Origin of the sequence: Bacillus sp. RC251, from assembly GCF_044908765.1 — a bacterium.
Lineage (GTDB): Bacteria > Bacillota > Bacilli > Bacillales > Bacillaceae_G > Bacillus_A > Bacillus_A wiedmannii.
This window is the reverse complement of sequence record NZ_JBIYDP010000006.1, coordinates 56,968-113,040: the sequence shown is the minus strand read 5'-3', so window position 1 is coordinate 113,040 and position 56,073 is coordinate 56,968. Positions and strand designations below refer to the sequence as shown.

Below are 56,073 nucleotides of genomic sequence, written 5' to 3'. Positions count from 1 at the left end.
TGGTTCTAAAATTTCACTTCCGTTTATAAACCTAAAGACAACAAAATACTGGATATTTCCTTCATCTTTCATAATAGGTGTGATCAAATCACCACTTTTATTGACAACTACTTCTGGTACTAACATTTGTTTTTGTATCGCTATTAACCAATGTATTTCAGCCTCTATTTGCTCGGCTGTATAACGTCCCTCTCTATACTGCCTAACTACAAATTTATTTTTGGCCGATTCGAATATATATGTTTGATTTTCTCCCCCATGCAACAATGAAACTTTCTTAAGACTATTTAAATTGTATTGCTTACATAACTGCTCTTTAGTGTGAAAATCCATTCTTTTCCCCCTAGTTCATATAGTGAAGCATCGTTTCCCTATCCAATTACATTATTGTTATCTCTTCATGATTAGTAGCGTAAGCTTTCTTATCCACTAACAACCAATTTTCTATCCGTACTCATACATATCCTTCTATTTTTTCACTTCTCTATCCGAACTCTTACGTAACTTAAACAATAGCTTCAAAATCCAATAAAACAAAATAAAGTTAAATAAAAAACCTACTGGATTAAACCAACATTCCCACCCACCATAATAAACAAACGTTTCAGCTGGTACACCAAAGTAAAGAAAATCCGGCTCATTTTCTCCTGATATAGGAATCAAGGCACCTATACTAGCAAGAGTCAAACTTACAAAATACAACCTCTTTTTAATAGCATTCATTCTTCTATGCGTTAAAACATGAATAATGATGAAACATACGACCACTAAAAAGAAAATGATTCCGCCCATTCACTTCCTCCATATCGCTATGCCATTTCCGCATCTTCGAATTTTTCAGTATTTTTATTATACATATGAAATGATACGCTATTTATTTTTTGTTTCTATCCTTTTAAATAAAAAAATGGAACAAACCAAAGCGGTCTGCTCCATCTTTTTATTTATCGATCAACTGCACCATAAGTAATGCTTTCCCGACAACATTACCTTCATGATGCACTTCTACATCAACCTTACCAAACTTACGTCCAATTTCTAATACTTTCGGATGAACCGATACAACATTGTCAATTTGAACTGGTTTTACGAAATAAATTGTTAAGTTCTCAACAATTAAATCACTCTTCTTTTGCGCACGAATAACGCGATTCGTTGCTTCCGTCACAATTGTTGTGAATACACCGTAAGATAACGTTCCGATTGAATTCGTCATTTGCGGCGTCACTGAAAATTGATATAAATGTTCATTTTTCGCTTCTTTCGGCGTCATAAATTGATTCGTTACAATATCATCGATTGTTTCGCCGACTTGTGGTTGACGCTGAATCATTTGCAGCGCCTGAAGTACATCTTGACGACTAATAATTCCTTGCAGTTTATTTCCTTCATCAACAACTGGAAGTAACTCAATACCTTCCCACACCATCATACGTGCTGCAGCTGCGACAGACATTTTACCGTTTACCGTAATCGGATGCTTTGTCATCACTTTATCAATTGGTGTTTCTTTCACGACACCAATCATATCTTTTGAAGTTACGATACCTAACACCTTTTTATTTTCATCAACAATTGGATAACGTCCATGCATCGTTTCTTCATTGTACGCATGCCATTGCTGCACTGTATCATTCGGCTTTAAATATAACGTCTCTTCAATTGGCGTTAAAATATCTTCAACGAGGACAATTTCTTTCTTAATAAGCTGATCGTAAATTGCACGGTTAATTAACGTCGCAACTGTAAATGTATCGTAACTACTTGAAATAATCGGCAGTTTTAATTCGTCTGCTAATTTCTTCACATGATCTTCCGTATCAAATCCGCCCGTAATTAGTACCGCAGCCCCGGCTTCTAACGCTAATTGATGTGCGTTCGTACGGTTACCGATAATAAGTAAGTTTCCAGCTTCTGTATAGCGCATCATCGCTTCTAATTTCATTGCCCCGATTACGAATTTATTTAACGTTTTATGTAGGCCCTCTCTGCCCCCAAGTACTTGACCATCGACAATGTTAACGACTTCTGCATATGTCAGCTTTTCAATATTCTCTTTCTTCTTTTGTTCAATTCGAATTGTTCCGACACGTTCAATCGTACTAACATATCCTTTATTTTCTGCATCTTTAATTGCACGGTAAGCTGTCCCTTCACTTACACTCAAATCTTTCGCAATTTGCCTTACAGAAATTTTATGCCCTACTGGCAGGCCATTAATATGTTCTAAAATTTGGTTATGCTTGGTAGCCAAATGGTTTCACCATACTTTCTTTTCCCTAAATTCTTCATGTGTTGTATTTTCAGTATACTATATTTTCAAAACTGTTACACTCTCTCTTTATATATCTGTACTATTTTTTTTATAACAAAATACGCCTTACATTACACTACTTCTTCTATTACAACAATGTAATGGTATTGTCATCTCGTTCGATAGTTTGTCCAGCCGCTTCAATATACAATGAAGACAAGAAATGAAACAAAGGAGCGAATATATGATAAAAAAATTATTAGAAGTTGTAAGTGCTGTATTTTTAGCTTTCGTAGATGGAAAAAAAGTTGCAATGGAATTGAATGAAGCACCTGAACAACCACTTCCAAAAAGAAAAAAATCATCAAAACAAGTACAACCTTTAAAAGCTGTCCTACACACGTAAAAAACCCTTCACTTGTCTTTTCAAATGAAGGGTTTCTTTTCTATAGTGTAATACTTTCTCCAGCTTCTAATACTTTTCCTGTACAATTTTGTAGCTTTTCTACAAATTGATATGGGTCTTGTTCAATTACTGGGAACGTATTGTAATGCATCGGCACAACAGTTTTCGCCTGAACCCATTTTGCTGCTAAAACAGCATCTTCTGGCCCCATTGTGAAATTATCGCCAATTGGTAAAAATGCTATATCAATGTTATTCAGTTCCCCAATTAATTTCATATCAGAGAATAGAGCGGTATCTCCTGCATGGTATACAGTTTTCTCTTCTGCTGTAAATAAAATACCTGCTGGCATACCTGTATATGTAATCGTCTTATTTTCTTCATCAATATAACTAGAACCGTGGAATGCTTGTGTAAACTTCACTTTTCCGAAGTCAAATTCATGCGAACCACCAATATGCATCGGATGTGTATTTACACCTTGCCAACTTAAAAATGTCGCTAGTTCAAATGGTGCCACAACAACTGCATTATTTTTCTTCGCAAGCCCTACTGTATCTCCAACATGATCACCATGTCCATGCGATAAAAGAATTGCATCTACTTTGACATCTTCAGCCTTTAAATCCGTTATCGGATTTCCAGTTAAAAATGGGTCAATTAAAATCACTTTTCCATTCGTTTCAATCTTTACAACTGAATGCCCGTGATAAGATACTTTCATTACTACATTCCTCCCCTATTCACATTCTCATTTTTTATTCTACATGATTTTTCAATTCCCTGTCTTTTCTAACATCTATTTACTTGTCATAACGCTTTCTTCCGATGTAAAGTTATATTTGTAATTAAATATCTCGGGGGTGCCAATCGATGAATGCTAGATTAGAAAATTTAATGCAATGGCTAAAAGAAAAAAACGTAGAAGCTGCGTTCTTAACTTCTACACCAAACGTTTTCTACATGACAAACTTCCACTGCGAACCACACGAAAGACTTCTTGGTATGTTTGTATTCCAAGAAAAAGAACCTATTTTAATTTGCCCTAAAATGGAAGAAGGTCAAGCGCGTAACGCTGGCTGGGCACATGAAATTATCGGATTTACTGATACTGACAGACCATGGGATATGATTGCAAAAGCAATTAAAGACCGCGGCATCAATGCAAATGCAGTTGCAATTGAAAAAGAACATTTAAACGTAGAGCGCTACGAAGAATTAACAAAGTTATTCCCAAATGCAGCTTTCAAATCAGCTGAGGAAAAAGTTCGTGAACTTCGCTTAATTAAAGATGAAAAAGAACTTTCTATTTTACGCGAAGCAGCTAAAATGGCGGACTACGCTGTTGAAGTTGGTGTAAATGCAATTAAAGAAGATCGTAGTGAGCTAGAAGTATTAGCAATTATTGAACACGAATTAAAAACAAAAGGCATACATAAAATGTCATTTGATACGATGGTATTAGCAGGTGCAAACTCTGCTCTTCCACACGGTATTCCAGGTGCAAATAAAATGAAACGCGGCGATTTCGTACTATTTGATTTAGGCGTAATCATTGAAGGTTATTGCTCTGACATTACACGTACAGTAGCATTCGGCGAAATTTCTGAAGAACAAACTCGCATTTATAACACTGTACTTGCTGGACAACTACAAGCAGTTGAAGCATGTAAACCAGGTGTTACACTTGGCGCAATCGACAACGCTGCTCGTTCTGTTATCGCAGATGCAGGTTACGGCGACTTCTTCCCACACCGCCTTGGTCACGGACTTGGAATTAGCGTACACGAATATCCAGATGTAAAAGCTGGTAACGAGTCTCCATTAAAAGAAGGTATGGTCTTCACAATCGAGCCAGGTATTTACGTACCAAACGTAGGTGGCGTTCGTATTGAAGATGATATTTACATCACAAAAGACGGGTCAGAAATTTTAACGAAATTCCCGAAAGAATTACAATTTGTGAAATAAGAAAAAAGGCAGCGTGATTGCTGCCTTTTTCTGTTTCTCTAATATTTCAAACTTCTCTACAATCATTTTTGCTGGATAGCTTTCAAGCGTTTGAGAAGTCCATACTTTTATTTTATCCCCTGTTTTTAACTGTTTATATGCACCTTTATCTTTAAAGCTCAAAACTATATGTGATGGATACTCTTTATTCATTTGTTGTTCTATATAATTTTGCAACTCTATTTTTGTTTCATACGTTTCATCACTGACGAAAAATACCGTGTCATTTCTTACTATGACATACCCTTCTTCAGGTACTTTTTTCACCTCTACTTGTTTTGTAGTGCACGCTGATAATATGATTAGAAATACACTTAAAAACATTAATTTTTTCATATGCCTATTCATTTTTAACTCCTTACTCTAGGCTATTTCAAATTTAACACCATCTTCTCCTCATACTTATCATCCCATTTAATGACAACCTCTATCGGTTCATCTTTGGATAGGGGCGCACAACTGACACAAGAAGACTTCATTTCAATCTTTGCTCCCTTATGAACTTCTGACGTTTGTGTCATTGTGCTAAAGGCTCCATTAATAGCAATCTCTAAATTCTTAAATTCTGTATTCCCATCTCCGCCCTTATACTGAAACGTAAACATTCCATCTTCACTGTCATCCTTAATATGCCCTTTATATTGTCCCGTCCAACTTTTGCTCTCGCTAGAAAAAATAACATACGAAATCGAACAACTTCCTAAAAAGAAAATACCAATAAAAAAGAATAATGCTCTCTTCACAATGTCCCTCCATTCAAAAGCACTTATGTATCCCGCATGAACGGGTAGTAAGACCCCCACCTCAAAATTCGGTGAAAGCAAAGAAGTTAGGTGGGGGATCAACTGTCCGTAAAAGTCCGATTGGTTCAACTAATAATCAGTGAGGGATGCCCCCCACTGATTAAAGTTTCACTGTATTGTCTATTTCTTCCTCTTATTATATTATAAAAATACAGAATTTTCTAAAATGGGAGGTTTATATGTTACAACAACAGTTAGAAGAAATTCGTAATAATAATTACATATTGGATAACACACTTAACATTAATTCTTTAAGTTCCAATATGCTTGAGCATATCGGTGTTACCGATAGCTATTTAAGAGACAAGCTCATCTACTCTACTTTTTATCATCTCATCAAAAAGGACTACATTTCACACACGCAATTAAAGAAACTATTATTAGAAAGCATCAGTGACAAATATTTATTGTATAAGATTCATTCGGATGACGAAGATGCTGTATTTACCCGCGCATTTACAACATTATTAATTGCGCTCATTATTGATGCCGATACAAAATATAATTTCTTATCACAGAATGATATTTTAACTGTAAAAGATCAATTGATTCTATATATGAACAATGAACATGATTTCCGTGGATATGTGCAAGACCACGGCTGGGCACATAGTATCGCTCATGCTTCTGATACATTTGAAGCGCTTGTTCGTAGTCCTAAACTGGAAACTTTACATTACGAAGAAATATTACAAACTTTATTAAACAAAGTTTGTGTCCATTCTATTTACTACAAATATGAAGAAGACGAGCGACTCGTTTATCCGATTGTCTCAATGCTACAAAATAGTCTAAAGGAAGACGTACTCATATTAGCCCTTCATGACTTAGTAGCTCAATTACCAGTCCAAAAACAAACACTACATATTGAATCATACGAGTTTCTATACGGAAATATAAAATCTTTCCTACGCAGCTTATTTTTCAGACTACGTACACTTTCTATATGTGAAGAAACCGAATGCAAAATTGAAAAATTGCTACGAGAGCTTCCAAAATATTATTAAAAAAAGAAGGCCACTCAAAAAGTGCCTTCTTCTATTTCACTAATATTTAATTGAAATTTCACGATCCAAACTGAGAAAAGGTGGACAAGAATCGCAAACGCCATACATGCTCCACTTAAAAAAGTTAGTATAGGATGCGAATACACGTGCCCTAATCCATAGGATATCGCCACGAAAAACATTGTTATGTAAATATAAATTGCTCCATGTATTTGCCTCATATTAACCTCCTTTTCCCATATTATAACATAAATTTTCTGATTATTCACATTAATCTCTTGTAATCAATATTTCTCAACTGTTACACCTCTAACAGCAGCCTTAATATACGGTGCTCCTTGTAAACTTTGTAAATCCTCTGTTTTACCTGTTACAACTACACCGTATATTGGTAGGTCTTTTGGTTTCGTATTTTTTATTTCTTTATAATATTGTTCAAAATAATCACTTGGTATACCTTCACTATTTTTTGCTAAATACTTCATTTGGTATAGAAACTCTTTTGAGTTTATTGTTACATCATTTTTCACATCTTCTTTTACTTTTGCATAACTCCCTTCAAACCCAAAAACATTTTTAGCCATTTCTGCATTTAATATTGCGCCATTTTTAGGATCTTTTAGCCCTACATAAGAATCACTTTTCTTTTCATTATATGTATCTACCCAAAACCAAACTGGCTGTACACTTTTGGGTAGCATCTCAGTAATTTGTTCAACTGTATACGATTTATCAAAAGATAAGGCTACTTCTGCAACTTTATTTTGCAAATCCCCAATATTTTTCAGGTCATCCACATAATTTTTATAAGTAACGAAAGGTAAATAAAACCTCATTTCTCTTTGCATTGTTTGTACATTATAGTCTGGTATCGCAACAGCCTCTTCACCCCTTTTTTCCTCATCTAAACTAACAAGCTCACCATTGTAGCGCTTCATACTATAATCCCATATGCCAGATTCATATATATCATTTACCCATTTTACTGGTTGGCCAGCTATATTTTTATACGAGTTATATATTACCGTACTCCCTGTAACACCGAGACTTAAATACATACTTCCACTGAAACGAATATTAGGGCCTTGAACCCTATGTAGTGCATTCATTTCTCTTTCCATTTTTCTAAACGTTTGCTGAGAAAAATACGCTGCTCCAAAAAATAAACTTACTATAACAATAATGGACGCACAAATAGAAATAAGCCAATTTCTCCAAAGTTGCTTCCGCTTCGCTCTCTTCATCAAAACTTTCATCTGCTTATCATCCATATTCAAATCAAAGTCCTTCCGACTCATCGTTTCTCCTCCTATACAATTTTTTAAATTGATTTCTTGCACGGTACAAACTTGTTTTCACTGTTTCTTCTTTCATACTTAATAAAATGGCAATTTCCTTATAAGATAGTTCATATTCATATTTCAACAGTAAAATATGACGATAATCCTCCGTCATCGTCTCCAATATTGCTTGTACCTCGCCTTGTAGTTCACTTGTTAAAAGCGCTTCATCTAACGACTTTTGACCAATAAGAACAACAGATTCAATCGCAATGGGATTTAATCTTTTTTCTTTTCGATGTAAATCTCGGTGCTGATTGATCGCAACTCTAAAGAGCCACGGCGTTAAATGCTCTAACGGTATTTCCTCCATAAGTAATAAAGCTTTGTACAACGTATCTTGCACAATATCCTCTGCTTCTTTTCTATCTGCTCCAATCTTAATTAAATATCCAAACACAGCTTTTGACTTCTCTATTAATAATGTTTCAAACGTATCATGGCTCATCCTGCTCTCCTTTCTATATACTCAACGTTTGAGAGCGTAAAATGTATACAGCTTTTCTATAATTTTTTTCAAAATAAAAAAGCACATCTATTTTGATGCGCTTCTCTCCAACATACTATTCTATTATTTCATCGCTTCCTTCACAACATCTTGAATCATAACAACTTCTGTTTTCATATCAACAGACTGTACTTCTTCATCAATACATTCATACCAAAACGCTAAGTGCTTTTTATCAATTTCATGATGAGAATTTTCGACAAGAGCCCCGCCTTCTCCTTGCACAGAATACCAATATAAGTACTCTTCTCCATCTCTTATTTCCCGGAAAATTGTCTCAACATACATTTTTTCGTCGTTTAATGTCAAAAGCACTTCTTTCATATTGTCATTAAGAAGCTGCATCCATTCATCTACACGATGACTTTTACCTTGTTTCACTTTGAATCTCGTTAACTCCACATTCATTTTTATTCCCCCGTTTTCTTCCGTACAAACAATCTATATTCTATTGGATTATAAAAACGTAATTTACTAGCTAAATTTTGCGAAGGAATATTGTCTACATAACAATCCCAGCACGGTGTAATATCATTTTGTGTGCAATGTTCAATGAACCGTTGTGCAACAGCTTGAGCTAATCCTTTCCCTTGATATGCTTCCTGCGTCACAATATCAATTTCAGCAAATCCATTCCCACTAAATATCGAAACACATTCAGCTACAATCATCCCATCTTGTTCTATACAAAATCCAAAACCACTGTTCAAAAACGTTTCTTTTGATCCCCAATATTCTTTATAATATCCCTCTGTAAACTCATTACTTTGTGCTATATCTTTTCTATCAATACGCTTCACTCCATATGTATTTTTGTTACAATCTTGTTTTTTCTCTTCAAAGGTTATGCTTTGAAATTTCATTCGTGGAATGTTCCGAAGTACATTACTAAAATGTTCTTCTATCATCATTTCCCACTCTTCACTCGAAGTGAACAATGTAAATCTCTTCTCTGTTTTTTCAATAGCCATTTTTAAATACGCAAATAAATCTTCGTTATAATTGTGATCATCCGTATCACCAAATAAATAATAGATACCGTTAGTTGTACGAATTAATCCTGCTGTTAACTTCTCGTTGGCAAAAATCTCACCATCTATCATTTGGTCACATACCGCATAAGCAAACGTCGTCGTTCTTGTATTACTTTCTAAAATCGGAATGATTTTTCTATACTCGGCTACTGATAATTTTTTCATAATTGCTCCACTTTAATCGTATCAGCCTCTATATTTTCAAAACAAAGATTTACCGTTCTCTTGAATGCTCTCGTTCTATGAATTGTGCATGCTGGAATTAAGATAGAATCATTCGGCTTTAAAACCGCCGTTTCTCCATCTTCAAAATCGATCAGTAGTTCTCCCTCTAGCACAATAAATAATTCATCCGAATTAGAATGATAGTGCCAATCATATTCACCAGTAAATACAGCGATTCGTAAGCAATGACTATTTACATTTGAAACGACAAAGTTTTTATGTTGATCTTGAATGTCCTTCGTTAATTCTATTAAATTCACAGTTTCCATCTTTCGTCCCACCCTTTCATTAGTCGTTCTTCTGAAAAACTAATTTAGTCTCCACCACCTCCGCAATCTCCTCCACTATCACTTGAGCTGCTACAATCATTGCTACTGTAGTCACCGAATCCACTTGATGAGCTTGAAGCGTATGAAGATTTTTTTCTTCTTTTTCTATCTTTTTTACTTTCATGACTAGGCCACACTTTATCAAATAATATAAAGAATAAGAATCCTTCTACCATAACAAGTATAACGCCAAAAATACCTTCAATAACATTAGGGGTTATCCCCAAATTGTTAACCATCCCACATAAAAACACGCAAAAAATCACATACAAGAACATACAAATATACCGAAATGTTTTTTCTATCATAATAACTACTTTTTTTGAAAGAGGTATGTTCTGTTCCTGTTTTTTCTTCATATATTTTTGTCTTTTAACTTGCCTTTTCTTCCTCTTTTTACTCCCCATTAAATCTCCTCTTTTGACTTATTTTTTCATTTAATTCCAAATTATCACAAAAAATAACATTATAACAAGCTATATTTCACGTAAAGTTTTGTTTACTTTTTGTAAAGTTTTATTTACTTATTACCTAAAAATGGATATAATAAATGTAACAAATTTACAAAAAGGAGACTTTGTATATTTGATTAAAAATAAGGTGAAACAATTCCGCGTCTTTAGAGACATCACCCAAGAACAATTAGCTTCCTCTGTTCAAATCACTAGACAATCCCTCATCGCTATCGAGAAGAATAAATACAACCCGAGTTTAGAATTAGCATTGAAATTATGTGAGTTTTTCAACTGTAAAGTAGAAGATTTATTTCAATTAGATAAAACTGGGGAGGAAAAAGAATGAAAAACTTTTTTAATCAAAAGTTCATTTCGCATCTTACCTTTTTATTGTTAGGTTCAACTTTTCTTTATTTCACTAGTAATGATGAAGAAAAAATTACTTCTGTCCTTCTATTCGCTGGCGTATTTATACTCTTAGACTCGATACTATTCGTAGTAAAACAAATATTCTTTAAGAAAAAAAAGAGCGATTCCGAGAAGTATCCATTACCTGAAATGGATGAAAGAATTGAGAAGATGAGTTTAAAACTTATGGCGCAAATTTTCGGTCTCTCTCATTTAATCGGTTCTGCAATACTATTTATTTTATATATCACTGACAAAAATTCGATGATACGAGTTGAGTATGCCTTGTATTACTTATTCGGCATTCTTTTCTTTACAATGATGTTCGGATTGAAAATTGTAAAGAAACTAGACAATTAGCCTAAATAAAAAGCCCCTCCTTACAAAAGGAGGGGCTTACATGTATTTCTATTATGATAAAGCAGGAGCTTTTTCAAGAAGCTCTTTCGCATCAGCGTATTGTAAACCGTGAGCTTCTGCAACTGCTTCGAATGTTACATATCCATCTAATGTGTTAATACCTTTTAGTAATGCAGTGTTACCTAAGCAAGCATCTTTGTAGCCTTTGTTCGCAATTTGTACTGCATATGGTACTGTTACGTTTGTTAATGCAAGAGTTGATGTACGTGGAACTGCTCCTGGCATATTAGCAACTGCATAATGAACAACACCATGTTTTTCGTAAGTTGGGTTGTCGTGAGTTGTAATACGGTCAGTTGTTTCGAAAATACCACCTTGGTCAATCGCGATATCTACAACGACAGAACCTGGTTCCATTGATTGAATCATTTCTTCTGTTACAAGTTTTGGCGCTTTTGCACCTGGAATTAATACTGCTCCAATAACAAGGTCAGATTCTTTTACAGCTTCTGCAATGTTGTATGGATTAGACATTAACGTTTTTACTTGGTTACCGAAAATGTCATCTAGTTGACGAAGACGCTCTGCACTTAAGTCGATGATTGTTACATCTGCACCTAAACCTACTGCAATCTTAGCTGCGTTTGTACCAGCTTGACCACCGCCGATAATTGTTACTTTGCCGCGTTTTACCCCTGGAACGCCTGCAAGTAAAATACCTTTACCGCCTTTGTTTTTCTCAAGGAATTGTGCACCGATTTGTGCAGACATACGACCAGCTACTTCACTCATAGGTGCAAGTAATGGTAAAGAACGATTGTCTAATTGCACTGTTTCGTATGCAATTGATACAACTTTGTTATCAATTAATGCTTTCGTTAATTCTGGTTCTGGAGCTAAGTGTAAGTATGTGAATAAAATTAAACCTTCGCGGAAATAGCCGTATTCACTTGCAACTGGCTCTTTTACCTTCATAACCATATCTTGATTCCATGCTTCTTCAGCAGTTTCAACAAGTTTCGCACCAGCTTGTACGTATTCTTCATCTGTAAAGCCTGATCCTATACCTGCTCCTTTTTGAACAAAAACTTCATGACCATTTTGTACTAAATGTACAGCTCCCGCTGGCGTCATCGCCACGCGGTTTTCATTGTTTTTAATTTCTGTTGGAATACCGATACGCATTATTAGTTCCCCCTTGAGTTATGAAATGACCCCTGAATCATTTTTTAAAGCGCTTTCTACGCTCTTATATTTTAACATAATATCTCAATATTTGACAAAAAATAATACAAGTTTTCCGATAGATTTAATCTTACATTAAAGGACAGTATTATCCGCACCTCTCAGCGTAAAGGATAAACTGTCCAATTATTCAAAACTTCACCTTATTTCGCTCTATCGATGTCTATGAATAACATCTACTGCACCAGTTACTTCAATAATTGTACCGGTAATCATATCGGAATCGTCTTCACATAAAAACGAAATCGTTCTTGCGATATCTTCACCTGTTCCAGATCTACCAATTGGTGTGTTATGTTCTTTCAACTGACGTGCTTCTTGAATTGTCGCTTCTTTCATTTCACCAATAATATCACCAGGACATACCATATTTGCAGTAATACCATTTTCTGCTTCTTCGTAAGCAATTGTTTTCGTTAATGAAACAAGTCCTACTTTCGCTGCTGCAAAAGCTGAACGATAAATCCATCCCGGTGCGCTATCTGCCCCTTGGAATCCGTAATTAATAATACGGCCAAAGTTCTGTTTTCTCATAACCGGAACGACAAGTTTCAACAAATGAAACACCGCTGTTAAATTGCCCTGAATCATTTCATTCCATTCGTCTTCTTCATAATCGACTAACTTTTTTCGTTCAAATACATATGGACCAGCATTATTAATTAAAAAGTCAATTTTACCAAAACGGCTTATCGCTTCTTCTACTATTTTATGTAAATCTTCCTTTTTCGTGACATCCGCTTGCACGAATTGTAGACGCTCTTCCATATTTTTATATGTTTCTTTCATCGTTTCCATAGCAGTTATATCGCTATGATATGTTACTGTTACTGAATACCCTTTAGCCAATAACTTTTCTGTTACTTGCTTTCCTAAACCTTTCGTACCGGCTGTAATGAGCGCGTGTCTCACAAACATGCCTCCTTTTAAATTGCTATACTTCATATGTAACAAGTTCTCGCCTCAATTACAACTAAAATGAATTAAAGCAAAGTTTTCAAAATTCTGTAACGTTTCCGGCAAGCACATTACCAAAATTTGTTTTATAATAAAGTTGTAAACGGTAATAAAAATGATTGGGAGGAATTTACTATGAATAATACATATACAAATATTTTAATCGCGGTGGATGGTTCTAAAGAAGCAGAAAGAGCTTTTAAAAAAGCAATTCAAGTCGCAAAACGTAACAATGCAACATTAACAATTGCTCATATCGTTGATGTAAAAGCATACTCAGCAGTAGAAGCTTATAGCCGCGCAATTGCTGAACGTGCAAATCTATTTGCAGAAGACTTATTAGAAGACTACAAAAAAACTGCGCTTGAAGCTGGCCTTGAAAAAATTGAAACTGTATTAGAATTTGGTAATCCTAAATCTAAAATTTCAAAAGAAATCGCTCCAAACCATAAAGTAGATTTAATTATGTGTGGTGCGACTGGTTTAAATGCTGTTGAGCGTTTCCTAATTGGTAGCGTCTCTGAACATATTATTCGCTATGCGAAATGCGATGTCCTTGTTGTTCGTGGTGATGAGGAGCAAGGTGATCTTTAATTTATAAATAAAACACCAAGTCCAGATGGGCTTGGTGTTTTTCATTTCACATATTTTATTAGAAATACAAGACAAGCCATAGCAACAACGGTAATTGCCAATATATAAGGAGGTAGAAACTTCAAAGACCATAACGCCATCATAATCGTCGCAACCGTTAAGTACGTTTGCTTTGCATCTTCTGTCATTTTTTTACGAAGGAAGAATACATACAAATAACCAATTGGCGGCGTCATAAAGCAAAGAACATATATGATTTTTGATTTCAAATACCATTTTTGTTCTCCGAGTTTCTTTATATCTTCTTCTATTCTCTTATGCTCTCGTTCTCTCGCTTCTTCTCCAAGCGGAACTTCCTCTTCTCCTCGCTTTTCTTTCATATAAGGAAGAAAATGCATAAAAAAATAACATGCAAATACGATTGCCCAAAATTCAATATCCAATCTTTCTAGTGGAATATGCTCACTAAAAAATGCAGCAGCAATCACTAAAGAAAAACAATACGTTGTCATCCAAAAGGAACGTTTTCTCTTTTTCCGTTCCATTTCTTTTTTATTTTGTACATGTTTTCTTTTTGAAAGCCATATTGAAATACAGCAATCTACTACAAATAGAATAAAGATAAATATCCCAACGTGTACTGTTTCTACATCCTCAAATGAAAAGATATTTGGGAATGCAACATGTAATACAATTAGCGTGTACAAAATTATCCCTATAAAATAAAGTGAAACTTTAATCAGTGGGGGGGTTTTGTTCATCCCCCACTGATTATTAGTTGAACCAATCGGGCTTTTATGGGCAGTTGATCCCCACCTAACTTCTTTGCTTTCGCTAAATTTTGAGGTGGGGGTCTTACTGCCCGTTAATGCGGGATAAATACGTCTCATTTTCCATTCCTTTCTTATTTCCTAACTTTAGGTTAACATACATTTTTTAGAAATAGACGGACAAAATATATATGTTAAAAAAGGAGGATGCTATATGAATGATTCTGAACGTATTATTTTAGATGTGAACGGGAAAGAGCTCGAAATGTTAGATACACTCCGTACACATTTTAAAGAAAAACATGGTGTGGAACTAAGTAATGGTGCATTACTTAGAGATTTGATGGATATTGAGTATATTCGAATTACGGAAGATCGACATAAGTATGATTGATACATTATAAGCCTGGAGCACATTGCTCTAGGCTTACTTACATCCACACGGAAAATGTTATAATTAGGAAAAAGTGTGGAGGATACGAAAATATGAAATCTGAAAATATCTCAAAACATTTTCATACATTACATGTACAAAGGAACGAGTTCCTTCCTCAGCTCCATTCACTATCCCAAGAAGAACTATGGTATAGAACAGAGGACAAAAAATGGTCTACTGGTGAACACTTTTATCACTTATATTTAATTGCAAAGATGCTCAAAGTAGCGATTAAATTCTCTTTCACTCTTATCCCTTATGCAAAACTAAGAAGAAATGCCCCATTTGCAACTGACATACATGACATTTATGCCGAATATAAAGAAAAGCATGGCAAGGGAATGAGAGCTCCTTGGATTTTAATCCCCTCAAAAAAAGTCTATCACTCTATGAATATAACTGAATTAGAACAATTACTTACACGTGAAACAGATGAAATAAAAAAGCTCGTTCAAAATATAGAAGAAAATATTGCAGGACATATCGTATTTTTAGATCCAATTGCTCACTATCCTAACCTGATTCAATCTATTCAACTATTAGCGATACATGAAAAACATCATTTTATGATTATGAAACATAACTATGAAATGATAGATACTCCCCTAAAAATCTAAATACAAAAAGGTAAGGTACTTTCTAAAAAAGTACCTTACCTTCTATATTATGCATCATTTAATACCTACAAACTCTACCGTTAATTCCTTCGCCTTCTCCAAAGCTTTTTCAATTTGCTCAAACCCTGTCCCGCCAGCACTGTTACGACGCTTTACAGCTGCATATGGTGAAAGAACTTCATACAAATCTTCTTCAAATAACGGACTCATTTCTTTATATGTTGCAAGTGGTACATCTACTAAATAAATTCCTTTTTGTGTGCAGTGTAGCACTAGCTTCCCAACAATTTCATGAGCTTGACGGAATGGTAGTCCTTTGTTTGCTAAGTAGTCAGCAATTTCTGTTGCGTTAGAGAAATCGTGCGTCACAGCTTGCCCCATTTTTTCTTTGTTTACAGTCATCGTCTCTAGCATGCCTGCCATAATATGAAGGCAGCCTTCTACTGTTTTTACTGTATCAAACATTCCTTCTTTATCTTCTTGCAAGTCTTTATTGTAAGCGAGCGGTAATCCTTTCATGACTGTAAGTAAACTAAATAAATTACCGTATACTCTGCCTGTTTTACCGCGGATTAGTTCCGCCATATCTGGATTTTTCTTTTGCGGCATAATGCTGCTTCCCGTTGCGTATTGATCGCTCATTTCAATAAATTGAAACTCTTGGCTACTCCATAAAATAAGTTCTTCGCAAAAGCGTGATAAGTGCATCATGAGCATAGATGAGTTACTTAGGAACTCCAGTATGAAATCACGATCGCTTACTGCATCTAAACTATTTTCATAGATTCCATTAAATCCAAGAAGCTCCGCACTATATTCTCGGTCAATCGGGAATGTTGTCCCTGCTAATGCTCCTGCTCCTAATGGTGAAATGTTAATGCGCTTTAATGAATCTTCATAACGATTCACATCACGCTCTAACATCCAAAAGTAAGCAAGAATATGATGTGCAAATGAAATTGGCTGCGCACGCTGCAAATGCGTATAACCAGGCATAATGGTTTCAATATTATTTTCTGCTTGATGAACAAGAACAGTTTGCAATTGTTTTGTAGCTTTTATAATATGTTCTACTTTTTCTTTCAAATATAAATGCATATCAGTCGCTACTTGATCATTACGGCTTCGTCCTGTATGAAGTTTCCCTCCTACTTCACCGATTTGTTCAATTAACATTTTTTCAATGTTTAAATGAATATCTTCTGCTTCTACCGAGAATTGAAGCTTATTCTCTTTTGCTTCTTTTAATAAATACTGAAGCCCTACCTTTATTTTCTCTGCTTCTTCTTTCGTAACGATACCTTGCTTTGCTAGCATCGTTACGTGCGCAATACTTCCCTTTATATCTTGATTTACTAATTGTTGATCGAAGGAGATGGATGCTCCAAACTCTTCAACCCACGCTTCCGCTTCTTCTGTAAAACGTCCGCCCCAAAGTTTGCTCACGCTTCCACCTTCTTTTGATTCACTTGGCTGTATACTTTCGTCGGTAAACCGAATAATGAAATGAATCCAACTGCTGCATCATGATTAAATTCGTCCTGAGCAGTATATGTTGCTAATTTTTCGTCATATAAAGAGTACTCAGATTTACGTCCTTCTACAATCGCATGGCCTTTAAATAATTTCACACGCACTGTACCTGTTACATTTTTTTGCGTTTCTTGTAAGAAAGCATGAAGCGCTTGTTTTAAAGGAGAGAACCATAAACCGTTATAAATAAGTTCTGTTATTTTCTGCTCAATCACCGGTTTAAAATGTGCTACTTCTTTTACGTGCGTTAAATCTTCTAGCTCTTTATGTGCTGTGATTAACGTCATTGCCGCTGGACATTCGTATACTTCACGCGATTTAATACCAACGAGGCGATTTTCTACGTGATCGATACGTCCAACGCCATGTTTTCCAGCAAGCGCATTTAACGTTTTAATTAATTCTGAAAGTGAATATGCAGTGCCATTTAAAGTAGTCGGTACACCTGCTTCAAAGCCGATTTCTACAAACTCTGGTTTATTCGGTGTATCTTCTAATGCCAATGTCATCTCATATGCATCTTCTGGCGGCGCTGCCCATGGATCTTCTAAAATACCACATTCGTTACTGCGTCCCCATAAGTTTTGATCGATTGAAAACGGGCTGTCTAAATTAATCGGAATGGGTACATCGTTTTCTTTTGCATATGCAATTTCTTCTTCACGTGACCATTTCCATTCACGTACAGGCGCAATCACTTCTAAGTAAGGATTTAACGCTTGAATAGAAACTTCAAAACGAACTTGATCATTCCCTTTCCCTGTACATCCGTGTGCAACTGCAGTCGCCCCTTCTTGTTCTGCAATTTCTACTAATTTCTTAGCGATAAGTGGACGAGATAATGCAGAAACGAGAGGGTATTTCCCTTCGTATAACGTGTGCGCTTGCATCGCCATCAATGCATATTCATTTGCAAATTCCTCTTGAACATCAATCATATATGATTTAATTGCACCTACTGAAAGTGCCTTTTCTTTTACGAATGCTAAGTCTTTACCTTCCCCTAAGTCTAAACAAAGCGCGATAATATCATAATTCTTCTCTTGTAACCATTTAATTGCAACGGAAGTATCAAGACCTCCAGAATATGCTAATACCACTTTTTTCTTCTCCATTTTGCATCCCCCTAAAGAATAAATATTCATTTTCTTTTATAATAATACACACTTTAACACCTTTCACAAAATGTATCAAGAGTCATTTTCAAATTTTTTCAAACAATTTCGTCGAGCTTCTTTCTGTTTTCATGTACAATATAAGCAGGAAAACGGGGGTGAACTTATGGAAAAGTATTTCTTATACGATGATCATCTAGGAATTGAAATTCCGTATTTACAAGAAGATTGGGAAGATATCCCCGAAAAAATACAGCATGCTATTTTATTGAAATGGGAACAAGTTCGCGGAAAGATTCCTGATCGTATAAAAGAACTCGAGCACTCTATTAATGCAAAACAGCATCATTTAAATAACGAAGAAAACTTTGAAATTTCTTGCAAACTTAATTCAGAAATTGCCGATCTCGCTTCCATCATTAATGACCTTTGGCTTTGGTATCGACTCACTCAAAATGTATCTGAGGGAAAAGCACACCAATGAAAAAAGCATGTCCCTCAATTACTTTGGGTCATGCTTTTTTGTCGTAACACGATTTACAATATATTTCTTGTGCTGTTTTCGCTAAACACAAATCGAACGGTCCAACTAATATACTTCTTTCCTTTGGCAACTTTACAAAAGCAACGAGCTCTTCTTCATATTGAATCTTTTTCTGACATGAAACGCATACTAATTCTTTTCTTTTGAACATGTCTTTTAGCATATCTTCTCTCTCCCTTTCATCTATCTATATTGATATAATCTCATAACAATTAAGACTTGTAAAAAAATGACACATTCTGAAGCAAATTATTCATATACTATGTACAAAAGGAGGTCTCAATTTTATGCGAGCTTTCATTATTATCGCTTTAACTTTTTTAAGTGTGATTAGCTGGGATGCGTTTTTTAAAGATAAAGGTGACCAGAAAGATACAACTGAATAAACGCCATCTCTTTCTTACTTATTGGACAAACATTAAAACACTGTCCAATTCTGCAAAATAACTTAGGCTTTTCTACAAAAATATTTAAACATAACAATTTTTGTAGATTTCCTCCGCTTATTGTCGGTTTCCATCCGCATACATTTTTTGAAAGTATGATATAATAATATAAATCTTGAAGGAAGGGATTTTGATATCATGATCGCTCGAAGGAGCATGTGGCATCGTATTGACGAATCATACACGTAGCGTATTTTTCAGCTCAGATACTTTAGTCTAGCGAAAAAAATACGAGAGTGGGGAAATTATGATTGCCCGAAGGATAATTTGGCAAAAAAAAGACTCTTCTTACACGTAGCGTTTTGTTTAGGACTTAATTGTTACTAGCTAAACAAAACAAAGAAGAGCAGGATTGCTAAATGAAGAATCCTACTCCACGTTTTGTTTAGTCGTTTTAAGACTTAAACTAAAACGAAGGTAGGGAGAATTGATGGACGAGAGGATTATTCGTTATTTCTTCAGCGACATATAGCGTAGTTAGTTTTTTTCGTAAACTAACTGAAGCTACATGTGAGCTCGTAGTTAGTTTACAACACAAAAAGGACTACTAACTACGGAAAGAAGGAATAACGATGAGGAACATCCAAAGTCGACAAATTATTAAAGAAATTTTTATGGTTTTAATCGGTTCATTTATTTTAGCAGCAGCGCTATATCACATTCACTTCCAAAACCACTTAACAGAAGGTGGATTTGTAGGAATTGCACTATTTATCCAAAATTTTTATGATATTTCACCATCTATTTCAACTGTAATTATGGATATCCCAATTATTTTACTATGTGCTTCATTTTTAGGTAAAAAAATGGTTGGTTATTCATTCCTAGGTTCGATTTCATTCGGAGTATTTTATTCTCTTATGGAAAATTATTCTCCATTTACGGTCGATTTATCAAATAATTTATTTATAGCTGCAGTAGTTGGCGGTGCGTTAGCTGGTATTGGACTCGGTTTTATATTGCGATTTGGCGGTGCAACCGGCGGAGACGACATTTTAACAATTGTATTAAGTAAACGAACTCGTTTTACAATTGGGCAAATTTTCTTCGTCTTTGACGCGATTGTTCTTGCGCTTTCATTATATTATTTAAATTGGACAGAAATTGCTTTTACTATTCTTTCAATTGCTGTACAGGCAAAAACATTGGATTTAATTTATTATCCAAAAGCAGAGAAAAAAGCAGAAAAGCAACCAGTATCTATTCCAATGTCCAAAAAGCATGCAACAAATTAAAAAAAGCGAAAGGCTTCGGCCTCTCGCTTTTTTTACGCTCTTTTTTCCTTCTCGACTATGTGGCGCACTTGATAAAATCTATTTGCAAATTCAGTAACATTTCTTGTTAAACGATAGTTCACTGTAGACCCGATTGCCATTCCGATTACCGGAATACCTTGGAATAATTTACGACGAAGAGCATAAATCGAAAATGTTTTCAAAATTTGTTTTAACACAACCTCAGTAGAAGCTGGTTGTAATACCGCTTCGTCTCCTTCATAGAAGAACGAATCTTCTTGCTCTAGCTCTTGCAGTAAATTGTACCATGCGTATTGCTGAAGCCTTCCTGGTAGTAATGACGCATGAAACACCTTTAACGCAAGCATCATTTCATAAGGCTTGTTCACATCATGTCCAAATGATGTTGCAATAAGTTGGACAGCCTTCACATTTAATGCAATCATAACCGGAAAATCAGCCGTTAATAATAATAAACCTCCAGCACCCGTTGCTCCGCCTTGTACGAATGAATATAGGCGATGTCGCGCTGTTTGCTGCTCTGCTATGTATGTTAACTGATCAATAGATAATGCTTTCAAATCTTCTAGTTGCTCAATTGATTCATCAAATAATCTCGACGTTCCTAAAATACGATTACGCGCGTCTAACTGTGATTGTGAACTTTGAATCAATGCATGCAAATGAAAGAGCCATCCATCTGCTTTCGTAAAGAAATCTTTTCGTTTTTTCTCAGGTAATTTCGCAATTGTCGTATGTACCCATTTATCAAACATTTTTTGAAAATCAGTCGCTTCTTGCTCAACTAATTGCGATTCCCATTCTTTTATATTGTCTAAAATGGCTTGTTCTCGCTTCGATCGCATCGTAACAACCACCTCGTTCGATTTTTTTCTATTGTAACATATTTCTGCTTATTCTTTACAAATATGCTTGTCTATCTTTATTCACATTCCATTTTTTAGTGACATAAAATATTAGCAAAAAGGATGAGATAAATCACATGAATCTATCCAATATAAAAAAAGAATATAATGCAGTATTCAGCTTAGGACAAAACTGCTGGCCTGCTTGGGCGTTATATCAATTCGAATTATCACCCTTTTTTGGTGTTATCGATTTTATGCTAAGCCCTTCATTAGAAAAAGTGAATGTATTATTACAAAATCGATTTGACCGTTTTCTACAGTTCGAAAACTTATCTTTCATCTCATTTTGGGATGATGGTGCGAAATTAAGACTCCGTGACAACCTATATGAAATCGACTCCTGCCACGACTTTAAAACAGATGTAAACACACCAACTTCTTGGCCTTCTTATACAGAAGTTAAGTTAAACTATGAGCATCGAATTCATCGTTTTCTAACTACAATTGAAACGGCAGAATCCATATTGTTTATTCGAACTGGAGGAACATACGAAGAAGCGCATTCCTTGGAACACATTTTATCTCAAATAGTTAAACATAAATTCTCTGTCCTATTACTACTTCCTGCAGATGTACCAACTGTTGCCCAAGAAGATTGGGGATTACAAAATATTTGCGTTATAAAATGCCCTATTATGGATGTATACCAGTACAATGAAGCATTTTGGAGTGACCTATTTGATGGACTCACGATTAGACCGCAGTCCTAAATACACGATACTTTTTATTACAAAACACATTATAATCATCCTTATACAAAAGAAATAAGGAGTGATTATATATGTATCCACGTGCAAAAGCTTTTGGCATTGCTATACATCACGGTAGACTTCTCGTACAAGAATATCATACTGGCGATGAAACATATTACCGACCTCTTGGCGGTTCAATTGAACTTGGTGAAAAATCAGCACATACCGTTATTCGCGAATTTCAAGAAGAGCTTCACACAGAAGTGGAAATCACCAATTATTTAGGCTGCTTAGAAAACATCTTTCATCTAGATGGAGAAATTGGTCATGAAATCATTCAGCTATATTCTTTACGCTTATTAGACATGTCACTATATGAAATGGAAATACTGAATATACAAGATGAACAAACACTGTCATACGCAAAATGGATTTCCCTCACTGCATTCATTCAAAAAGAGAAAGCACTATATCCAGATGGAATCTTGAAATATATCCAACAGAAAAAAGACGAAACCCTATAGGATCTCGTCTTTTTTTCATATAGTATATTAACCAATATCTCCAAGACGTAGTACGTCACGAGCGATCATAACTTCTTCGTCAGTTGGAATTACGATAATTTTTACTGGAGAGTGTGGGAAGCTGATGAATGCTTCTTCACCAAATACGTTATTACGTTTTACGTCGAAGTATACGCCCATGTACTCAAGGCCTTCTAATACACGCTCACGAATAATCGCACTGTTTTCACCTACACCAGCTGTAAAGATGATAGCGTCAACGCCTTTCATACGAGCTGTGTAAGAACCGATGTATTTGTGGATACGGCTTACGAATACATCAAGTGCTACTTTCGCACGGTGGTCGCCTTCTTCTTCTTTCGCAATGATGTCACGTAGGTCACTAGAGTAACCAGTAAGACCTAACATACCACTCTTCTTGTTTAATACGTTAACTACTTCTTCTACTGTTTGGCCTGTTTTTTCCATGATGTATGGAATTAACGCAGGGTCAAGGTTACCAGAACGTGTACCCATTGTTACACCAGCAAGTGGAGTGAAGCCCATAGAAGTATCGATAGATTTACCGCCTTCTACTGCTGCGATACTTGCACCGTTACCTAAGTGACAAGAAAGTAAGCTTAAGCTTTCAAGTGGACGACCTAATAATTCAGCCGCACGCTCAGTTACGTATTTATGAGAAGTTCCGTGGAAACCGTATTTACGGATACCGAATTTTTCATAGTACTCATATGGTAGGCTGTATAAGAATGCAGATTCCGGCATTGTTTGGTGGAATGCTGTATCGAATACTGCTACTGCTGGTACGTTTGGTAATACTTCTTGGAATGCTTTAATACCAACAAGATTTGCTGGGTTATGAAGTGGCGCTAAATCGCTTAACTCTTCGATATCAGCTAATACTTCATCAGTAATTAAAACAGAGTCAGCAAATTTTTCGCCGCCGTGAACAACACGGTGACCGATACCGCCAATCTCATCTAGAGACTTAACGATTCCGTTTTCAGTTAATTTTTTAAGAAGCATATTTACTGCTACTGCATGATCTGGAATATTTGTAATTTCTTTTTGTTTTTCGCCATCTACAGTAATAGTGAAGATACTATCTTCTAAACCGATACGTTCTACTAAACCTTTTGTTAATACTGTTTCACTTGGCATTTCAAATAATTGGAATTTTAAGGAAGAGCTTCCTGCGTTAATCGCGATGATTTTTGACATCTAGTCTTTCGCCCCTTTTTCTCTTGGTAGTTGTGTGGATATGTCCACAAACCGCTCGATTTTATCTGATCAAATTCACTAAATATGAAAACGTTTCATCATTAGTGAATTTTATACTCACGATTTTAATTTAAACATCGTCCGACATATATTTCAAGTGAAAAAATTGTAACACCAAGAAAAAATATATATTACAGATTTCAAAAAAATTCAGTTTAATCTAGTATATATTTAAAAATATGACATATCATATAAAACTGTACTACATGAATTACTAACCCTGTTACATATACCTCGCCTTATTTGTGGGTTGCAAACCAAGTATTTAATTGATCCATAATGTTCTCCATCGCCTTCATGTTGGAGAATTTAGGTAACTCCACTAATAACGCCTGTTTTGGCATTGTTACACTAGGACCTTTCTTTTGGAGAACAAATATACTTTTTGCATTTTTCTCGTTTTTAAACATGGAAACAGGTAGCTGTAATAGCCCTTGAATAAAACATGTTTCTTTAATAAATGCATGTAATTTTGGTGCTTGATCACTTTCAAAAATGAAGTTTGGTACTAGGAAGAATAAGTACCCGCCTTCTTTCGTATGTTTCACACTTTGTTCAATAAATAGGTGATGTGCATACGACATTCCTTCATCTGCTTTTAACTTATATTCACTTGCACCGATTTCATTTGGATAGTAACCAATCGGTAAGTCTGAAACGACTGCATCAACCGGATCGATATAAAGTGGCGCTAGTCCATCTTGATGGAAGAATTCGATTGCATGCTTTTGTAAATTCGCATTTACTAAAGCAAGTTTAATTAGTACTTCATCCACTTCTACACCAAATCCACTCATTGCTAGTCCTTCTTTGGCGCTATTAAATACTGTAGTCATTAAGTTACCTGTTCCAATTGCAGGATCTAAAACAGTAATTTCGTTTTGCCCTTGCATAAATTTATGGAATAAGTAGCTCATGAACATTCCAACTGCATCAGGCGTCATTTCGTGATTCGCTTGCACGCCTTCTTTCATTCCTTTTAAGATGGCTAACTGAAATGCTTTACGAATTTCTTCCCCTTTATATGTTTCTTCATTAAACGTACTATATTCACGATTCAGCCTTTCAATTGCTGATTCGGATAATTCCTCTTGTAAAATTGCTCCTTCAAACAAGTTATCACCTGTTTCTACAAGCGCCTCTAAATATGTTACATCTAATTCTTTACGTAAAACTACCGCAGAAGAATCAAAAATAGAAAATAATGTTTCTACTGTCTGACTCACGTACATTCCTCCTTCTCTCTTTTACACATAACTTATATCATACCACAAAGTGTTTTTTTCCAAAAAGAAAAAGCGACCTCCTACAAAGAGCTCCCCTTTAAGTTATATATGATATAACGTTTTTTCTCATATATTGGTACCATTACGCAGCAATATATGAGAAAAAACGACCTCTTTATAAGAGGTCATTTCTTTCACATTATTTTGCCGCTTTAGCTGCTTCTAATGCTGCTTCATAGTTTGGATGGCTTGTACCTTCGCTTACGTATTCTGCGTAAACTACTTTGTCGTTGCTATCTACTACGAATACTGCACGAGCAAGTAAACGAAGCTCTTTCATTACTAAGCCGTAAGCTTCACCGAATGAAAGGTCACGGTGGTCAGAAAGTGTTACAACATTTTCTAAACCGTTTGCTGCACACCAACGTTTTTGAGCGAATGGTAAGTCAGCGCTAATTGTTAATACTTTCGCGTTTTCAATACCTGCTGCATCTTGGTTAAAACGACGTGTTTGTGCATCACACACACCTGTGTCGATTGAAGGTACAACACTAATTAATTTTACTTCGCCTTTGTATGTTTCTAAACTTACTGGAGATAAGTCATTTGCTAATACTTGGAATTTTGGCGCTTGATCGCCAACTTTAACTTCTGTTCCAACTAAAGTCATTGGGTTACCTTTAAAAGTTACGTTTGCCACTTGAAAATCCTCCTTTATTTAAACAAAATATGTACAATGTAAATGATAGTTTGTCCCTATCGATAATGCAAATAAAATCGCTTTATTTACAAAAAAATTAAAGAAGCTAATCCATTGATTAGCTTCTTTATTTGTTAAATTTGAAATTCAGGATCGTCTTCTTTTCGTTTATCCATCATTTCTTTCACTTTATCAACAGCTTGTGGTGCTAATTCAATTATTTTATCGATGACGTGTGTTTGCTTATCTAAATGCAACACTTTTACACCTTCTCCATTTATTACAAGAAAAGCAACAGGATTAATAGAAACTCCTCCACCACTTCCCCCGCCAAATGGATGACGGCCTGAATGTTCTACTTTACCAAATTCACTTCCACCAGCAGCGAATCCGAAACTAACTTTTGAAACGGTAAGAATTACACTTCCATCTGCCGCTTTAATCGGATCACCAACAATTGTATTTACATCAGTCATTTGTTTTAAATGCTGCATTGCGGTTGTCATTAAACCTTGAATTGGATGGTCCACTTTATATCCCCCCTATGCTTGAACTGATTTTTCATTCGTACCAGATCTTTGTCTTCTCATAAACGTGAGTAATTTGATACCCGTTTTTATAGCACGAAATATACGAAAAGATGCTGTTAACTCACATCTTGATGCAAATCCTTTCCCTTGAAAAACAGGGGTGATTTCAAATTCTGGTACGTCAACAATATGCATATATTGTCCTACAATTCCAGCAGCCATTCCTTTTGTCCCCCATGCATATCCAGTGACAATTCCAGTACTAGCTGCATCACCTGCTCCAATTTGGGTGTGCCATTTCCAACCATTGATTTTTACTCGTTTAAGAAAATCTTTAACAATAGTATGAACTTCTTGCAGCTTTTTTATCAGTTCCCCTATACTATCAAGTTGTGCCATAATTTTATTATCAATTCCGCCGTCTTCTTCAGCTTTTTCGATTTTCTGCCCTATCTTTTTCTGTTGTTTTTCAATTCTTTCCAATACATCAAACGTATATCGAATCATCCATATTTTCACTTGAAACAAACATTGCTTTTCCGTTTCTGAATATAAAAATGTCACTTTAAGCTTTATTTTCGACAATAGTATAAGCAAAATAAAAAGGAGAAGAATTATTATTCCAATCACGAGCCACTTCATACGTATCATCCTTTCACTCCGTACCCATTATCGACAAGTTTATTCATCATTAAACAGGAACCTTTAAAATTGAATATAAAAATTTTTCTAAAAATAAAAAGGGATTTTGACATTTTATATCGAAATATATTATTTGAACATATCGTCGGGGAACATATTTGGATGATATGTAGCACGAAGAACAGAAAATTTAACTGCAGTGGAGGGATACATAATGGCAGATCGTCGCAATTTATTTTTCTTTTATGGTGATGACAAAGCAACGCTCGTTGAAAAAATGAAACCAATCTATCGTATTTTAGAAGAGAATGGTTTTACCATATTAGATCATTCAAAAAATGCAAACGCTATCGTCAGTGTTGGAGATGATGCAACTTTCTTACAAGCCGTTCGTCAAACTGGTTTTAGAGAAGATTGTTTATACGCAGGGATTTCTACGAAAGATGAAACTTCTTTCTACTGCGATTTCCATATTGATCACGTTGATACAGCCCTTCAAGAAATTACAAAAAATGAAATTGAAGTGCGAAAATATCCAACAATTCAGGTAGATGTAGATCACGGTACATCTTTCCATTGTTTAAATGAGTTCTCATTACGCTCTAGCATTATTAAAACATTCGTTGTAGATGTTCACGTTGATGATCTATATTTCGAAACATTTAGAGGGGACGGTTTAGTTGTTTCTACCCCAACAGGAAGTACAGCTTACAATAAATCATTACATGGTGCGGTTGTTGATCCGCTTATCCCATGCTTCCAAGTAAGCGAATTAGCATCTTTAAATAACAACACATACCGTACGCTCGGTTCACCATTCATTTTAAATCACGAGCGTACACTAACTTTAAAACTACGACCAGACGGTAACGATTATCCAGTTATCGGTATGGATAATGAAGCGCTTAGCATTAAACAAGTGGAAAAAGCTGTTGTACGCTTAAGCGATAAACAAATTAAAACAGTAAAATTAAAAAACAATTCCTTCTGGGAAAAAGTACAAAGAACATTTTTATAGCATGAAAATAACCGCCGAATTATGGGATCCTATAATTCGGCGGTTATTTATTTCTCTCGCTACCGACCACTATTCTTGTCATTTTTTATCGGTAATTCGATATATTTTCACACGTCTTTCCTATACACAATCTTCCCATCAATTACGGTCATTTCTGCTTGTACTTCTTTTATTTCTTCTGCCTCTACCTCAAATATATTTCGATCTACTATCGTAAAGTCCGCTTCATATCCCTTTGCGATTTTCCCTCGCTTCGCTTCTTTTCCGATTGCATAGGCACTTCCTGTTGTAAATAAAGAGATAGCTTCATATACCGTTAATCTTTCCTCTGGCATATAGCATACGCCGTCAATAAAACTTCTACGTGTAACAGCACTATATATGCCTAAAAACGGATTCACTTGTTCAATTGGCGCGTCAGACCCACCGTTGCAGTGTAATCCCGCTTCTAGTAACGTCTTCCAAGCATATGCATATCGAAGACGATGCTCGCCTAGTTTTTCAATGACTGATGGGAAGTCCGATGACACAAAGACGGGCTGAATATCAATAATAGCCGGCAAGTGTCGCATTCTCTCAATCAATTCTTCACGAGCTAACTGACAATGAATAATACGATCGCGAAAACCTTCTGCTGGTGGATATAATTCAAGTGCATCAATGACATATTCAAGTGATAAATCACCTATTGTATGAATCGCAACTGGCATATGTAAATCCCGTGCTTTTTTCACTAACTCCGCAAGCTCTTCACGTGAGAAGATTGCAACTCCATTTGTTTCCTGCGCATCTTCATACGGTTCACTTAATAAAGCTGTTCTTCCGCCAAAAGAGCCATCAGAAAAAATTTTCATCGCTCCAAATTCAATATAATTCTCATTTTCATATTCTTTTCGTTCATGTGCCACTTCATGATGAACGAGCAAATGCGCTTTAAAGGGCATTTCTTTTATAACATGAGAAAACGCATTATGCGTTTTTCTAAAACCACCGTAATAATTTAAATCTTCCGTATGCCCGCCAACAAGTCCGTATTGCCAGCAATCTTTAATCGCTGTTTGCAGAGCTCTTTGTAAGTAGGCTTCATCAATTTCAGGCTGCACATGTTTTATTAGTTCTTGTCCTTGTTCATATAAAAGCCCTGTTAAATTATTCAATGGGTCCCGGCCGACTTTTCCTCCTTTCGGGTCTTGCGTCGTTTCTGTTATGTGCGCTTCTTGCAATATGTATGAATTCACCCATGTAACGTGGCGACAAACGCGCTTTAATAAAATAGGGTGTTCTTTAGAGATTTCATCTAAATCACGTACATGAACTTGTTTTGTATCTGTAAAATTATTTTCATTCCAGCCTTCTCCAATAACCCAAGAACCTTTTGGCGCTTCTTCTACTCGCTTCTGAACAAGAGTCAACACTTCGCTATAAGATGTACAATTTGATAAGTCTAGACGGAGTAACCTCTCCCCGTGCCCAATAAGATGCATATGACTATCAACGAGACCTGGGATCATCGTTTTGCCTTTTAAGTCATACAACTTCACGTCTGAATATCGACTTTCTAGCTCTTCCTTACTCCCAGCATCAACAATCATGCCCTTTTCAACATAAATAGCTTCTACTTTTTCATTCTCTTCTCGCATCGTGTAAATGGTGCCGCCATACCAAATTTCTCCCATATGCTCATCCCCCTTTTCCCTTTAATCTACGAAATTAGAGCGTATAAAAAAAGCACCATTTCGATTAAAAATGGTGCTTTTCTAAAAATTACTTTTGTTCAGTAGGGTTCGTTGTGATTTGCCATTCAATGCTAAATTTATCTTTAAGTTGTCCGTATGCTGGGCTCCAGAACGTTTCTTGAAGTGGCATAATAACTTCTCCACCCTCTTGTAACTTTTCGAATACTTCTTTCGCTTTTTCTGCATTACTAATTTGAATTGCAATTGTTACTTGAGATCCGATTGCATGCCCTTGACCTGGGAATGTATCAGAAATCATAAGGTCCGTATTACCAACTTTTAAAGTAGCATGTAAAACGCGCTCTTTTGCTTCAGCTGGAATCGGGTATTCTGGATTTTCAGGCATGTCACCAAAAGTTTGCATGATTTCTACTTTTGCGTCTAACGCCTCTTTATAAAACTGTACAGCCTCTTGCCCACTACCATCTAAAACTAAGTACGGATTAATACCTAAAATCATACGGACACCTCTTTTTTAAGTTTATAAATATCGAACTTGTGTTCGTTTTTATATTATCATTGTTTGGCATTTCATTCAACTATTTCCTTCACTGTTTTCAAAATTATTTTGACGGAATCTCCATCTCTTGTTTTCTAAGCTCAATACGGCGAATTTTTCCGGAAATCGTTTTTGGTAGTTCATCTACAAATTCAATTTTGCGAGGGTATTTATATGGTGCAGTGAGTTCTTTGACGTGTTGTTGGAGTACTGGAATTAATGTTTCTTCATTCTTGTCTATATTCTCTCTTAATACGATAAATGCCTTCACGACACTTCCGCGAATTTCATCAGGGCTTGCGACAACCGCACACTCTCTTACATAAGGATGTTTTACGAGCGCATCTTCTACTTCAAACGGCCCAATTGTATAACCAGAGCTAATAATAATATCATCACCGCGCCCTTCAAACCAGAAATAGCCGTCTTCATCTTTCTTCGCTTTATCACCGGTAATATAATAATCACCGCGGAATTGCATCACTGTGCGCTCATCGTCTTTATAATATTGTTTAAAGAGGGCTGGCGTTTCAATGTGAACTGCGATATCACCAACTTCTCCTACCTGTACCGGAATACCTTCTTCATCTACAATATCAACGTGGTTGCCTGGCGTTGGTTTTCCCATTGATCCCGGTCTAATATCCATCCCTTTCATTACACCAACAAGCAATGTATTTTCCGTTTGCCCGTAGCCGTCTCTTACTGTAATATTAAAGTGCTTTTGGAACGTTTCAATGACTTCTCTATTTAATGGCTCACCTGCGGATACAGCGCTATGTAACGCTTCTAAATTGTACTCACTTAAGTCTTCTACTTTTGCCATTAATCTATACTCAGTCGGCGTACAACAAAGCACATTCACCTTATTATCACCTAATAAGTTTAAATACGTTTTTGGTTCAAATTTACCGTTGTATACAAATCCTGTCGCTCCTGATCCGAGTGTTGCTAAAAACGGGCTCCAAATCCACTTTTGCCAACCTGGACTAGCCGTCGCCCATACAACATCATCCTCTTCAATTCCGAGCCAATTTGGAGCGCTCGTGCGCAAATGAGCGTATGCCCACGCATGCGTATGAACAACACCTTTTGGGTTTCCTGTCGTTCCTGACGTGTAAGATAAAAAGACCATATCTTCTTTATCAGTCTTCGCCATTTCTAACATGTCACTTTCTGTTTCTAACGCTGTTTTTAAATTAATCCATCCATCTACTGACTGCTCGCTCAGAACGAATTTTTGAAGAGATTCCATCGCTTCTATATCATCAAACTGCCCAATGTACGGCTCATAACTTACGATTGCTTTTACTTCCCCGTGCCCAATGCGATATTCTATATCCTTTTTGCGCAACATTTCCGAACTCGGAATTACGACAAATCCTGCTTTAATCGCAGCGATATACGTCATGTACGCTTCAATTAAGCGCGGCATCATAATGAGGAGCTTGTCCCCTTTTTGCAGACCACTCTTTATAAAAGCGTTTCCAATTTTATTCGCACCTTTCATAAGCTCAGCGTATGTAACTTCTCGTCTATTCCCTTTATCATCTTGCCAAATTAAAGCAAGCTTATCTTTATCACCTGTATATTTCTCTATTTCAGAAACTAAATTATAAGACGGTGGCGCCAACAATTCCTCTCTCTTCATACAATATCCTCCTCCATTTCTATGCCTCCCTTATATAATAAAGAATTTTCAGTTAATTTTGAACCCTCTTCTTTTGACAAATTTTTTATGTCTATGTCGAAATGAATGTATAACGGTGCAAACAACAAAAAGAAAGAGCGGGAAAACCCGCTCTTTCTAAGCCATCTTATATGGGATTATTTTTGGTAACCGCCTAATTGTTGCTCAGCTAGTGAAACTAGACGTTTAGTGATTTCACCACCAACAGAACCGTTAGCGCGAGCAGTTGCATCTGCTCCAAGTTGAACACCAAACTCTTGAGCGATTTCGTATTTCATTTGGTCTAATGCTGATTCAGCACCAGGAACCGCTAATTTATTTGTGCTACGTGACATGTTATATCACCTCCTTGTGAGTATAGAGTGTGATAAATAACATGACTTCATACACGTTTTAGATATGGTAATTTATGGTTTTAGAAAAGTTCTTCGAATTTGTCTTCTTCCGCTACTACTTCTACCGTTTGTAATACCATTGTTTCTTTGTTCGCTACAGCTTCATCGATTAATGGTGTGAAATCGTATTTCGCTTCAAAACGATTCGCTTTTTCACGCTTCGGCTTCGTCGCTGGGCTTGCTGGTGTGAATACTGTACAGCAATCTTCGTACGGACGAATTGAAATATCATATGTGCCGATTTCTTCAGCGATTTTAATAATTTCTAATTTATCCATCGTAATAAGTGGACGAATAACCGGATAGTTTGTTACTTCGTTGATTGTATGCATACTATCTAATGTTTGGCTTGCTACTTGTCCGAGACTTTCACCAGTCGTAATTGCAAGTGCATTACGCTCCTCTGCGATACGCTCTGTAATACGCATCATCATACGGCGCATAACTGTCATTGAATAGCTAGATGGAATTTCTTTATTAATCGTTTTTTGCACTTCTGTAAATGGAACAAGGTGAAGCGTTACACGTTTACAGTACTTCGTTAACTCTTGTGCTAAATCGATTACTTTTTGTTTTGCACGCTCGCTTGTGAAAGGTGGGCTATGGAAATGAACTGCTTCCACAGACACTCCGCGTTTCATCGTTAAGTACGTTGCTACTGGGCTATCGATACCACCAGAAAGAAGTACCATTACTTTTCCGCCAACACCAACTGGTAAACCACCAGCTCCCATATGCTCACCACACATAATATAGCTGTAACCACTGCGAATTTCTATACGTACATTCACATCTGGATTATGAACATCTACTGTGATATCCTCTGTATTTTCTAAAATGTGTCCACCGATTTCTGGAAGTAACTCCATCGTCTTCATTGGGAAGCGCTTATCAGAACGGTGCACTGTAATTTTAAATGTTTTCACATCATCTTTTACTTGTAAGAAAGCTGCTAATGCACCCTTTTTAATATCTTCTAATTCTGATGGTACTTTCATCGCTAAGTTAAACTTATGAATACCGAATACATCTTTCAATCTTTCAGAAATCGCTTCATGGTCTTCGCCATTTAATTGAATGTACATACGGTCATGCGTTGCATCGATTTTAATATTTGGGAACTTTTTCAGCTTGAACTTTACGTTATCTTTCAATGTGCTTACAAATTTAGAGCGGTTCTTACCTTTAGTCGTCATCTCTCCATAACGAACTAAAATATATTCATATGTCATCATATTCCTTTACCTCATCACTTCATATAATTTTGGCATCGTCTCTTTCACAATACCTTGAAATTGTTTTACTTCTTCCATCGTGTTTTCTGGTGCCAAACTAATACGAATAGCACTTGCAGCAGCGGCATGGGGTACTCCCATTGACACTAACACTCTGCTCACTTCATTTGCTTTTGAAGAACAAGCAGACTTCGTCGATACATATACACCGTGCTCTTCTAAAGCATGAACGACCACTTCTGGTTTTAAACCAACAAATGACACATTTAAAATGTGCGGTGCTGCATATGCAAGCGACGTATTAATCGTTACATCTTCCATCTCTTTCAAGAAACGGACAAGCTCTGTTTGTAAATTGTGCAAATGAGCTATCTTTTCTTTCATTTGTTCCATTGTCATGCGAAGTGCTTTCACCATCGCTACAATGCCAGGTAAGTTTTCTGTACCAGAGCGATACTTAAGCTCTTGTTGACCACCTGATAAAATTGGATCTAACCTTACGCCATCACGTACATAAAGAAGACCCGTTCCTTTTACACTGTGGAATTTATGTCCAGATATTGAGCAAAGATCAATATGAGAAGCATATAAATCAAGCGGTACTTTTCCTATCCCTTGTACATGGTCCACATGGAATCTTATTTTCGGATAGTTCGATAATAACGTTCCAATTTCAGCAACAGGCTGAATTGCTCCAGTCTCGTTGTTCACGTGAATAATTGACACAAGAATCGTATCTTCACGAAGTGCTCGTTTTACATCCTCTACCGATACAACACCATGCTCATTAACCGGCAAATATGTTACATCAAAACCGAGATCTTCTAATTGTTTATATGCTTCAAACACAGACGCGTGTTCAATATTTGTTGTAATAATATGTTTACCGCGCGAACGATTCCTCATCGCTATTCCTTTAATCGCAAGGTTATTCCCTTCCGTTCCACCTGATGTGAAAATAATCTCAGAAGGTTTAACGTGAAGAAGCTGCGCTGCAATCGTTCTTGATTGTGTTAATAGACGCTCTGCCTCTCCCCCAAGCGAATGAATAGAAGAAGGGTTTCCAAAATATTTTCCAGCAACCGTTACGTACGATTGAAGGGCTTCTGGATATGGCTTCGTCGTCGCACTATTATCAAAATAGATCATCGTTCTTCCCCTTTCAGCGCTATCACATCATATAATCATATCACAAATACGTGTAATTACGCTAAGACTACTCAAAGGTTCCATTTTATCCCGATTGTGAAGGCCGATAATTAGCGAGGATGACCCTACTGACTACAGTTTCACTATATTTTAAAACGAATAACCTTACTGTATTCCGCTATTCATTATAGCAACATCGTCCCCAAAATTACACAAAAAAACAAACCCTTATGAAAGGGTTTGTTCATTGTCTACATATTCAGCTATTTTTTGAACAACGCCAGGTTCAAGTTGCTCTAGTACAGAAGCCGCTTGTTCTAAAGCTGCATCGTATTGATATTCACGGAATAATTTCTCCGCATAATTTAAGCTCTCTGCAAGGTTCTCATCATGACTGCGGTAACGATTACCGTATTGAATTAATTTTTCAACTAAATACGCTTGTCCAATTAACTCTTCTGTCATTTCAGCTACACCATTAACAGTTGTGTACGCTTCTTCTAAACTGCTATTTACAGCGTTCATATTTAACGGTTTCACTTCTAACTGTTCATATACAGCTTGCATTGCCATTTGTCCTCTTTGTAAATCTTCCATAATGCTTTCTGGAAGACCTGGCAAATTCGACTTTTGCATAAAACGTTTCGTTTCAAAAATGATATTTCGCATTTCTTGTAACTTCTCACGTGCTTCAAATTCTTCTTTACGCATCGTTTGCAGCATTTCTTTATATTCTGCATGAAGTACTTTTAACGTTTCACATTGCTCATAAACCTCTTCTAGTTCCTCACGAATAATAGAGAAGGCAATATCTTGTTCAGCAACGCGTAATTGTAGCATTTCAAAACGTTTCATTAAAATGTGCATTTGCTTTTCAATTACCTTTTGAGACTCAATATCCTTATCTTGTAACTGATAACTTTGTTTCACAAGTTGTGTTTCTGCTTTTGTTTCAATCGTTTCAATGCGAATTTCTTCTAAGTCTTCATAAACAGAAAGTGTTTTTTGCTCCACATAATGTCTCGCATGTACTTCTTGTTCCAGTTGATCATAGAAGCCATCTAAGCGCGTTTTTAAGTTTTCTACTTTTTCAGCTGCTTCGGTTATATGAAGCTCCTGTATATCCATTAAACATGTGTGTAGTTGTGTCGTCATATCACGAACTTCTTTAGGGACTTCCAAATACTCTAATACATAACCTTGTCTTACCATATCATTATGTCCTTGTAATAAATCTTCCAGCTGAACTGGTAACGTCGCTTGACACTCTACCAATAAATCCGGAATTTGATGAATAATGATTTCTAAGCTTGCCAAACCTTCTTCTAAACTAATAACAATTTCTCTCGCTTTTAAATAGTCGCCATTATCTGTTGCCTCTTCAAAGCTTTTAAACTTATTAGATTCAATATCTAGCATCTCTTCGATTTTCTGCTCTGCTGCTCCATACATATGTCTATGAGCAAGAACACTCTTCTTCATACTACGATATGTATCACGTAACTCTTCAATTTCCGAGCTATTTTTTTCATGGCTTTCTAACAATTGCTGTAATTCATTTAAAATATCTGTAATACGATTATCAGCGTCATCTAAACCACTTATGGATTCATTCATCGCATGCTTTGCTTTTCGGAAGGAGAATTGCGAGGCGAATTTTCGCGCTTGCGCTAAATCTTTGTCTGCTTTCGGAAGGGTTGTTGATACAATCTCATCCCATTCTTCACGCCATTTACCGAACAGTTCTTCTGTTTGACCCGTCATGTTTAAATCTTTCACCCGTTTTAGTTCATCTGCCACAGGTTTATCTTTTATCTCTTGTTTCCACTGCTCCAGTGCTTCAATATCTTTATATGAACGATTTCTTATCACAAGCTCTATCATGAGCAGCACTAGAATAGAGCTTACTACAATGATAACGATCGTCAGGATAGAATCCATGCAAAAAAGCCTCCTAGTTATATCTCTTTTTTTGTCCGTTCCGTTTATGAAATGGAAGGCATTATGTATAAAAAGGGAATCCCCCTATATTTAACAACTAACAATGTACTAATCATACCATGTAATGGCGTGTTTTTGACCTAGTTTTTTTTAAAATTTCATGTTTCTTTCAATGCAATTGTAATCTTTCTCAATCTTCTGTTTGGATTATCTCCCATCATCAAATGATTGTAATAACAGGTTCTCTTTCATATGAGATACGAAATAAATTTTGCGCACAAGTGGTGGTTCAATAGAAATCGCATACACATTCCCTTGCTTTACAGCTTGCTCTACTGCCATTTCTGGAAGTAACGTAATACCAAGTCCAGCTCCGACCATTGCAAGCATCGGTTCTGCATAAGAAGTTTCAAATGCAATGATTGGTTTCGCCCCTATCCCTTGAAACATATTCGTAATCATTTTCCTTACATCACAAATTTCTGGATATACGATTAACTTTTCATTTTGCAAATCTTCCATTCGGATTACTATTTTCTCTTTATAAAGATGATCACTTGAAACTACACAAACAATTTTTTCTTCTCGCATTTCTTTTATACACGTAGCGTCTTCTACTACTGAATCGACGAACATCGCTTCAATCTTCCGCTCTTTAAAGAGTCCCATTAATACTTTCGTATGCTCAATTTTCCATTCTACTTCGAATCCGTCACCTAATACATCTTTACATTTTGATATATAATGCGCTGCTAAACTTGGCAATATGCCTATAGAAATTTTCCGCTTCTCTTGAAAATTCTTCATTTCGGCTTTCACTTCATGTATGTGTTCCAAAATCGGTAACATCCTTGTTATAAATAACTCTCCAGCCTCTGTTAATTCCACTCCTTGCGCGGAACGCTTCAGTAAAGTAACCTCTAAATCCGCTTCTAACCTTTGAATTTGCTTACTAAGCGCCGGTTGAGAAATATGTAAAAGCTTACTCGCCTTTGATAAACTTCGCGTATTCTTCACTTCAATAAACGATCGTACTGCTTCCAAATCCATCGTACACACCTCTAACAAAAAGTTATAACTGTCATAAAAAATCGATATTTCCTTCTATAAACAATTACTCTTTATACTTATTTCATCAACTTACTATAACGAAATGAAAAGGGGAAAGATACTCTTGGACAAAAAACAAATGCTACTCGGATCCCTCCTATGCTTACTTGCCGTAACGGCTTGGGGATTTATGTTTCCTGTCATGGCAAATGCTCTGCAGTTTATCGATCCGTTCTTCTTCACAACTATCCGGTACGGATCAGCAGCTATTATTTTTCTTATTTTGCTATTCATTACTGAAGGAAAAACTTCACTCCACTTAGAAAAAAGAACACTTTCGTTATTCTTTTACGGAACAGTCGGTTTCGCTGGATATGGTTTTCTCATTTTTTACGGCCAACAACTTGCCGGGCCTTCTGGGGCCATCCATGCTGCGATGATTCAATCTCTTATGCCGCTCATCGCTTTATTATTGCAGTGGATAACAAAAAACAAACGCCCACAAAACTACACATTCCCTTGTATGTTCGTTGCATTGCTCGGTGTTATGCTTGTCATTTCAAAAGGAAATATTCACTTATTATTTGGAGCTGCCAGTCACCTCTCAACAAATATACTTATGCTATGCGGCGTTACTTGCTGGGTCATTTATACGAACGGTGGTGCTCGTTTTCAATCTTGGTCACCACTTCGATATACGACGTTAACTTGTTTATTCGGCTCAGTTTCACTCATCGTTATCGTCACTTTCTTCACTTACACAAACATCGTTACTATGCCGTCACTTCGTACCATTATGAGCGTTCGTTTTGAACTCTTGTATATGTCGATTGTTGCAGGTGTTATCGCTGTATTTTGCTGGAACACAGGAAATCGCTATATTTCATCTATTAACGGCATATTATTTATGAATTTAGTTCCTGTACTTGCACTTATCGGTTCCATCTTTCGAGGTTATACAGTCGACAAAATTGAAATTGCCGGAGCCTCATTAACAATTATCGCGCTCTTATGCAACAATGTATGGCAAAGGAAAGAAAGCACAAAAATCCCCACCTCAGTTCGTTAGGTGGGGATTCTTCACATATGAACAGCTCTTGGCAATTCATAGTACATATTCGTTATACATAATGTGTGTTCCATCCATTGCTCAATTTCTTTCGTGTACATTTCTATGAAAAATGTCTCAGACGGAAAAGAATGCAGCACTTCTGATATATATTGCGGATATAAAAACGGCATATTCATCATGCCTTTTAATTGCGTCATAAACATTGTAAAAGATACCTTTTTAAACTCTTGCTTTATTTGTCCCTGTCTAATCATTTGCTCTATATAATATCTTTCTTTAGAAAAGTAAATGGTCATCACTTCGCGAATTAATGTCGTATCAAGTGAAAGCTCTCGGTAGAAGAAACGTGTCAGTTCCCTATTTTCAAATTGATATCGTAAAATCCCGCGCACCATTTGCACCATCACATCTTTAGCCGACAAATATTCTCTCTGTTCGAACGACATTTCAATCACATGAATATATCCTTCTAAAAAGTCAGTAATAAGCTGTTCTAATAAACCTTGCTTTCCAGCAAAATAATATGAAATATTCGCTACATTCACATCCGCTCGCTTTGCAATTTCTCGCACCGACGTTCCATCATAACCTTTCGTGTTAAACAACGATATTGCCGCATCAATTACTTTTTGTTTCGTCTGTTTCATGCGCTCACTTCCTCTCACTGAACAGCTATAGTTTAAATTTCTTGACTTTTAAGACAAATTCCTTTAATTTTCTATCGACAAAGTCATGTGAAATACATCGTATTTTGCTAATATTTTACACATCTCGATAAAAAGGGAGTTGTTTCCATGTTTACAAAAGAAAGTTATGCAGGTTCTCGTGAAGAGCAATACGAGACAGTAATTAAACAACTGGATGCATTATTAACTGGCGAACCGAACGTAGTCGCAAACTTATCAAATGCGTCCGCATTATTAAATCAATTTTTAGATCGTGTGAATTGGGTTGGCTTTTATGTAACAGACGGAAATCAGCTTGTTCTTGGACCTTTCCAAGGAATGCCTGCTTGCGTGCGCATTCCATTTGGACGAGGCGTTTGCGGCGTTGCAGCTGAAACGAAAACAACGCAGCTTGTAGCAGACGTTCACCAATTTCCAGGACATATCGCTTGCGACAGTGCTTCTAATTCAGAAATCGTCGTACCAATCGTGAAAGAAGGAACTATCATCGGTGTACTTGATATTGATAGCCCTGAAAAAAATCGTTTTGATGAAGTAGATCAGCGCTATTTAGAAAAGTTTGTGGAAACACTCCTAAAACATATTTAAAAAAGAAAAGAGTGAGTTATCGATTGCGTACATCGTGTACGAAACCGATAGCTCACTCTTTTTTATTGATTACTAACAGTAGATATTTTCTTTAGTGCCTGCTCTAAATCAGAAACGATATCCTTCCATGATTCTAAACCGACAGATAAACGTATTAAATTATCGTAAATACCCATTTCTTGTCTTAGCTCAGCTGGAATCGCAGCGTGTGTCATCGTTGCCGGATGCTGAATTAACGTTTCTGTATCCCCTAAACTTACGGCAATTGTAATAAAGTGAAGGTCATTGATAAACGCTTGCGTCTCTTCTTTTCCGCCTTTTACTGAAAAAGAAATCACACCGCCGCCCCGTTTCATTTGGCGAGATGCTAACTCCCCTTCTGGATACCAAACACCTTCTACCGCATCATGATTTTTCAGAAACGATACAATTTTTTCTGCATTATCACAATGACGGTCCATCCTTACCGCTAACGTCTTTAATCCACGTAACAACAACCATGCATCAAACGGCGCCATAATACCGCCGATATCTTTTCGCATCGGGCGAATTTTTTCAGCTAATGCTTTCGTTTTACAAATCGTTACACCCGCCACAACATCACCATGACCACCAATATATTTTGTCGCACTATGAACAACCGCGTCACAACCAAGTTCAAGCGGTCTTTGTAAATACGGTGAACAAAACGTATTATCAACAACGACAAGTAAGCCATTTCGCTTCGCAACCCGAATAACTTGTTTTAAATCGATTAATTTCATCGTTGGATTAATCGGTGTTTCAACGAAAATAACCTTTGTATTTGGACGGATTTTATTTTCGACATCATCCTCTGTCTCCATATCACAAAACGAATGCGTAATCATAAATTTCTCTTCTAACACTTCTAAAAAACCGTACGTGCACCCGTATAATCCATTTGAACAAATAATATGATCTCCAGCTTTTAAAAAGCCAATTAACGTTGCTGAAATAGCTGCCATTCCTGATCCGAAAGCAAGTGCTTCTTCTCCTCCTTCTAACACCGCCATACGTTCTTCAAATAATTTTACAGTTGGATTTCCAAGTCTTGAGTAAATATAAGATGGATCCACTCCCGCAAAACTCGCCTCTCCTTGCTGCGCAGTCTCAAATGTAAATGTAGACGTTTGAAATAACGGTGGTGTTAAACTTCCTTTATGTTCCTCAGATGTATACCCGTGATGAATTAACGCTGTCTCCATATGCTTCTTTTTCATAAAAACATCCCCTTTTATGTTTTTATTGCCGCATATTCACCAGTAAAAACTGATGAACGTTTTTACTACATTTTATGTAAGCGTTTTATTTGTGTTTCTATCTCTTCTTTTATATTGTTTTAAATTCCTTCTTATATTAATTTCCAAAATTTATATGCATAAAACAAAAAGGGAGTGGCTTGACGAAACTCTAGGTAAAAGATATAATAGCGTTTGTGTAAAATAAAAAGGCAGCCTTGTAATGTGAGTTTATCGTTTGTATTTTGTTCCTCTACGGAGGTGTATCTCGTAACTCCCTGCTGCTGGAGCGAAGGTACATGAAAACAAAATGCCCGTAAATATCGATTACGTCTGTTTTTATTTTACGTAAATAAAAACATTTTTAAAGGAGGAGTCAACTATGGCTCGTTATACAGGTCCAGCTTGGAAACTGTCTCGTCGTCTTGGAATCTCTCTAAGCGGCACAGGAAAAGAATTAGAAAAACGCCCTTACGCACCAGGTCCTCACGGTCCTAACCAACGTAAGAAACTTTCAGAATACGGTTTACAATTACAAGAGAAACAAAAACTTCGTCACATGTACGGCATGACTGAGCGTCAATTCCGTCGCACATTTGACCAAGCAGGTAAAATGCCTGGTAAGCACGGCGAAAACTTCATGATCCTTCTTGAAGCTCGTCTTGACAACCTAGTTTACCGTATGGGCTTAGCTCGCACTCGTCGTGCAGCTCGCCAATTAGTAAACCACGGCCACATCACAGTTGATGGATCTCGCGTAGATATCCCATCTTACCGTGTAAAACCTGGTCAAACAATCAGCGTTCGCGAAAAATCTAACAGCCTTGTTGTTGTTAAAGAAGCGATCGAAGTTAACAACTTCGTACCAGAATACTTAACTTTCGATGCTGATAAATTAGAAGCTACTTACACTCGTCACGCTGAGCGTTCTGAGTTAGCAGCTGAAATCAACGAAGCATTAATCGTAGAGTTCTACTCTCGTTAATCTCGGTACTCTGAAAAGAGTAGTATTAAAAGCCTTAGGAACCTTGTTTATCAAGGGGCCTGGGCTTTTTTTATTTTATTTAACAATGCAAGATAAGGCATAAAAAAGAATGTAATTGGGGCCAGTTTGGGGCCACAATAAAAAAGGCTGGCGTGTGTATAGAAATGGGTACGTACAAAAAAAGCAGATGCTAAAAGGAGCTACTTATTTTGAAAGAAAACTTCACCAAAATTCCTCTTGATATACATGACTTTCAAACATTAAAATTGTTATTAGAAGAAATAATACAAGACGAAATAGAATTGTTTGAAGGGTTTTCTAAATATACTTTACATATTTCATCTAAAGTAACCATTAACCTTAGAAGTGAGTTTTTTCCAAAAACATATTTAGCAATTGCTGCTATAAGCATTACACCAAGTAATCAAGGAAAAGGAAGTATTATTCTTGAATGGTTTAAAACATTCGCAAAAGAAAAGGGCTTCGAGCGTTTAGTATTACAAGAAGTTATAACCGAAGAAGGTTACCACTTTGCATTAAAAAATGGATTTTCAAAACATGTTAGTCTATATGAAGAAATGTTTGGAAAACCAAACAGTATTAACGGGGATTATGAATTACATTTATAAAGGGTAAAAAAAGTGAACGAATATTTTTCATACTCGTTCACTTTTTTTTATTTGGTGAATTATCCAAAACAGTTCATTCTTTTCTTTTTATTCCCTTTATAAGTGAGTACCGTACACAACTTACCATCTTCCAGAACAACCTTTCAGTCATAATCCGCTAGGACTTCCTCACGATTTATTTCTTCTACTTTCTCACCGTACCTCCAATATCCTGCACGAAGTAGAAACTCAGAATACCCTTCTGGAATCGGAAATTTAAGAAAATGTAATATTTACATTTTCATCCTTAAATTGGTATGATTTACTTGTTGAGGAGGGGAATTTATGAGTTTAAACATGTATCTAGGAGAAGTACATATCCAAACACAAAGCATGAATGCTATATGTACGGCTACCATTCAAGGCATGGAACAAGCCATTCAGTCGATTGACGCTTTTGCAGTTGATATTGTTCTACAAGGACAAACATATAGCAGTGCAAAATCATTTTTTGTACAAACCTTTCGTCCTTTAGCACAAGGAATCATTTACTTATGTGAAGAATTAATCCGTCAGAATAATGCATTTCCAAATCAATTTCAATCACAAGTCGCTTCCACAGATGTAATCGAACAAGAGATATTAGAACAAATTCGAGAAATTGACCGAATGATAGCAAGTACGGAAGCAATCAATCAAGCTATGCCGATCTCGGGCATGGACGCTATGGTGAATCTTTTTGCTGTCATGAGGCGTAAACTGCAAGAAAAGTTAGAACATCTATATGAATTTAATCAAACATCTAGCGATAACTATAATACAGCGATTCAATTAGCCGCTAGCATTGCGACAGGTTTAGCCGAAGTCCAAAGCGGAAAAGGTTTTAGTCCTGTATCAGGAACATTTAGCACACAGGGATTAAATATGGAATGGATAGCTTCCATTCAACAAATTACAGAGGAAAAAGCTCGTGAAGCTGAAATAAAAAAAGAAATGGAAAAAATAATTGCTTTACGAGAACAAGAAGCCAATAGACCATGGTACGAAAAAACAGCTATCGGTACTTGGGAATTTATGAAAGAATTTTTTCAAGGCGCTGGCAGTGCGGCTTTCGAAAGCGTTATTGGATTAGAATCACCTGATAATGATGAATTAGAAAGCAAGTTAACGTATCAAGCGGGAAGGTTCATAGGAAATGTTATAGCAGGAGCGGCTTCCATTATAGAAATTCTAGAAGGCCTTACCGTCATAGGCGGCTCTAATTTTTTAACTCTAGTCGCAACAGTAGGAACTGGTGGATTAGCATCACCAATTGCTATTACATTTGATGCAGCTGCTACAACGGCTGGAGTTAGTCTTGTTGGACACGGTGTATTTGTTGGGCGTAATGCAATTCAAAATGGTAAGGATACTCTTCAAAAAATCCAGTCTTCTTCTAGTGGTTCTGTTAGTGGAGTTAAGGGCTCAAGTGAGACTGCTAAAAATCTTTTAAAAGATGGTAAATTTATCGAATCTGATTTAGAATTAAGATACAAGCAATATTGTGATAGAAAAGCCAAAGAGGGGAAAGTCCCTAAAGACAGATTAGATTGGAAAGAGGCAAGTGATTATTGGACAAAAAATTCACCTATGGCAAGAGGAAATAGATTTAATTCAAAAGCAAGAGAAGAAGGTTGGTACGATTACCATGAATTACATTTAGAAAATCACAAAAGACTGGATTCGTATGACCCAATTTTTGAAGAAATTGTTTCAAGGAAAGCTACAGATTTACATAAAATAGACGAGGCAACATTTAGAACTTACTTGAACGAATTTAGGGATAAATATTCATCTGGCACTAAAATAAGATCAAATCAGTATCCTGAATTAGATGGCCTAAAACTTAACGGAGACTATATTTTAGAGGTGCCAGCATCTAATAAAAACATTAAAAATATAGAAAAATATAAAGAGATAGCTGAAGAATACGGTGTAACATTAAGATTTAGGGAGGAATAATAATGAGCTTAAAATTAAAACCTGAAATAGAAACAGCACTAAAAAAAATTGACTTTGTTAATAGATACACAGAACTTTCTTCTTTTTCGAGAGAAAATTATGATGCCGAAGAAATCATTCCTAATCCCAATATTGAAGAAATTCAACAAATACTTGAAAAGCTAGGTTATAAATCAGTTTATGATAAAAAAGAAAAGTTTTTAAAAGTTGGAGAACTAGGTGATAAAAAAGAAAATTTATTTTATTTTAATATTGGTATTAAAGTAAACGTTCTGGATTTTACTTGGGTAGTTTATCATAATGATGAACTACGATTAGGTAGTCCATGGAGTCTATATTCAAGACTTTTAATTTCTCCAGATACTAGAATTAAGCCCGTACTATTTAGCGATTATGACAGCTTAGAAAAAATTTTAAAAATTGCTTTAGGTATGTATGAAGATTTTAAACAAGAATTAATTCCTATCTATTCATAATTTTATATTTAAGAAAGGCAATCTTATCTTAAATATAAAAAAAGAAAATCCGATTCACAAGAGCCGGATTTCTTCATGTATCTAAACATTATACCGTCTTATTCAATCTAATGTTAGCACTTCTTTTCAATGCTAATACAACATTAGAACCATCGTTTCTAAACTTAGCAAGTGCGCCTTCTTTTACACCTTTCAATGTAATAAATAAACATATACTAAATAAAAAAGTTTACTGATTGTATACCTCAGTAAGCTTTTTATATTAAATGTGGATAAGTTCGCTTTGAGAGATGTTGATACCTTTGAAAGAAATTTAAAATCATCTTCAAATATAAAATACTTTTAGTCCTTTCACCTCAAATATTTATTTCCAAACTTAACTAAATCGACTGTTGAGCATGGTAAAATATTCTATATAAAAACATTAAGGGAGATTATTTAATGGGAATTCCTTTACTTGATACATTAAAAAATTTTATTGATTTTATAAATCCAGAAGGAGCTAAATCAAAAGAAATTAAAGAAAATATTATTCAGTAGATACTCAACGTGGAAGATTTGAAGAACTCAATAAAAGAGGTAAACATTTAGGCGAAGTTGATTTTGATTTGAAAGGAGCTAAAGGACCAGATAAATCAGGAGGGCAGGACATAAATGTTAAATAAAAAAATTGAAGAAGTAAAAAGAAAATACTACGTTGAAAAAAATATAGAAGAATATTTACAAAAGTCTTCTATCAAACTAACTCTCCCTAAACAAATAATTGATTTTTGTAATAAAAATAATATTAAAATTAAAGGAGATAGCGACATAGTATTCCCTTCAAATGATTGGTATATTACTTTACCAAGTTATGTAAAAGGTGAGTTTGAAGTTGAATATACTACATATCTTATCATTTCTAAACTAGCTAATGTATATTCTATCCTTAATTCCTTTGAAATTGTAAATAAAGATGTCAATGGCATGATGCCTACTTTAACTGGAGATTCAGAGCAAGAATATACTAGATTGCAATCTCAATTAATATCAGTTATTGAAACACCTCTAAAAGCAAGCGGATATGAAAGAATTGGTTACACAGATAGTAGCCGAAAAATAGAAGGAATAAAATTTGCAGACGATGTCGCACTATTTGGTCCCGATGTAACTGTTGATGACATTCTATTTAGGGATGTACTCGATGTAACACCTGATTGATATTTAAACTAACGTTTACGTTAGCTTTTCCTTTGTTTCAAATCAAATATCATGGAAAAGGCATATTTGATTTTACTGGTGAAAATATTATAACTAAGATACTTCAAAATGAACTGTATCAAGCGGATTATACATTTGCAAAGACTTCAATTTCACGTACGAAAAAAGAAACAAATTCAGGAAAAATTTTGAGACGTATTTGAAAGAAATGAAAGGTAAATATGCTATTGAGATTAGGTTTAGGGAGGAATAATTGATGGCATATGATTTAGAACTTGAAATAAAAGAGGTACTTGAGAAAATTGATTTTGTAGAAAGATATAAATCCTTATCAGAAAAATTTCCCGATAGAACAAATACATTTGAAAACTATGAAAATCAAAAAGCTATTGAAGTATTCGAGTCTCTTGGCTATAAAGCTCGTTACAATAAAAAAGAAGACTTTTTTATTGTAGGAGAAGTAAAAAACAAAGATGTCTACACCTTTAGATTCAACATCAGCTTAAAATATGGTGTTGCTGAATTGATTTGGGAGGCATGTCATAACGGTGAAGTTAGAGCTGGAGACCCATGGGACATATTTATACGATTGTTATCAAATGACACGGAAAAAGTACCCGTGCTATATTACCACAGTTACGAAGAACTCAAAGAAATCATGAAAATTGCCTTTGAAATGTACGAAGATTTCAAGCGAGAATTAATTCCTATTTATTCATAATGTAAAAAGCTACCGAAGACAACTAAACAGTTACTTCGAGTAGCTTTTATTTATATATATTAAAGTTATTTATTTTCCTCTTTCTGAACATATACATAAGCATCTTTCTGCTCTTTATGTATATCCACCTTCGAATTCTCTGCAAGCTGACCCGCGTTTAGCAAAGAAAAAATAATGAGCGCTTCTAGTGACATTTTGTTTTACCACTCCTTTCTATTTGTTATACATTTATCATACCGCTTACATGTGATTTTCGTATGAACTCGAAAAGGAGATTACAACAAAAAGGTTACAAGAATACGAATGCACGCTATAATAACCATTAAATAGGAGGTTGATTCATTTTGACAATAAACCAAATGGTTCAATTAGGTAGTGCATGTATGTTATTTATTACTTCCGCGCTTATTAATTGGTATCAAGGGAGTAATTTGATAGATGATCCTGATGAATGGAAATATAGCGCTAAGTTTACGAATTACTTTAAAGGTACCGTTTCAAATTACCAAGATATTTATCAAATCGATTTCTTTATATATGCGGCAAAATTTCATCCAACAGCATTTGTTGTTATGCTTATTAGTTTACTTTATATGCTCGTATTAATTCTTCATATTCTATTTACAAGAACTCGTAAGGCAATCTAAATTTATACATAAAAACCCCGAATCATAGACTTTTCAGCCTACAATCCGGGGTACTATTTGTTTTATATTCGTTTCTGATTAGTAACGAATTAAGAAATATTTCTTTTTACCGCGGCGAATGATTGTGAATTTACCTTCGATGCGGTCGTTTTCTGTTACAACGTAGTCTAATGCTTGTGTACGCTCACCGTTTACGTAGATTGCGCCGTTCGTTACATCTTCACGTGCTTGACGTTTTGATGGAGAGATTTTGCTTTCTACAAGTAAGTCGATTAATACTGTATCTTCTGCAGTACGTTCTACAGATGGTACGTCTTTGAATCCTTGTTCGATTTCGCTTGCAGTCAGTTCTGCTACAGAACCGCTGAATAATGCAGCTGAGATTTTAATCGCTTGCTCTAATGCTTCTTCGCCGTGAACAAGTTTTGTCATTTCAGAACCTAATGCTTTTTGTGCTGCACGTTTTTCTGGCGCTTCAGCTACTTGCTTTTCAAGCTCAAGAATTTCTTCATGAGATAAGAATGTGAAGTATTTTAAGTATTTTACAACATCACGGTCATCTGTATTAATCCAGAATTGGTAGAACTCGTAAGGAGTTGTTTTCTCTGGGTCTAACCAAATTGCGCCGCCCTCTGTTTTACCAAACTTCGTACCGTCAGATTTTGTAACTAGCGGAATTGTTAAACCGAATGCTTTCGCATCTTCTTCTGATTTACGGATTAATTCAAGACCAGCTGTAATGTTACCCCATTGATCACTACCACCGATTTGCAAGCGGCAATTATGGTTTTGGTATAAGTTTAAGAAGTCGTATGATTGTAAAATCATGTAACTAAACTCAGTGAATGAAATACCAGTATCTAAACGAGATGCTACTGTATCTTTTGCTAACATATAGTTTAAACCGAAGTTTTTACCGATATCGCGTAAGAATGAAATTACATCTAAGTTACCAAGCCAATCATAGTTATTAGCCATCGTTGCTGGGTTCTCCACGTTTTCGAACTCTAAGAAGTTTGAAAGTTGGTTTTTAATGCTTTCTGTGTAGTAAGCAACTGTATCTTTCGTATTTAATGTACGCTCTGCTTTTTTACCACTTGGATCACCGATCATACCAGTACCACCGCCAACAAGTGCGATTGGTTGGTGACCAGCTAATTGGAAACGACGTAACATTAATACTGGTAACATATGACCGATGTGTAAGCTATCCGCTGTCGGGTCGAAACCACAGTATAATTTAACGCTTTCTTTTTCTAATAATTGCTCAAGTCCCTCAGCATCTGTTTGCTGATTAATTAAACCGCGAAATTCAAGATCTTGTAAAATACCCATATCCTACATACTCTCCTTTAAGTTCATTACTGGCGTGAAGGTTGAAAACATAAAAAAATCGCCCCTTGAAATAAGGGACGATTTTGATTATCGCGTTACCACCCTAGTTGCAGGCCAAAAAAGCCTACCACCTTATTTACATAACGGCTTAGCACCGTCTTTTCCCTTTTGAATACAATTCAATCGAAAAAAGATGCTCTAGGGGCGTAATTCGCGATCATCTATGTGCTGATTTTCACCGGCCATCAGCTCTCTAAAACAGGGAAATGATCACTACTTCTCCCTTTCCACGCTCAATTATTCATATACTTTTCTTTATACCATCATTTATATAGACGTGTCAAATAGAGGTCGAATTTCTATCCTTTACAATGTCACAAAGAGTATCGTAATAAGAGACAGAATTGGAACCCCAACTAATAACGATACATGAAACACAACCGATAAATCATTCCCAATGGTCGCCTCCACAGGATCTTTCGCTGGAGAACCAAGAAATCCGATTAATCGATCGAAGCGACTTACCGTTTTTGGAAAGTCCGGTACTTCTACATGGTCACTATCTAAATGCTGTCTTAATTTATATTCACTCTTAAAGGGATTTTCGCTCAATTTCATCCACCTCCAGCAATTGTTTCAATTTCTTTATTCCATTATGGATTCTCGATTTCACTGTTCCAATCGGAATGTTTAATATCTCTGCAATTTCTTTTTGCTGCATATCATGATAATAAGAAAGAATAAGGACAGCTCGTTGCTCTTCCGAAACTTTCAAAATTGCTTCTCTTACTGTGAGCCGATCTTCGTGAGAAAATTCTTTTTCCTGGATCGGCACTAAAAACGGCAAAAGCGTACGCCACTTTTTTCTTCTATTTAATTTATTAATCATAAGACGATAACCAATTTGAAATAAATACGTTTTTATTTTACCTTTTTCAAGTTCATACATATGTTTCTTACGCTCTAACGTCAAAAACGTATCTTGCACAAGGTCGATACTTAATTGTTCATCTCGGTTAAATCGATATAAAAATGTGTATAGCGCTGGTTTGATCAAAACATATAGTTTTTCTCCCGCCTGTTTATCTCCATTTTGATACGCAAGCATGAGTTCCTCCTCAATCCCAATCTGCGCCATAATTTTTGATCTCCTTTATTCCTTTTAACGTTAATGAAATGCGGGAAATTAAATAGCAACTTGCGACAATAATCCATACTTGTGATTGATTCGTAAAAAATTGAACATACGGGTTTTGAATTGTCTGTCCCGTTGAAACTAAAATATTTAATGCTTGCACACATATACATGCATACACTGCAAGACAAGCCGAAATCGTATCAAATACATTCCAGCGAAAATACACTTTTGTTTTTGTAAAATCAATTTTATATCCTTTTTTCCGTACTATATGTTTTCTATCAAACGGAATAATGATTGAAAACATAACAATCATCATAACCCCAGCTGTAATCATTGATACTTTAAATCCGATTGGCATCGGTAATAGCAAACCACAAGAAAATACGACTATAATTCCAAGTAAAGCAAAAGCAAGAAGTAATTTATTAGACATAAAAAAGCCTCCCTCATCTATTCTTTCATAAATGTATACAGACGAGGAAGGCGCTTCGTTCAAATATTATTTTATTTTTTTAATAATCTTTGCAGGATTTCCGCCAACTACTACATTGTCCGGCACATCTTTCGTTACAACAGCACCCGATGCGATCACCGCATTGTCTCCAATTGTTACACCTGGATTAATAATTGCTCTTCCGCCAATCCATACGTTATCGCCAATTGTAACTGGTTTTCCGTATTCTGATCCACTTATACGCTCTACTGGATCAAGCGGGTGTGTTGCTGTATAAATGTGAACTCCTGGAGCTAACATACAGTTCACTCCGATTGTCACCGGGCATACGTCTAAAATTGTACAGTCAAAGTTCGCGTAAAAATTTTCACCAACGTGAATGTTATAGCCATAATCACATCTGAAAGAAGATTCAAGATGAATGTTATCTCCAGTCGTTCCGAATAATTCTTTTACAATTTCGCTACGCTCTTTTAAATGCACTTCTGGTGTTTCATTTAATTTTCTCGTTAGTATACGAGCTTGCTCCCTCTCTTGAATCAAAACAGGATCAGCTGGTATGTACATTTCCCCAAGTATCATCTTTTCTTTTTCTGTTTTCATTTTCTTCTCCCCTTTAACTCGTATATATAAGTTTATGATACCATAAAAAAAGAAAGGCCTGAACGTTATTTCGTTCAGACCTTTCTCTCTTAATCTTCCATCGTTGATAAGTCACCTGTTGGTAAGTTTAATTCCCACGCTTTTAATACGCGGCGCATAATTTTACCACTTCTCGTTTTCGGTAATTTATCTCTAAATTCAATTTGTCTTGGCGCTGCATGAGCTGCTAGGCCTTTCTTTACAAATTGACGAATCTCTTCTTTTAATTCATCAGATGGTTCGTATCCTGCTCGAAGCGCGATAAATGCTTTAATGATTTCTCCGCGCACTGGATCTGGAATACCAATTACACCAGCCTCTGCAACAGCAGCATGCTCGATTAATTTGCTTTCTACTTCAAACGGACCAACTCGCTCACCTGACGTCATAATTACATCATCAATACGCCCTTGGAACCAGAAGTATCCATCTTCATCCATATAAGCAGAGTCACCTGATACGTACCAATCTCCCGGCATAAAGTAAGATTCATACTTTTGCTGGTTATTCCAGATTCCACGCATCATCGCTGGCCAACCTTTACCAATTGCTAAGTTACCCATTGTGTATGGAGGAACTTCATTTCCTTCATTATCAACAATCGCTGCTTTCACACCTGGAATTGGTTTACCCATTGAACCTGGACGGATTTCCATACAAGGGTAGTTACAAATAACTTGTCCACCTGTTTCTGTCATCCACCACGTATCATGAATACGAAGTCCAAATGCGTTCATACCCCAGCGAATTACTTCTGGATTTAACGGTTCACCAACGCTTAATACGTGACGAACTTGTGATAAATCATATTTTTTAATTGCGTCTTGTCCAGCTCCCATTAACATACGGAACGCTGTTGGCGCACTGTACCAAACTGTTACACCGTAATCTTGCAGTGCTTCATACCACGCATCTGGACTAAAGCGGCCACCTAAAACAACATTTGATGCCCCAACTAACCACGGTGCGAAAATACCGTAAGCTGTTCCAGTTACCCAGCCTGGGTCAGCTGTACACCAATATACATCGTCTTCTTTTAAATCTAATACCCATTTCGCCGTTTGATGGTGCTGCACCATTGCATTTTGCGCATGAAGCACACCTTTTGGTTTACCAGTAGAACCAGACGTATAATGTAGAATTAAACCGTCTTCACGGCCTAACCATTCAATATGTAATTCTTTTGAAGCTTGTTCAAATAAAGGATTGAACGCTACCGTTTTACCGCCTTCTTCTACATTATCTCCAACAAGGAAGACTGTCTTTAAAGCTGGTAAGTCATTTAATGGTACGCGCTCTAACAATTCAGGTGTTGTAATTAATACCTTTGCTTCACTATCTTCTAAACGATCGCGAACTGCGCCTTCCATAAATGCTTCAAATAGCGGACCAACGATTGCCCCTAATTTCACTGCACCAAGAAGGGCAAAATATAATTCTGGAGAACGCGGCATAAAAATAAAAACGCGATCGCCTTTTTCTACATCGCCGTAATTTTTCAGGACATTTCCTGCTTTATTAGAAAAATCCTTCATTTCCTTAAATGTATACTTCTCTTTTCGCGATCCATCTTGATAATAAAGGGCTACTTTATTTTTACGATCGGATTTCGCATGCTTATCAATTGCCTCATACGCCATATTTACTCGGCCTGTTTCATTCCAAGTAAAGTTTTTATTAACCTCTTCCCAGTTAAAATTCGCGTATGCCTCATCATAATTCGGCAAATTATTTTCTCCTTTAATGACAGGAAGCGTTTCTACTTTCATACTTTACATCCCCCTCCTATGTATTCTATTATCTATTATAATGACATTATTTAAAATTTTCAGTATTTTTGTTGATTTTTAGACAAATTTTTAATGACAAATTTCGATTCACATCGCATATATTATAAAGTACGATATTAATAGATTCACAAACCCTCAAGGTGGTGAGTAATACATTGATTCATAAAAAAATATATAATGCTAGAAACTTAAAAACAGCGAAAGGCACTTTAATTATTGAAGGTCCTGTCTCTACACATAACTTAGAAATGTATGAATTTCATCCCGATTTAGTTGCGTTTCGTCCTGCCGAGCAGCAATATAAAGCAATTGTCGAAATTTCTAAATTACCAGAAGCTCGTCTCATTATTGCTAGACATGACCAAACGATTGTTGGATATGTTACATACTTATATCCCGATCCACTTGAACGATGGTCAGAAGGAAAAATGGAAAACTTAATTGAACTCGGGGCGATTGAAGTTGTCCCAGCCTTCCGTGGTTGCGCTGTCGGAAAGAACTTATTAGAAGTTTCAATGATGGACGATTATATGGAAGATTGCATTATATTGACGACTGAATATTATTGGCACTGGGATTTAAAACAAACAGGCTTAAATGTTTGGGAATACCGAAAAGTAATGGAAAAGATGATGAATGCTGGTGGCTTACAATGGATGGCTACAGATGATCCTGAAATTTGTTCGCATCCCGCTAACTGTTTAATGGTCCGCATCGGTAAACGCGTTGATACAGATTCTATTCAAGCATTTGATCGTCTACGTTTTCACAATCGTTTTATGTACTAATAAAGGGGGCAACTGGAATGATTGTAGAAGAAATTATGAATCAAGATGTAGTGACACTACATCCAAACGATACAATCGAAACAGCAATCCGAACGATACGCACGAAAGGCATTCGGCACATTCCAATTGTCGATCAAAATAATCATGTCGTAGGCATTATTTCTGATCGGGATGTAAGAGATGCAAGTCCGTCTATTTTAGATGAACAAGTTTCACTCGATATGCTGAAGCAACCACTTGAACTTATTATGAAACATCCTGTTATGACTTGCCATCCTCTCGATTTCGTTGAAGAAATTGCTACTTTATTTTTTGAAAATAAAATTGGCTGTCTCCCTGTTACAAAGGCTGGCAAGCTAGTTGGAATCATTTCTGAATCTACTGTACTGCACACGTTAGTGAAATTAACAGGAGCACATCAACCGAGTTCACAAATTGAAATTCAAGTAAAAAACGAACCTGGTATTCTTGGAAAAGTCGTTGCTATTTTTAGTGATTTGCAAATAAATATCGTGAGCGTTCTCGTCTATCCAGCAAAAGATGAGAATGATAAAGTACTCGTTTTCCGCATTCAAACGATGAATCCGCTAAAAGTGATTGATGCACTTGAAGCAGAAGGCTACCGCGTATTATGGCCGAATATTATGGGGATGCAAGCATGAGTAGCGCATTTATTTATTCGGATGACTTTCGGGGCTATTCGTTTAGCCCTGATCATCCTTTTAACCAACTGCGCGTCACACTCACGTATGATTTATTACAAAAGGGCGGTTTTATCTCTCCCTCCCAAGTCATCTCACCACGGATGGCTACAGATGAAGAGATCGCCTACGTTCATACAGAGGAGTACATAAATGCGGTAAAACGTGCTGGAGAAGGTAAGTTAGAAAAATCAATTGCGATGACATATGGACTCGGAACAGAAGATACACCGATGTTTCCAAATATGCACGAAGCAAGCGCATTACTCGTTGGCGGTACGTTAACTGCTGTCGACGCTGTTCTTTCCGGGAAAGTAAAACACGCGCTTAATTTAGGCGGTGGCTTACATCATGGCTTCCGCGGCAAGGCATCTGGCTTTTGTATTTATAACGATAGTTCCATCGCAATGAAATATATACAGAAAAAATACGGTTTACGTGTTTTATATATTGATACAGATGCTCATCACGGTGATGGTGTACAGTGGTCTTTTTACGACGATCCTAACGTATGCACCATTTCACTACATGAAACTGGGCGTTATTTATTCCCTGGAACTGGTGCTGTAAATGAACGCGGACAAGGTAATGGCTATAGTTATTCTTTTAACGTTCCACTCGATGCCTTTACAGAAGACGAATCGTTTTTAAATTCATATCGAACTGTAGTAAAAGAAGTTGCCGCATACTTTAAACCGGATATTATTTTAACGCAAAATGGCGCTGACGCACATTATTATGACCCACTTACACACCTTTGCGCCACGATGAATATTTACCGTGAAATACCGAAGCTCGCTCGTGAAATCGCTAATGAATATTGCGAAGGTCGCTGGATCGCTGTCGGCGGTGGTGGCTATGACCACTGGCGCGTCGTCCCAAGAGCTTGGGCACTCATTTGGCTCGAAATGAACAACATCCAAAACATCTCAGGTTATCTCCCTCCAGAATGGATTGACGCTTGGAAAGGACAAGCTGAAACAGAACTTCCCCTCACATGGGAAGATCCAGACAACATGTATAAACCGATCCCCCGTAAACCAGAAATTGAAGAAAAGAACGCATTAACTGTAACGAAATCTCTTGAAATTATTCGGAATAATATGACAAA

The 56,073-nt window shown here is 36.2% G+C and carries 67 protein-coding genes, 2 pseudogenes and 1 other annotated feature (2 of these 70 cut by a window edge); of the genes and pseudogenes, 26 read left to right on the top strand and 43 right to left on the bottom strand.

Going from position 1 to position 56,073, the window contains the following annotated elements; translation table 11 throughout:
• The 3 genes from ABH961_RS19595 to ABH961_RS19585 form a co-directional block, all read right to left on the bottom strand.
• On the bottom strand, positions 1-333 hold the beginning of the coding sequence (locus tag ABH961_RS19595; RefSeq protein WP_098642636.1) for a phosphotransferase enzyme family protein. The gene continues 609 nt to the left of window position 1, outside the view; 333 of the gene's 942 nt are visible here — the first part of the coding sequence; its start codon is at positions 331-333; its stop codon lies beyond the left edge, outside the window.
• A 135-nt stretch (positions 334-468) separates the two neighbouring features.
• Entirely contained in the window at positions 469-792 is a 324-nt protein-coding gene (locus tag ABH961_RS19590) for a hypothetical protein (protein ID WP_098078775.1), read from the bottom strand.
• Between the two features lie 148 nt (positions 793-940).
• The gene (locus ABH961_RS19585; RefSeq protein WP_000201566.1) at positions 941-2,254 is read right to left on the bottom strand and encodes a CBS domain-containing protein; all 1,314 of its coding nucleotides are present in this window, start codon (positions 2,252-2,254) and stop codon (positions 941-943) included.
• A 244-nt stretch (positions 2,255-2,498) separates the two neighbouring features.
• Here ABH961_RS19585 and ABH961_RS19580 point away from each other — a divergent pair, with 244 nt between their 5' ends.
• Positions 2,499-2,660 carry a hypothetical protein gene (locus ABH961_RS19580; RefSeq protein WP_098078772.1) on the top strand — a complete coding sequence of 54 codons (162 nt, stop codon included), beginning with the start codon at positions 2,499-2,501 and terminating at the stop codon, positions 2,658-2,660.
• Positions 2,661-2,700: 40 nt separating this feature from the next.
• On the opposite strand, the gene ABH961_RS19575 is transcribed toward ABH961_RS19580, so the two are convergent.
• Positions 2,701-3,384 carry a metal-dependent hydrolase gene (locus ABH961_RS19575; protein WP_098078770.1) on the bottom strand — a complete coding sequence of 228 codons (684 nt, stop codon included), beginning with the start codon at positions 3,382-3,384 and terminating at the stop codon, positions 2,701-2,703.
• A 149-nt stretch (positions 3,385-3,533) separates the two neighbouring features.
• On the opposite strand from ABH961_RS19575, the gene pepQ reads away from it, so the two are divergent.
• Positions 3,534-4,631: a Xaa-Pro dipeptidase gene (gene pepQ / locus ABH961_RS19570; protein WP_000994030.1), complete on the top strand. Its 1,098-nt coding sequence runs from the start codon at positions 3,534-3,536 to the stop codon at positions 4,629-4,631.
• Here the strand turns inward: pepQ and ABH961_RS19565 are convergent.
• Together ABH961_RS19565 and ABH961_RS19560 are read right to left on the bottom strand one after the other, a co-directional pair.
• Positions 4,614-5,018, bottom strand: a complete 405-nt coding sequence (locus ABH961_RS19565) for a DUF3221 domain-containing protein (RefSeq protein WP_048544381.1) — start codon at positions 5,016-5,018, stop codon at positions 4,614-4,616. The two genes, pepQ and ABH961_RS19565, sit on opposite strands and share 18 nt — an antisense overlap.
• A 20-nt stretch (positions 5,019-5,038) precedes the next feature.
• Positions 5,039-5,413, bottom strand: coding sequence for a hypothetical protein (locus tag ABH961_RS19560; RefSeq protein ID WP_141520018.1), 375 nt, complete (start codon positions 5,411-5,413; stop codon positions 5,039-5,041).
• Positions 5,414-5,652: 239 nt separating this feature from the next.
• Here ABH961_RS19560 and ABH961_RS19555 point away from each other — a divergent pair, with 239 nt between their 5' ends.
• Positions 5,653-6,480, top strand: a complete 828-nt coding sequence (locus tag ABH961_RS19555) for a DUF2785 domain-containing protein (RefSeq protein WP_098078768.1) — start codon at positions 5,653-5,655, stop codon at positions 6,478-6,480.
• Positions 6,481-6,494: 14 nt separating this feature from the next.
• Here the strand turns inward: ABH961_RS19555 and ABH961_RS19550 are convergent, their stop codons facing one another.
• From ABH961_RS19550 to ABH961_RS19520, 7 genes are all read right to left on the bottom strand, one after another.
• A complete protein-coding gene (locus ABH961_RS19550; RefSeq protein WP_001248904.1) occupies positions 6,495-6,701 on the bottom strand; it encodes a hypothetical protein in 207 nt (68 codons plus the stop codon).
• 63 nt (positions 6,702-6,764) lie between these two features.
• On the bottom strand, positions 6,765-7,778 hold the full coding sequence (locus ABH961_RS19545) for an anti sigma factor C-terminal domain-containing protein (protein WP_098078765.1): 1,014 nt from the start codon (positions 7,776-7,778) through the stop codon (positions 6,765-6,767).
• Entirely contained in the window at positions 7,759-8,268 is a 510-nt protein-coding gene (locus ABH961_RS19540; protein ID WP_098048088.1) for an RNA polymerase sigma factor, read from the bottom strand. Before ABH961_RS19540 ends, ABH961_RS19545 begins: the two co-directional genes overlap by 20 nt.
• Positions 8,269-8,391: 123 nt before the next feature.
• Entirely contained in the window at positions 8,392-8,736 is a 345-nt protein-coding gene (locus ABH961_RS19535; protein WP_063260726.1) for a DUF6176 family protein, read from the bottom strand.
• 2 nt (positions 8,737-8,738) lie between these two features.
• Positions 8,739-9,527: a GNAT family N-acetyltransferase gene (locus tag ABH961_RS19530; RefSeq protein ID WP_098642635.1), complete on the bottom strand. Its 789-nt coding sequence runs from the start codon at positions 9,525-9,527 to the stop codon at positions 8,739-8,741.
• Complete coding sequence (locus ABH961_RS19525) at positions 9,524-9,856, bottom strand: cupin domain-containing protein (protein WP_046956219.1); 333 nt, start codon at positions 9,854-9,856, stop codon at positions 9,524-9,526. The genes ABH961_RS19530 and ABH961_RS19525 overlap by 4 nt, the downstream gene beginning before the upstream one ends.
• 44 nt (positions 9,857-9,900) lie before the next feature.
• Positions 9,901-10,323 carry a hypothetical protein gene (locus tag ABH961_RS19520; RefSeq protein ID WP_098078760.1) on the bottom strand — a complete coding sequence of 141 codons (423 nt, stop codon included), beginning with the start codon at positions 10,321-10,323 and terminating at the stop codon, positions 9,901-9,903.
• A 178-nt stretch (positions 10,324-10,501) separates the two neighbouring features.
• Between ABH961_RS19520 and ABH961_RS19515 the strand changes: the two genes are divergently transcribed.
• A complete protein-coding gene (locus ABH961_RS19515; protein WP_438285582.1) occupies positions 10,502-10,717 on the top strand; it encodes a helix-turn-helix transcriptional regulator in 216 nt (71 codons plus the stop codon).
• Entirely contained in the window at positions 10,714-11,139 is a 426-nt protein-coding gene (locus tag ABH961_RS19510) for a hypothetical protein (RefSeq protein ID WP_098078755.1), read from the top strand. The genes ABH961_RS19515 and ABH961_RS19510 overlap by 4 nt, the downstream gene beginning before the upstream one ends.
• A 51-nt stretch (positions 11,140-11,190) precedes the next feature.
• On the opposite strand, the gene ald is transcribed toward ABH961_RS19510, so the two are convergent.
• Positions 11,191-12,324 (bottom strand): alanine dehydrogenase, encoded by a 1,134-nt coding sequence (gene ald, locus ABH961_RS19505; protein ID WP_001219390.1) that lies wholly within the window; start codon positions 12,322-12,324, stop codon positions 11,191-11,193.
• A gap of 213 nt (positions 12,325-12,537) precedes the next feature.
• Positions 12,538-13,329 carry an SDR family oxidoreductase gene (locus ABH961_RS19500; protein ID WP_048544518.1) on the bottom strand — a complete coding sequence of 264 codons (792 nt, stop codon included), beginning with the start codon at positions 13,327-13,329 and terminating at the stop codon, positions 12,538-12,540.
• A 147-nt stretch (positions 13,330-13,476) separates the two neighbouring features.
• On the opposite strand from ABH961_RS19500, the gene ABH961_RS19495 reads away from it, so the two are divergent.
• Positions 13,477-13,935 (top strand): universal stress protein, encoded by a 459-nt coding sequence (locus ABH961_RS19495; protein ID WP_001066680.1) that lies wholly within the window; start codon positions 13,477-13,479, stop codon positions 13,933-13,935.
• A gap of 41 nt (positions 13,936-13,976) precedes the next feature.
• Here ABH961_RS19495 and ABH961_RS19490 read toward each other — a convergent pair whose 3' ends face one another.
• On the bottom strand, positions 13,977-14,696 hold the full coding sequence (locus ABH961_RS19490; RefSeq protein ID WP_098078847.1) for a hypothetical protein: 720 nt from the start codon (positions 14,694-14,696) through the stop codon (positions 13,977-13,979).
• A gap of 223 nt (positions 14,697-14,919) precedes the next feature.
• Here ABH961_RS19490 and ABH961_RS19485 point away from each other — a divergent pair, with 223 nt between their 5' ends.
• Positions 14,920-15,099 carry a hypothetical protein gene (locus ABH961_RS19485; RefSeq protein ID WP_000999985.1) on the top strand — a complete coding sequence of 60 codons (180 nt, stop codon included), beginning with the start codon at positions 14,920-14,922 and terminating at the stop codon, positions 15,097-15,099.
• 92 nt (positions 15,100-15,191) lie between these two features.
• Positions 15,192-15,758 (top strand): DinB family protein, encoded by a 567-nt coding sequence (locus ABH961_RS19480; RefSeq protein WP_048544405.1) that lies wholly within the window; start codon positions 15,192-15,194, stop codon positions 15,756-15,758.
• Between the two features lie 54 nt (positions 15,759-15,812).
• Here the strand turns inward: ABH961_RS19480 and argH are convergent, their stop codons facing one another.
• Both argH and ABH961_RS19470 read right to left on the bottom strand, forming a co-directional pair.
• Positions 15,813-17,204 (bottom strand): argininosuccinate lyase, encoded by a 1,392-nt coding sequence (gene argH, locus ABH961_RS19475; RefSeq protein ID WP_098078752.1) that lies wholly within the window; start codon positions 17,202-17,204, stop codon positions 15,813-15,815.
• A complete protein-coding gene (locus tag ABH961_RS19470) occupies positions 17,201-18,406 on the bottom strand; it encodes an argininosuccinate synthase (RefSeq protein ID WP_000412317.1) in 1,206 nt (401 codons plus the stop codon). Before ABH961_RS19470 ends, argH begins: the two co-directional genes overlap by 4 nt.
• Before the next feature lie 166 nt (positions 18,407-18,572).
• Here ABH961_RS19470 and ABH961_RS19465 point away from each other — a divergent pair, with 166 nt between their 5' ends.
• Entirely contained in the window at positions 18,573-18,890 is a 318-nt protein-coding gene (locus ABH961_RS19465; protein WP_088064564.1) for a radical SAM protein, read from the top strand.
• Positions 18,891-18,918: 28 nt separating this feature from the next.
• On the opposite strand, the gene ABH961_RS19460 is transcribed toward ABH961_RS19465, so the two are convergent.
• Positions 18,919-19,113, bottom strand: a complete 195-nt coding sequence (locus tag ABH961_RS19460) for a hypothetical protein (protein WP_098200045.1) — start codon at positions 19,111-19,113, stop codon at positions 18,919-18,921.
• 855 nt (positions 19,114-19,968) lie between these two features.
• Here ABH961_RS19460 and ABH961_RS19455 point away from each other — a divergent pair.
• Positions 19,969-20,631, top strand: a complete 663-nt coding sequence (locus ABH961_RS19455; RefSeq protein ID WP_048544413.1) for a YitT family protein — start codon at positions 19,969-19,971, stop codon at positions 20,629-20,631.
• A 32-nt stretch (positions 20,632-20,663) separates the two neighbouring features.
• On the opposite strand, the gene ABH961_RS19450 is transcribed toward ABH961_RS19455, so the two are convergent.
• Positions 20,664-21,497 (bottom strand): EcsC family protein, encoded by an 834-nt coding sequence (locus ABH961_RS19450; protein WP_001256871.1) that lies wholly within the window; start codon positions 21,495-21,497, stop codon positions 20,664-20,666.
• 137 nt (positions 21,498-21,634) lie between these two features.
• Here ABH961_RS19450 and ABH961_RS19445 point away from each other — a divergent pair, with 137 nt between their 5' ends.
• Both ABH961_RS19445 and ABH961_RS19440 read left to right on the top strand, forming a co-directional pair.
• Positions 21,635-22,270: a DUF1796 family putative cysteine peptidase gene (locus ABH961_RS19445; RefSeq protein WP_048544416.1), complete on the top strand. Its 636-nt coding sequence runs from the start codon at positions 21,635-21,637 to the stop codon at positions 22,268-22,270.
• Positions 22,271-22,341: 71 nt separating this feature from the next.
• Positions 22,342-22,776: an NUDIX hydrolase gene (locus ABH961_RS19440; RefSeq protein ID WP_048544418.1), complete on the top strand. Its 435-nt coding sequence runs from the start codon at positions 22,342-22,344 to the stop codon at positions 22,774-22,776.
• A gap of 27 nt (positions 22,777-22,803) precedes the next feature.
• On the opposite strand, the gene ackA is transcribed toward ABH961_RS19440, so the two are convergent.
• The 5 genes from ackA to ABH961_RS19415 all read right to left on the bottom strand — a co-directional run bounded on the left by ackA (position 22,804) and on the right by ABH961_RS19415 (position 27,164).
• Positions 22,804-23,997: an acetate kinase gene (gene ackA, locus ABH961_RS19435; protein ID WP_000034572.1), complete on the bottom strand. Its 1,194-nt coding sequence runs from the start codon at positions 23,995-23,997 to the stop codon at positions 22,804-22,806.
• 299 nt (positions 23,998-24,296) lie between these two features.
• Entirely contained in the window at positions 24,297-25,283 is a 987-nt protein-coding gene (locus ABH961_RS19430; protein WP_000084362.1) for a class I SAM-dependent methyltransferase, read from the bottom strand.
• Positions 25,284-25,482: 199 nt separating this feature from the next.
• The gene (tpx, locus tag ABH961_RS19425; RefSeq protein ID WP_000024522.1) at positions 25,483-25,983 is read right to left on the bottom strand and encodes a thiol peroxidase; all 501 of its coding nucleotides are present in this window, start codon (positions 25,981-25,983) and stop codon (positions 25,483-25,485) included.
• Between the two features lie 134 nt (positions 25,984-26,117).
• Positions 26,118-26,513: a GerW family sporulation protein gene (ytfJ, locus tag ABH961_RS19420; RefSeq protein WP_000350005.1), complete on the bottom strand. Its 396-nt coding sequence runs from the start codon at positions 26,511-26,513 to the stop codon at positions 26,118-26,120.
• Between the two features lie 12 nt (positions 26,514-26,525).
• The gene (locus ABH961_RS19415) at positions 26,526-27,164 is read right to left on the bottom strand and encodes a DUF2953 domain-containing protein (RefSeq protein WP_404519836.1); all 639 of its coding nucleotides are present in this window, start codon (positions 27,162-27,164) and stop codon (positions 26,526-26,528) included.
• 205 nt (positions 27,165-27,369) lie between these two features.
• On the opposite strand from ABH961_RS19415, the gene ABH961_RS19410 reads away from it, so the two are divergent.
• On the top strand, positions 27,370-28,173 hold the full coding sequence (locus tag ABH961_RS19410) for an NAD kinase (protein WP_048544426.1): 804 nt from the start codon (positions 27,370-27,372) through the stop codon (positions 28,171-28,173).
• 107 nt (positions 28,174-28,280) lie between these two features.
• Here ABH961_RS19410 and ABH961_RS19405 read toward each other — a convergent pair whose 3' ends face one another.
• The 8 genes from ABH961_RS19405 to ABH961_RS19370 all read right to left on the bottom strand — a co-directional run bounded on the left by ABH961_RS19405 (position 28,281) and on the right by ABH961_RS19370 (position 37,868).
• A complete protein-coding gene (locus ABH961_RS19405; protein WP_098977688.1) occupies positions 28,281-29,849 on the bottom strand; it encodes an amidohydrolase in 1,569 nt (522 codons plus the stop codon).
• An 88-nt stretch (positions 29,850-29,937) separates the two neighbouring features.
• A complete protein-coding gene (locus ABH961_RS19400; protein ID WP_048544430.1) occupies positions 29,938-30,369 on the bottom strand; it encodes a VOC family protein in 432 nt (143 codons plus the stop codon).
• A 103-nt stretch (positions 30,370-30,472) separates the two neighbouring features.
• A complete protein-coding gene (mbcS, locus tag ABH961_RS19395; RefSeq protein ID WP_048544432.1) occupies positions 30,473-32,059 on the bottom strand; it encodes an acyl-CoA synthetase MbcS in 1,587 nt (528 codons plus the stop codon).
• A gap of 176 nt (positions 32,060-32,235) precedes the next feature.
• Positions 32,236-32,433: an alpha/beta-type small acid-soluble spore protein gene (locus tag ABH961_RS19390; RefSeq protein ID WP_000091640.1), complete on the bottom strand. Its 198-nt coding sequence runs from the start codon at positions 32,431-32,433 to the stop codon at positions 32,236-32,238.
• Positions 32,434-32,513: 80 nt separating this feature from the next.
• Positions 32,514-33,728 carry a tRNA uracil 4-sulfurtransferase ThiI gene (gene thiI, locus ABH961_RS19385; RefSeq protein WP_048544434.1) on the bottom strand — a complete coding sequence of 405 codons (1,215 nt, stop codon included), beginning with the start codon at positions 33,726-33,728 and terminating at the stop codon, positions 32,514-32,516.
• A gap of 6 nt (positions 33,729-33,734) precedes the next feature.
• Positions 33,735-34,877, bottom strand: a complete 1,143-nt coding sequence (locus ABH961_RS19380; protein WP_098069298.1) for a cysteine desulfurase family protein — start codon at positions 34,875-34,877, stop codon at positions 33,735-33,737.
• A gap of 228 nt (positions 34,878-35,105) precedes the next feature.
• Positions 35,106-36,818: a septation ring formation regulator EzrA gene (gene ezrA, locus ABH961_RS19375; protein ID WP_098048098.1), complete on the bottom strand. Its 1,713-nt coding sequence runs from the start codon at positions 36,816-36,818 to the stop codon at positions 35,106-35,108.
• A gap of 207 nt (positions 36,819-37,025) precedes the next feature.
• Positions 37,026-37,868 (bottom strand): LysR family transcriptional regulator, encoded by an 843-nt coding sequence (locus tag ABH961_RS19370; protein ID WP_098078736.1) that lies wholly within the window; start codon positions 37,866-37,868, stop codon positions 37,026-37,028.
• 124 nt (positions 37,869-37,992) lie between these two features.
• On the opposite strand from ABH961_RS19370, the gene ABH961_RS19365 reads away from it, so the two are divergent.
• Positions 37,993-38,937 carry a DMT family transporter gene (locus ABH961_RS19365; RefSeq protein WP_098078733.1) on the top strand — a complete coding sequence of 315 codons (945 nt, stop codon included), beginning with the start codon at positions 37,993-37,995 and terminating at the stop codon, positions 38,935-38,937.
• A gap of 11 nt (positions 38,938-38,948) precedes the next feature.
• Here the strand turns inward: ABH961_RS19365 and refZ are convergent, their stop codons facing one another.
• On the bottom strand, positions 38,949-39,587 hold the full coding sequence (gene refZ, locus ABH961_RS19360; protein WP_098069300.1) for a forespore capture DNA-binding protein RefZ: 639 nt from the start codon (positions 39,585-39,587) through the stop codon (positions 38,949-38,951).
• Positions 39,588-39,734: 147 nt separating this feature from the next.
• On the opposite strand from refZ, the gene ABH961_RS19355 reads away from it, so the two are divergent.
• Positions 39,735-40,214, top strand: a complete 480-nt coding sequence (locus ABH961_RS19355) for a GAF domain-containing protein (RefSeq protein ID WP_048544449.1) — start codon at positions 39,735-39,737, stop codon at positions 40,212-40,214.
• A 62-nt stretch (positions 40,215-40,276) separates the two neighbouring features.
• Here ABH961_RS19355 and megL read toward each other — a convergent pair whose 3' ends face one another.
• Positions 40,277-41,455, bottom strand: coding sequence for a methionine gamma-lyase (gene megL, locus ABH961_RS19350; protein WP_404519831.1), 1,179 nt, complete (start codon positions 41,453-41,455; stop codon positions 40,277-40,279).
• 400 nt (positions 41,456-41,855) lie between these two features.
• Here megL and rpsD point away from each other — a divergent pair, with 400 nt between their 5' ends.
• Both rpsD and ABH961_RS19340 read left to right on the top strand, forming a co-directional pair.
• The gene (gene rpsD / locus ABH961_RS19345; RefSeq protein WP_000135322.1) at positions 41,856-42,458 is read left to right on the top strand and encodes a 30S ribosomal protein S4; all 603 of its coding nucleotides are present in this window, start codon (positions 41,856-41,858) and stop codon (positions 42,456-42,458) included.
• 209 nt (positions 42,459-42,667) lie between these two features.
• Positions 42,668-43,087: a GNAT family N-acetyltransferase gene (locus ABH961_RS19340; protein WP_098078728.1), complete on the top strand. Its 420-nt coding sequence runs from the start codon at positions 42,668-42,670 to the stop codon at positions 43,085-43,087.
• Between the two features lie 59 nt (positions 43,088-43,146).
• On the opposite strand, the pseudogene ABH961_RS19335 reads toward ABH961_RS19340, so the two are convergent.
• Positions 43,147-43,359 (bottom strand): annotated as a pseudogene (locus ABH961_RS19335) (hypothetical protein).
• A gap of 52 nt (positions 43,360-43,411) precedes the next feature.
• Here ABH961_RS19335 and ABH961_RS19330 point away from each other — a divergent pair.
• The 5 genes and pseudogenes from ABH961_RS19330 (at position 43,412) to ABH961_RS19310 (ending at position 47,464) form a co-directional block, all read left to right on the top strand.
• Entirely contained in the window at positions 43,412-45,067 is a 1,656-nt protein-coding gene (locus tag ABH961_RS19330) for a T7SS effector LXG polymorphic toxin (protein WP_107134910.1), read from the top strand.
• A gap of 2 nt (positions 45,068-45,069) precedes the next feature.
• Positions 45,070-45,543, top strand: a complete 474-nt coding sequence (locus ABH961_RS19325; protein ID WP_002199161.1) for a hypothetical protein — start codon at positions 45,070-45,072, stop codon at positions 45,541-45,543.
• A gap of 563 nt (positions 45,544-46,106) precedes the next feature.
• Positions 46,107-46,208 (top strand): annotated as a pseudogene (locus ABH961_RS19320) (hypothetical protein); the annotation flags it as partial.
• Complete coding sequence (locus ABH961_RS19315) at positions 46,198-46,743, top strand: hypothetical protein (protein ID WP_048544454.1); 546 nt, start codon at positions 46,198-46,200, stop codon at positions 46,741-46,743. The pseudogene ABH961_RS19320 and the gene ABH961_RS19315, both read left to right, overlap by 11 nt.
• 256 nt (positions 46,744-46,999) lie before the next feature.
• Complete coding sequence (locus ABH961_RS19310) at positions 47,000-47,464, top strand: hypothetical protein (RefSeq protein ID WP_404519828.1); 465 nt, start codon at positions 47,000-47,002, stop codon at positions 47,462-47,464.
• Between the two features lie 65 nt (positions 47,465-47,529).
• Here the strand turns inward: ABH961_RS19310 and ABH961_RS19305 are convergent, their stop codons facing one another.
• Positions 47,530-47,658 (bottom strand): hypothetical protein, encoded by a 129-nt coding sequence (locus ABH961_RS19305; protein ID WP_000050940.1) that lies wholly within the window; start codon positions 47,656-47,658, stop codon positions 47,530-47,532.
• 150 nt (positions 47,659-47,808) lie between these two features.
• On the opposite strand from ABH961_RS19305, the gene ABH961_RS19300 reads away from it, so the two are divergent.
• Positions 47,809-48,111: a YjdJ family protein gene (locus tag ABH961_RS19300; RefSeq protein ID WP_000154636.1), complete on the top strand. Its 303-nt coding sequence runs from the start codon at positions 47,809-47,811 to the stop codon at positions 48,109-48,111.
• A gap of 78 nt (positions 48,112-48,189) precedes the next feature.
• On the opposite strand, the gene tyrS is transcribed toward ABH961_RS19300, so the two are convergent.
• The 6 genes from tyrS to acsA form a co-directional block, all read right to left on the bottom strand.
• On the bottom strand, positions 48,190-49,446 hold the full coding sequence (tyrS, locus tag ABH961_RS19295; RefSeq protein WP_098820836.1) for a tyrosine--tRNA ligase: 1,257 nt from the start codon (positions 49,444-49,446) through the stop codon (positions 48,190-48,192).
• 70 nt (positions 49,447-49,516) lie between these two features.
• Positions 49,517-49,745 (bottom strand) — a binding site (T-box leader).
• A gap of 67 nt (positions 49,746-49,812) precedes the next feature.
• Positions 49,813-50,058 carry a hypothetical protein gene (locus ABH961_RS19290; protein ID WP_048544462.1) on the bottom strand — a complete coding sequence of 82 codons (246 nt, stop codon included), beginning with the start codon at positions 50,056-50,058 and terminating at the stop codon, positions 49,813-49,815.
• Entirely contained in the window at positions 50,039-50,584 is a 546-nt protein-coding gene (locus tag ABH961_RS19285) for an RNA polymerase sigma factor (RefSeq protein ID WP_048544463.1), read from the bottom strand. The genes ABH961_RS19290 and ABH961_RS19285 overlap by 20 nt, the downstream gene beginning before the upstream one ends.
• Positions 50,565-51,020: a hypothetical protein gene (locus tag ABH961_RS19280; RefSeq protein ID WP_098642626.1), complete on the bottom strand. Its 456-nt coding sequence runs from the start codon at positions 51,018-51,020 to the stop codon at positions 50,565-50,567. Before ABH961_RS19280 ends, ABH961_RS19285 begins: the two co-directional genes overlap by 20 nt.
• Before the next feature lie 66 nt (positions 51,021-51,086).
• Positions 51,087-51,644 (bottom strand): maltose acetyltransferase domain-containing protein, encoded by a 558-nt coding sequence (locus ABH961_RS19275; RefSeq protein WP_048544469.1) that lies wholly within the window; start codon positions 51,642-51,644, stop codon positions 51,087-51,089.
• An 89-nt stretch (positions 51,645-51,733) separates the two neighbouring features.
• Complete coding sequence (acsA, locus tag ABH961_RS19270; protein WP_098681328.1) at positions 51,734-53,452, bottom strand: acetate--CoA ligase; 1,719 nt, start codon at positions 53,450-53,452, stop codon at positions 51,734-51,736.
• Positions 53,453-53,628: 176 nt separating this feature from the next.
• Between acsA and acuA the strand changes: the two genes are divergently transcribed.
• The 3 genes in view from acuA to acuC are tightly spaced (at most 17 nt apart) and all read left to right on the top strand, a layout consistent with a single transcriptional unit that may run on beyond the window.
• Complete coding sequence (gene acuA, locus ABH961_RS19265) at positions 53,629-54,261, top strand: acetoin utilization protein acetyltransferase AcuA (protein WP_404519825.1); 633 nt, start codon at positions 53,629-53,631, stop codon at positions 54,259-54,261.
• A 17-nt stretch (positions 54,262-54,278) separates the two neighbouring features.
• A complete protein-coding gene (locus ABH961_RS19260) occupies positions 54,279-54,923 on the top strand; it encodes an acetoin utilization AcuB family protein (RefSeq protein ID WP_000634566.1) in 645 nt (214 codons plus the stop codon).
• A protein-coding gene (acuC, locus tag ABH961_RS19255; protein ID WP_098048111.1) for an acetoin utilization protein AcuC crosses the window boundary here: on the top strand, positions 54,920-56,073 show its 5' portion. 13 nt of this gene lie beyond the right edge of the window; 1,154 of the gene's 1,167 nt are visible here — the first part of the coding sequence; the start codon lies at positions 54,920-54,922; its stop codon lies off the right edge, out of view. Before ABH961_RS19260 ends, acuC begins: the two co-directional genes overlap by 4 nt.

Excerpts from the sequence above, each read along its gene's own strand:
- ABH961_RS19590 (WP_098078775.1), bottom strand. The coding sequence starts at position 792 with ATGGGCGGAATCATTTTCTTTTTAGTGGTCGTATGTTTCATCATTATT.
- ABH961_RS19580 (WP_098078772.1), top strand. The coding sequence starts at position 2,499 with ATGATAAAAAAATTATTAGAAGTTGTAAGTGCTGTATTTTTAGCTTTC.
- ABH961_RS19575 (WP_098078770.1), bottom strand. The coding sequence starts at position 3,384 with ATGAAAGTATCTTATCACGGGCATTCAGTTGTAAAGATTGAAACGAAT.
- pepQ (WP_000994030.1), top strand. The coding sequence starts at position 3,534 with ATGAATGCTAGATTAGAAAATTTAATGCAATGGCTAAAAGAAAAAAAC.
- ABH961_RS19565 (WP_048544381.1), bottom strand. The coding sequence starts at position 5,018 with ATGAATAGGCATATGAAAAAATTAATGTTTTTAAGTGTATTTCTAATC.
- ABH961_RS19555 (WP_098078768.1), top strand. The coding sequence starts at position 5,653 with ATGTTACAACAACAGTTAGAAGAAATTCGTAATAATAATTACATATTG.
- ABH961_RS19550 (WP_001248904.1), bottom strand. The coding sequence starts at position 6,701 with ATGAGGCAAATACATGGAGCAATTTATATTTACATAACAATGTTTTTC.
- ABH961_RS19545 (WP_098078765.1), bottom strand. The coding sequence starts at position 7,778 with ATGAGTCGGAAGGACTTTGATTTGAATATGGATGATAAGCAGATGAAA.
- ABH961_RS19540 (WP_098048088.1), bottom strand. The coding sequence starts at position 8,268 with ATGAGCCATGATACGTTTGAAACATTATTAATAGAGAAGTCAAAAGCT.
- ABH961_RS19535 (WP_063260726.1), bottom strand. The coding sequence starts at position 8,736 with ATGAATGTGGAGTTAACGAGATTCAAAGTGAAACAAGGTAAAAGTCAT.
- ABH961_RS19530 (WP_098642635.1), bottom strand. The coding sequence starts at position 9,527 with ATGAAAAAATTATCAGTAGCCGAGTATAGAAAAATCATTCCGATTTTA.
- ABH961_RS19525 (WP_046956219.1), bottom strand. The coding sequence starts at position 9,856 with ATGGAAACTGTGAATTTAATAGAATTAACGAAGGACATTCAAGATCAA.
- ABH961_RS19520 (WP_098078760.1), bottom strand. The coding sequence starts at position 10,323 with ATGGGGAGTAAAAAGAGGAAGAAAAGGCAAGTTAAAAGACAAAAATAT.
- ABH961_RS19510 (WP_098078755.1), top strand. The coding sequence starts at position 10,714 with ATGAAAAACTTTTTTAATCAAAAGTTCATTTCGCATCTTACCTTTTTA.
- ald (WP_001219390.1), bottom strand. The coding sequence starts at position 12,324 with ATGCGTATCGGTATTCCAACAGAAATTAAAAACAATGAAAACCGCGTG.
- ABH961_RS19500 (WP_048544518.1), bottom strand. The coding sequence starts at position 13,329 with ATGAAGTATAGCAATTTAAAAGGAGGCATGTTTGTGAGACACGCGCTC.
- ABH961_RS19495 (WP_001066680.1), top strand. The coding sequence starts at position 13,477 with ATGAATAATACATATACAAATATTTTAATCGCGGTGGATGGTTCTAAA.
- ABH961_RS19490 (WP_098078847.1), bottom strand. The coding sequence starts at position 14,696 with ATGAACAAAACCCCCCCACTGATTAAAGTTTCACTTTATTTTATAGGG.
- ABH961_RS19485 (WP_000999985.1), top strand. The coding sequence starts at position 14,920 with ATGAATGATTCTGAACGTATTATTTTAGATGTGAACGGGAAAGAGCTC.
- ABH961_RS19480 (WP_048544405.1), top strand. The coding sequence starts at position 15,192 with ATGAAATCTGAAAATATCTCAAAACATTTTCATACATTACATGTACAA.
- ABH961_RS19470 (WP_000412317.1), bottom strand. The coding sequence starts at position 18,406 with ATGGAGAAGAAAAAAGTGGTATTAGCATATTCTGGAGGTCTTGATACT.
- ABH961_RS19465 (WP_088064564.1), top strand. The coding sequence starts at position 18,573 with ATGGAAAAGTATTTCTTATACGATGATCATCTAGGAATTGAAATTCCG.
- ABH961_RS19460 (WP_098200045.1), bottom strand. The coding sequence starts at position 19,113 with ATGCTAAAAGACATGTTCAAAAGAAAAGAATTAGTATGCGTTTCATGT.
- ABH961_RS19455 (WP_048544413.1), top strand. The coding sequence starts at position 19,969 with ATGAGGAACATCCAAAGTCGACAAATTATTAAAGAAATTTTTATGGTT.
- ABH961_RS19450 (WP_001256871.1), bottom strand. The coding sequence starts at position 21,497 with ATGCGATCGAAGCGAGAACAAGCCATTTTAGACAATATAAAAGAATGG.
- ABH961_RS19445 (WP_048544416.1), top strand. The coding sequence starts at position 21,635 with ATGAATCTATCCAATATAAAAAAAGAATATAATGCAGTATTCAGCTTA.
- ABH961_RS19440 (WP_048544418.1), top strand. The coding sequence starts at position 22,342 with ATGTATCCACGTGCAAAAGCTTTTGGCATTGCTATACATCACGGTAGA.
- ackA (WP_000034572.1), bottom strand. The coding sequence starts at position 23,997 with ATGTCAAAAATCATCGCGATTAACGCAGGAAGCTCTTCCTTAAAATTC.
- ABH961_RS19415 (WP_404519836.1), bottom strand. The coding sequence starts at position 27,164 with ATGATACGTATGAAGTGGCTCGTGATTGGAATAATAATTCTTCTCCTT.
- ABH961_RS19410 (WP_048544426.1), top strand. The coding sequence starts at position 27,370 with ATGGCAGATCGTCGCAATTTATTTTTCTTTTATGGTGATGACAAAGCA.
- ABH961_RS19405 (WP_098977688.1), bottom strand. The coding sequence starts at position 29,849 with ATGGGAGAAATTTGGTATGGCGGCACCATTTACACGATGCGAGAAGAG.
- ABH961_RS19400 (WP_048544430.1), bottom strand. The coding sequence starts at position 30,369 with ATGATTTTAGGTATTAATCCGTACTTAGTTTTAGATGGTAGTGGGCAA.
- mbcS (WP_048544432.1), bottom strand. The coding sequence starts at position 32,059 with ATGAAGAGAGAGGAATTGTTGGCGCCACCGTCTTATAATTTAGTTTCT.
- ABH961_RS19390 (WP_000091640.1), bottom strand. The coding sequence starts at position 32,433 with ATGTCACGTAGCACAAATAAATTAGCGGTTCCTGGTGCTGAATCAGCA.
- thiI (WP_048544434.1), bottom strand. The coding sequence starts at position 33,728 with ATGATGACATATGAATATATTTTAGTTCGTTATGGAGAGATGACGACT.
- ABH961_RS19380 (WP_098069298.1), bottom strand. The coding sequence starts at position 34,877 with ATGATCTATTTTGATAATAGTGCGACGACGAAGCCATATCCAGAAGCC.
- ezrA (WP_098048098.1), bottom strand. The coding sequence starts at position 36,818 with ATGGATTCTATCCTGACGATCGTTATCATTGTAGTAAGCTCTATTCTA.
- ABH961_RS19370 (WP_098078736.1), bottom strand. The coding sequence starts at position 37,868 with ATGGATTTGGAAGCAGTACGATCGTTTATTGAAGTGAAGAATACGCGA.
- refZ (WP_098069300.1), bottom strand. The coding sequence starts at position 39,587 with ATGAAACAGACGAAACAAAAAGTAATTGATGCGGCAATATCGTTGTTT.
- ABH961_RS19355 (WP_048544449.1), top strand. The coding sequence starts at position 39,735 with ATGTTTACAAAAGAAAGTTATGCAGGTTCTCGTGAAGAGCAATACGAG.
- megL (WP_404519831.1), bottom strand. The coding sequence starts at position 41,455 with ATGAAAAAGAAGCATATGGAGACAGCGTTAATTCATCACGGGTATACA.
- rpsD (WP_000135322.1), top strand. The coding sequence starts at position 41,856 with ATGGCTCGTTATACAGGTCCAGCTTGGAAACTGTCTCGTCGTCTTGGA.
- ABH961_RS19330 (WP_107134910.1), top strand. The coding sequence starts at position 43,412 with ATGAGTTTAAACATGTATCTAGGAGAAGTACATATCCAAACACAAAGC.
- ABH961_RS19325 (WP_002199161.1), top strand. The coding sequence starts at position 45,070 with ATGAGCTTAAAATTAAAACCTGAAATAGAAACAGCACTAAAAAAAATT.
- ABH961_RS19315 (WP_048544454.1), top strand. The coding sequence starts at position 46,198 with ATGTTAAATAAAAAAATTGAAGAAGTAAAAAGAAAATACTACGTTGAA.
- ABH961_RS19310 (WP_404519828.1), top strand. The coding sequence starts at position 47,000 with ATGGCATATGATTTAGAACTTGAAATAAAAGAGGTACTTGAGAAAATT.
- ABH961_RS19305 (WP_000050940.1), bottom strand. The coding sequence starts at position 47,658 with ATGTCACTAGAAGCGCTCATTATTTTTTCTTTGCTAAACGCGGGTCAG.
- tyrS (WP_098820836.1), bottom strand. The coding sequence starts at position 49,446 with ATGGGTATTTTACAAGATCTTGAATTTCGCGGTTTAATTAATCAGCAA.
- ABH961_RS19285 (WP_048544463.1), bottom strand. The coding sequence starts at position 50,584 with ATGGCGCAGATTGGGATTGAGGAGGAACTCATGCTTGCGTATCAAAAT.
- ABH961_RS19280 (WP_098642626.1), bottom strand. The coding sequence starts at position 51,020 with ATGTCTAATAAATTACTTCTTGCTTTTGCTTTACTTGGAATTATAGTC.
- ABH961_RS19275 (WP_048544469.1), bottom strand. The coding sequence starts at position 51,644 with ATGAAAACAGAAAAAGAAAAGATGATACTTGGGGAAATGTACATACCA.
- acsA (WP_098681328.1), bottom strand. The coding sequence starts at position 53,452 with ATGAAAGTAGAAACGCTTCCTGTCATTAAAGGAGAAAATAATTTGCCG.
- ABH961_RS19260 (WP_000634566.1), top strand. The coding sequence starts at position 54,279 with ATGATTGTAGAAGAAATTATGAATCAAGATGTAGTGACACTACATCCA.